The following is a 54477-nucleotide window of genomic DNA, read 5'->3' on the forward strand; positions in this document are numbered from 1 at the left end:
GCTGGAGGACGTCGGCCTCGGCTACCTCAAGCTCGGCCAGCCGCTGAACACGCTGTCCGGTGGTGAGCGCCAGCGGATCAAGCTCGCGATGCGCATGGGAGAGAAGGGCGGGGTCTACGTCCTGGACGAGCCGACCACCGGACTGCACCTGGCTGATGTCGCGAACCTGCTCGGCCTGCTGGACCGCCTCGTCGACTCCGGCAAGTCGGTGATCGTGATCGAGCACCACCAGGCCGTGATGGCCCATGCCGACTGGATCATCGACCTGGGGCCGGGCGCCGGGCACGACGGCGGCAAGGTCGTGTTCGAGGGCACGCCCGCCGACCTGGTGGCCAAGCCGAAGACGCTGACCGGCCAGCACCTGGCGGAGTACGTCGGGAGCTGAGGTCGGCGGGTCGCGCCGACCTCAGCCCGACGGGCGGACCGTCAAGCCCTCACGTCGGTCGTCCTCAGTCGAACCACGGGTTGCGGAGGTCGTAGAACCTGGCGTCCTTCATGGCGTACTCGAGCTCCTTGCGTACGTCCTCGGGTGGCTCGACCTGCTCGCCTGCCCGTGCTGCCTCTTCACTGGTGAACGCGACGGTCTCGGTGAACGTGCCATCGGGCTCGATGGCCAGCGTCCCGCCGAGGATGTCCGGCCGCATCTCGTGCAGGCTGGTCGTGTCGGCCAGCATCGCCTTGAGCCGGTCGGGGTCGTCGACACGGCCTCGGATGACCTGGACGAACCCGGCCTGGTCGGAGCCACCGTCCATGAGCAGGGTGACGTCGTCGCAGTCGTGGAACTCGAGCGGGCCGTCCATGAGGGCGTTGAGCCGCTCGGCCCACGCTCCCTGCTCCGGACGGTTGGAGTTGGCCATCGCGGCCTCGCGGGACTCGAAGCGCACGACCGCCATCAGCTGGTCGTCGTCGGTGAAGCCGTAGGTGCCGCCGAGCCAGCCGGTGGCGCCGTGGGAGAGGTCACTCCGCCACTCGTCGAGGAGCGCGTGCACCTCGTCCTGTCGTGTGCACGCACCCTGGATGATCTGTATGAACACTGTCTGCCTCCTCGGTCGATGGGTGTGCAGAAGACCGGTCGAGGCGTTCGGGGCCACGGCCGGGCCCATCTCGCAACGTACGCCGATCAGCCCCTGTGCACCATGGCTGAACGGGAGCATCCGGGCAGATCGCGGGTGTCGGTGCGTGCCGGTAGACAGGTGTCATGAGCCGCGACGTGCAGATCACCTTCGACGCCCACGACCCCCGCGCGCTGTCCACGTTCTGGCGCGACGTCCTCGGCTACGCCCATCCCGGCCCACCCGGCGTGGTGCTGGCCGACGGCGCCGATCCGCTGACCGCCTGGGACGGGTTCCTGGCTTCGATCGGTGTGCCCGAGGACCAGTGGAACTCCCGCTCCGCGATCGAGGACCCCGACGGTGCTGGTCCACGCGTCTTCTTCCAGCAGGTGCCCGAGGACAAGGTCGCCAAGAACCGCGTCCACCTCGACGTCCGGGTGGCACCCGGGCTCCAGGGGGAGGACCGGATGGCCGCGCTCGAGGCCGAGTGCGTGCGACTCGTGGCGCTCGGCGCGACCCGGCTCCGGCGCCATGAGCCGGCGCCCCCGATGGAGACCGGTTTCATCGTGATGGCCGACCCCGAGGGCAACGAGTTCTGCCTCGACTGATCTCCTATGCGCCCCCGGAGGTGAGGATGACCAGTTGCTGGGTGGCGCGGGTCATCGCGACATAGCGGTCGACGGCGCCCTCGACGCCGGTGCCGAAGTCCTCCGGGTCGAGGAGTACGACGAGGTCGAACTCGAGGCCCTTGGAGTGCTCGGGCGACAGCGACCGGACCCGGCGCCGGCCGTCGTACTGGCCGTCCTCGCGATCGGCACCGATGACGCAGGCCGTGCCCTCCGTGTGGGCAGCCAGCCAGTTGTCGAGGATCTCGTCGACATCGGCCGTCGCCCCGTGGACGACGGGGATGCCACTGCGGCGGATGGAGGTCGGGACGTTGGCGTCCGGCAGGACGGCCCGGATGACGGGCTCGGCCTCGCTCATGACCTCTTCCGGGGTGCGGTAGTTGATGCTCAGCGACGCCATCTCGATCCGGTCGAGCCCAACCGTCTTGAGCCGTTCCTCCCAGGTGTCGGTGAACCCGTGCCGGGCCTGCGCCCGGTCACCGACGATCGTGAAGCTGCGCGACGGGCACCGGACGAGCAGCATCTGCCACTCCGCGTCGGTGAGTTCCTGCGCCTCGTCGACGACGACGTGCGCAAACGGGCCGGCCAGCAGATCAGCGTCGGCCCGGGGGAGTGCACCGTCGTCGACCAGGGCGTCGCGGATGCCGTCCTGACGGAGCTGGGCCATCATTCCGTCCTCGTCGTCGAGCTGGAGCAGGTCCTCGATGACGTCGTCCATGCGCTTGCGCTCGGCAGCGACCGCTGCCTCGCGCCGACGCCGGCGGCGTGATTCCTCGGGGTCCCCGAGCCGCAGCCGGGCCGCGTCGAGGAGGGGAAGGTCTGACGTCGTCCACGCCCTGGGTTCGTCTCGCCGCAGGACCTTGACCTCGTCGGGTTCGAGCCACGGAGCGCACATGCGCAGGTAGGCAGGAACCTCCCAGAGGTCGCCGACGAGGTCCTCGGGGTCGATGAGCGGCCAGGCCTTGTTGAACGTGGTGACCAGGTCGCGGTTCTGGAGCAGTGCCCGGCGGAGCATCTCCGGGGTGACGTCCTCGTCGCCCTCGAACTTGTCGACGAGGATCGTGAGCAGTTCCTCCCACACCTCGTCGCGGGCCAGGTTGTGCGGCGTGCCGGGATCGGGGGACTCGAACGCCTCGGCCCAGTCATGCTTGCTCAGCCACAGGTCCGCCCACGGGGTCTCGACCTCGCTGCCCACCGTGGGCGGCTCCTCGTACATCCGGACTGCCGGCTCGATGGCGCCCACCATCGCGGCGCTCGCCTTGAGGCGCGCCACTTCAGGACTGCCTTCCGGCTTCACGTCGCGGCCACCGGGAACGAGATCCTTCAGGGTGCAGGTCTGGACGCCGTCCTCACCCAGGCTGGGGAGCACGTCGGCCACGTAGGCGAGATACGGCTCGTGCGGACCGACGAACAGCACCCCTCCGCGGCCGTCCCCGAGGTGCGGGTCGGAGTAGAGCAGGTACGCCGCGCGGTGGAGCGCAACGACGGTCTTGCCCGTGCCCGGCCCACCGTCGACGACGAGCGCTCCCCGCGACGACGCACGGATGATGGCGTCCTGGTCGGCCTGGATGGTGCCGAGCACGTCCCGCATCTGCGGCGACCGGCTGCTGCCCAGGCTGGCGACGAACGCCGACTGGTCATCGAGCGCGGCGTTGCCCTCCAGCCCCTCGGGCGTGAACACCTCGTCCCAGTAGTCACCGATCCGGCCCAGCGTCCAGCGGTACCGCCGACGGCTGACCAGCCCCATCGGGTTGGCATGGGTCGCGCCGAAGAACGGCTCGGCGGCGGGGGAGCGCCAGTCGACCAGCAGGCGTCGACTGTCCTTGTCCGTCAGGCCCAACCGGCCGACGTACACGACCTCGCCGTCCTCGCTCACCATCCGGCCCAGGCAGAGGTCGAGTGTGTAGCGCCGCATCGTGCGCAACCGGGCAGCCAGTCGATGCACCTCCAGGTCGCGATCCATCGCCTCCTGGCCGGTCCCGCCTGGCGCCTTCCGCTCCTGGTCGAGCCGCTCGGAGAGGTCGGCGATCGACTCGTCGAGGCTGGTCTGGATGGCCTGGAAGTGGCGCTCGTCGTCGGCGATCAACGCAGGGGAGTTCTTGGCGGCAAGGTGGTCGGGAAGGGCAAACGCAGTGGTGGTTGCGTCGGTCAAGTGATCAGCTCCGGGGCAGTTTCGTGGCAACTTCAGGGCGTGGAATCGGGGATTCTGCCCTGACCAGAGGGCCTTGCCGCAAGCCCCCATCTGCGTTATACCTTGGATACGGAGGCACTGTTCGGCGCCCGTCGTTGAGATGGTTGAGCCGGTCGCGCAGGATTCATTCACCCACACTGCGAACCTGACGGGCGACGCGCGTCGTACATAGGGCAACCGACAGAAGAGGTGCCCATGCCAGGCCCGTCCCCGGAAGCCGAGTTCGAGGAGTTCTTCCTCGCTCGTGGACCAGCCCTTCGACGCATCGCCTACGTGGTCGTCCGCGACTGGCACGTCGCCGACGACGTCACGCAATCCGCCATGACCAAGTTGTACCGCGCCTGGCCGAGGATTCGGAGCGAGTCGCTGGAGGCGTACGCGCGGCGGACCGTCGTCAACGAGGCGATCTCGGCGATCCGCCGACCGCGCCGTGAGTGGCCCTCGGCCGACGTACCGGACACCCCGGCACCGGAGATCGCCGACCACGGCCTCGATCTCGGCCGGGCCCTCGGCCTGCTCGCACCCCAGCAACGCGCGATCGTCGCGCTGCGCTTCCTTGACGACCTCTCGGTGGCCGAGGTCGCTGCGGCGCTCGGTGTCGCCGAAGGCACCGTCAAGAGCCAGACCTCGCGCGGGCTCGCCACCCTGCGCGCCCACCTTCCCCACCTCGTCCTGACGGAGGACCTGCGATGACCGAGCACGACCTGCGCACCCTGTTGCGTGACCACGTCGAGACCACCGAGCCCACGTTCACCCTGCGGCCGGCGGACAGCATCGGCGACGGGCACCGCGCGCGACGTCGCCGGCAGTTCGTCGTCCGGGGGGCCGCACTGGTGACCGCGGGGGGAGTGGCGGCAGCAGTGGCCTTCGGGATCGCTGGCGGTGACCGGAGCCAGGACGTGAACGCGCTCGACAACATCCATCCGATGACCAAGGTCGCCCTCGCGGAGTACGACCCGCAGAAGCTGCCGGGGCTGATCGACTCCCACATCGAGGCTGCCGTCGGGCCGTACCTCGCGCTGGGACCGATCGCCTTCACCGCCAGCGACGAGCAACACGCTGAGCTGCCGCGAGCACGGTGGGACGAAGCCGCCTCGGTGTCGGCCAGGTACGGCGGAACGGGCGACCACCGCCTCGACGTACGCCTCGGGCACAGCCGCGGGGAGGCGGAGGGGGACCGGGACACGCGGTGCGCCGAGGCCACCCGGGGACCCGATGCCTTTCTCCTGTCGTGTGAGGCGACCACCCTGTCCGACGGGTCGGTCGCCGTCACGGAGGTGTCGGCGGCGTTCCCGGACCCCACCGATCCGACCGGCTTCTGGATCTCGCTGACGCGCGAGAACCTGGAGAAGGGCACCAAGCCACGGTGGACCCTGGATCCCTCCGTGAACACCAGCAAGCGCCTCGATCCGGCCGAGATCTTCTTCATCCGCTCCGTCGAGGTCGTCCACTCCGAGACCTTCGTGACCAGCGCGCGAGAGGTCGTGCGGGCGCCGACCTACGATGCAGCACTGGGAAGGTTCGACGTACCGGTGTCCGCCCTGCAGCAGGTCGCGACCGATCCCGAGCTGGTCATTCCACCGCCTGACTGATCTGTTCGGCCAGTTTCTCCTCGCACACTGTCGGATCGCCGTGGTGCCATACGTGGTGGAGGTAGAGGCGGTCATCGGGACCGCCGACGACCGAGGAGATTCCGATGACGAACTACCTGTTGTCCGTGCACGGCCCGACCGACCTGGACGAGACCAACAACTACGGCTATGCCTCCAAGGAGGACATGGAGCAGTCATTCGCCGAGACGGGCGCCTTCAACGAGAAGCTCAAGGCGGACGGCTACTGGGTATTCGCCGGTGGTCTCGCACCGGTGGCGACGGCCACCGTGGTCGACGGCCAGGGGGAGAAGCCGGTCATGACCGACGGCCCTTACCTCGAGACCAAGGAGGCCATCGCCGGCTTCTGGGTGATCGACGTTCCCGACCTCGACGTGGCCATCAAGCTGGCGGCCGAGGGCTCCAGGGCCTGCCGCGGCACGGTCGAGGTCCGTCCGTTCGACGGCCTGGCCTGAGTTCCGCATGTCAGGTACGGCGGGCGAGCGGGACGTGCTGGAGGCAAAGCTGCTCTCTGCCCGCACCCGGCTCGCCCGCCTGACCGACGACTTCGACGGGGTCATTGCTGCCTCACGCGACACCAATGCCGACGACGAACACGATCCCGAGGGCGCCACGATCGCCTTCGAACGGTCGCAGCTGAACGCCCTCATCCAGCAGGCACGGGCCCAGGTCGCCGAGTCAGAAGCTGCCCTGACGCGTTGGACCACAGGGGAGTACGGCGTGTGTGTGCGCTGCGGACGGCCCATCGGTGCCGAGCGACTCGAGGCCCGGCCGACGGCCAGCAACTGCATCGACTGCGCTCGTCACGTGTCGTAGTCGACGCCGTCCCACGGCTCGTAGTACGCAATGAAGTTCCCGGGCTCGATGTTGATCGAGAACGTGCCTTCGTACTCGGTGATCCTCCAGCCGAAGTCCACGCCGTCGACCTTCGTCAGGAACGGTTCAACGGTGATCGGTTCCAGCTCGTAGTCGCCCAGCTCGGCCAGGCGGCTCTGGACGACGTCGTCCGCATCGGCGCTCGCTGCCTGGCCTGGCGGGAGCCCGTCGGGCCTTGAGACGTCGTCAACCCGTACCTCAGCAAAGCTCCCGTCGGCGTTCCACAGGAACAGGCCGACATAACCACTGCCTGGCTCGTCCCCGGCGCCGAAGTCGAAGAGCTCATCGCTCAAGAAGAACTTTCGCCCGTCTTCCGCCGTACCGGCGTAGGGCACGTGGTAGTCGTCAGGAACGATCGTGAACCGTTCCGGCGCAACCGCCGGGCCAGGACCGGGTCTCACCACGCCGTCTTCATCAACAGGTGAAGCGCAGCCGCCGAGAAGTGCAACAAGCGTTGCGACGAGGGCGACGGGACGGCGAGGCATGGCCGCATCATGTCAGCGACAGGAATTCGGCCTTTGCTGGAGTTGAAACAGGTCGCGCCCATGACCCGTCATCGGGACCCAAATCGCGCGGCGAGACTGCTTGCCCATGGACTAGCGCAAGCCGAGAACCTAGTGTTCTTGCACTCCGCGTCAATCAGGCGCGTTGCTCGGGGAGGTCTACATTGTCATCGCGCGTTGCACCTTTCGCGGTTCTCATGCTCATCGCGCCGCTCGCAGCACTTGCCAATCCAGCCCACGCCGACGCACCGGGCCAACATCCGAACTGCGGTCCTGCTACTGGATTGCTCACCCAAGAGAACCTCCCTGAGGGGACCGACGTCGTTGAGTGCCGCGCCGTCGGCAGACTGTTTTCGCACGGCAAACTCACGGGGCAGGTTCCTGCCGCGGGGGAGACCCTCACGATGGAGGCGCTGTATCCATCGGGAGCCGTCGCCTACGAGATCGCAGTCACTCCGGAAGGTGAGGTCTCGTACAACGACCTCGATGCAGCGATCGCGCTCGAGGACGTGGCCGTCAGTTCTCCGTCGGCATGCAGCGACGGCGCCTACGAGGACAGGGACGAGGAACAGGCCGGGACGTACAAGTGGCATCTGGGTGACGGCACCAGGCCCGCTGGCCTGACCACGGCTCAGACCGAGAGCGTGTTGAAGCAGGCCGTCGGCTGGATCGAGACCTCCTACAACAACTGTGGCTACACCGATCAGGTCAGTGCCGATGCGTCCTACCAGGGCATTTCGACCCTGGAGAGCGACATGACGACTTCAGGTGGAGCGACGACCTGTGGCGACGGATCGACCGATGGGCGCGATGGGGAGAGCGTGGTTGACTTCGGGAACCTTGACGACCACGGTGACCCGCCGTTGGCGAAGGAGTGCACGTGGTCGATCCCGGCTCCGTTCGCCGACAACAACATCATCGAGTCGGACATCCGCTTCGACACCACCGACCACGTGTTCTTCAGCACGTTGCCCACGACTTGTTCGGGCAAGTACGACCTCAGAGGCGTCGCCGTACACGAATTCGGTCACTCGTTCGGGATGGGCCACGTCTCCGAATCCGCGCACGGCAACCTCACCATGAGTACTGATCTCGACCCGTGCGATGTCTCTCAGCGCACACTGGGCAAGGGCGACGTCCTGAGCCTGCGCAATACCTACTGATCCGTGCAACAGTTCACGCTCCGAGCGCGTGGAAAGGGTTGTGAGAACGATCAGCACGCCGACCTCGGCCGATCAGGCCAGCCTTGAGGCCTTTGCGAGGGAGCAGGGGCAGCGCCTCCTGCGCTGCGCATTTCTTCTCACCGGTGGGAACGGCGCGGCTGCCGAGGACCTCGTCCAGACCGTACTCATGCGTTTGTCTGCCCGGGGGATCGACGACCTCGACGACCCGTTCAGCTATGCGCGCCGAGCAATGCTCAATGAACAGATCAGCGGCGCAAGGCGAGCCTCGACGCTGCGACGCGGTCTGACCCGGATCGGGCCACCCCATGACGCAGTCTCAGGCTCATCCGACGACCGGCTGTCGATCTTGGGCGCGCTGGAAACACTGTCCGCCCGCGAACGTGCGGTGATCGTGCTGCGCTACTACGAGGACCTCCCCGATCCCGAGATCGCCGCAGTCCTTGGTTGTTCGCGCGTCACCGTGCGGTCGCTGGCGCACCGCGCCAACAGAAAGCTTCGGAATGAGCTCGCCTCGACCTACGAACGGCTCACCGGACAGACAGAAGCCGAGGGTGACCACGATGACTGACTTCGAGACCCAACTCCGGGAGGACCTGAACCGGGCCGCAGAGCGCGCGCCGATCTTTCGTGGTGTCCGGGCCAGCACCGCCCCGTCATCGACTGAAAATGCTGGGCACGCCTCCCGGTGGCGCCTGGTCGCGATCGCCGCTGCTGCAACAATCGTTGCAGGCGCCACCGCGCCCTTGTGGTTGCCGGAGGACGATGACGGTACCGACGGGCAAACGTCTTGCGCTGCGATCCTGAAAGTTGGAACAAGCCGGTACGTCGGCCACGGCGAGCTCCTTCGCGTGCCTCGCCCGGGTCGCAGTCTCGGCTCCGGCACGATGCTCGGGTGTGGCGACATTGACGACCGGAGCGTGATGGCGTCAGCGCTGCCTGGAGTCGACCCAAGCACGGCAGTCTTCGCTGAAGGGTCAGTCTGGGTGGCCGACGGTCAACCGGCGGCGCCTGCTGAACTGAAGCCGCTGTTCGAACCGATCTCGTGCAGCCAGAACGGCCCCCAGAGCCTGGTCGGAGACTGGGTGTCGGTGGACGGCGCGATGCCTGAGGGCGACGGGGCCCTGCGTCCGCCGTACATCGTGATGCTCCAGGCCGAAACCAACGATGCGCTGCCGCTCAAGGAATGGTCCAGCGTGCGCGTCGAGATCCGTGTCAACGATCAGATCAACGGCGCCAGCGATCCCGACATCGTGACTCAGGCCCTTCAAGGCGACACTCCGGTGCGCGTCGACGTCACCTGCACTGGTGGCGAGTTCGTCGCCAGACGGATCACCCTGGAGCGGGGTCGGTAGACTGGCACGCACGGGAGTTGGGGAGCTGGGGGACGGGTCCGCCAGGCATCCTGGTCCCCGTGACCGCCGGGTCAGCTGCGGATGATGCGTTCGCAACCGATCAGGCGGGGGCCGGTTCCTGTGCCCTTGACGTAGACCGTGTCGTAGGCGCCCCCACAGTCCACGTAGTCCGCGTAGCGACCGCGGTAGACGACGACCACGTCCTGTCCGGGTCCGCCGATCGCACGGTCGGTCCCAGTGCCGGTGGAGAGGGAGTTGTAGCCGTATCCGCCGTAGAGCTTGTCGTTGCCGGCACCTCCGTAGAGGCGGTCGTCGCCCTTGCCCCCGTGGAGGGTGTCGTTGCCGTCGTCGCCCCACAGCTCGTCGTGATAGCCGTAGCCGTACACGGTGTCGTTGCCGCCGTAACCGTGGATCCTGTCCAGCCCGGAGGTGCCGTAGAGGACCTCGCTCGCGAAGGTGTTCCTGGAGGCGTTCGCAGCCCCGGTCGTGCCGAGGGTGAAGGTGCCGACGGCCAGCACGGTCACGGCTGCTGCGAGGGTCCGGTTCATGGTGGGTCCTTGGGTCCGAGGGGATGGCGCCGAGTTCGTGGCTGCTGGAGAGATGTTTCCCCGCGGGACAGGACGCAAACAGGCTGACCTGTGGTGTGCATCATGTGGACCAGGTACGGCGGGGCCGCTTCTCGGGCCGTTCTGTACTGCGTAGTTTGATCGCCGATAAGTGACATTATGTCAGCATGTGACCTTTGGAGGGCCCTCTCCCGGGTCGCGAAGCACTACGTCCGCAGCGCGAAGGCGCTCACGATCGCTGCGGTGAGATCCGCTCCCTGGCGATCGAAGAAGAACCCGACGTGCCGACCGAGCGACCGCTTGCCGATCGTGATGATGTTGTCGCAGCTCACGACACTGATTTCCTCGAGACCGTTGTCAGGCCCGACGCCCACTTCGGTGCTCAGCCCTTTTGCGGTCGACGTGATGGGCGCAACCGTGACCCGGCGCATCGCTCCACGGACCGCCGGCGCGCCTTGTCGAGGTGGGCGATGTGGATGTCACGCATCAGTCGCCAACAGCGACGTGGCTGACCAGTTCGTCAAAGTCGTCGTAGTCCCCCAACGACTCCAGGAGCTGCGCATCACGCTCAGCACTCAGTTGCTGCTGATAGAGGCGCAGCGCCCGGGCCACTATGGGATTCACTTGCTCAGGAGACGTAGTCGCTGTACTCCCTGGTCCCCCGGAACGGCATCAGGTGCTGGGCGACGAACCCGTTCGGGACGGTCTCTGGCTTCAGCACGCCGTACTCCTCGGGCCAGCTGCCGTCGCGCGGAAGCTTGAACGAACCCATCAGCATGTCCACGACAGGCAGGTGGATCGCGTAGTTGCGGTCCCAGTAGTCGACGTGACGCGCGTGGTGCCAGTGGTGGTACCGCGGCAGCGTGACGACGTACTCGAGCCAGCCGAACCTGATGCCGATGTTGGCGTGCGCGATCACGGCCTGGAGGCCCACGAGGACGGCGTACGCGTTGACGGCCTCTTGGGAAAACCCCAGCAGGAGCAGCGGGAGCAGCACTGTGGAGCGGGTCAGGATGGTCTCGATGAGGTGCACCCGCGAGCCGGCCAGCCAGTCGAGCTCCGGGCTGGAGTGGTGGACCGCGTGGAACCGCCACAGCACCATGATCCGGTGGTAAGCGCGGTGCAGGCCGGCCTGCGCGACGTCGGCCGCGAACACGGCCAGGAAGAACTGGGCAACGAACGGCAGACCACCCACCCAGGCCTGGATACCGCCGATCTTCACGGACTCCACGACGACACTGGTGGAGGCGGTGACCGTGATCAGGATGAACTGGACGAGCACGTGGGACATGAAGAAGTACGCCGCGTCGGTCCTCCAGCCACCACGCAGCACCGCGAGCGGGCGTCGTGCGAAGTGGTGCTCGAGAGGGATGAACACCAGTGCGGAGAAGAACAGCGACAGGACGAACCAGTCGAGGCCCAGCGAGTACGGCGTCTTGCCGATGGTCTCGAACTGGACGTCCGATCCCCCGGCCAGGACCGCGATCGTGGCAGAGCCGACGCCGATGAAGGCCAGGCGCTTGTGCTGGTCGCGGAGGATCGCGAACGTGCCGGCGATGAACGCGAAGGACAGGGCGATGAGCAGCAGGCGTCGTGCGAAGCCTTCGCTGTAGACGGCGCGGAACTCCTGGCTGGTCAGCAGCTCCGGGAAGTGGAAGCACAGGACGGCGACGAGGCTGCCGAGCCCGAGGACCATCGATGCGGCCGGCGCCAACAACGGGTGCCGGTACAACGGGATGTGACGGTACTTCTCCGGGGTGGGGTTCTCCCCCACGGCTTCGCCTGCGCTCATGTGCTCAGTATCGGCTCGATGCCAGGTTCGCAAACGAGCATCGGTGCTCAGTCTGATTCGGAGCTACGGTGGACGCATGAGTGCTCCTGACAGCCTCGCCAGCGTCCGTTACCTCGTGGACGACGTCGACGCGTCGATCACGTTCTACACCGAGCACCTCGGGTTCACGCTCACCATGACCGCAGCCCCGGCGTTCGCCGACGTACGGCGCGGCGCTCTGCGGCTGCTGCTCTCCGGCGCGGCCAGCTCGGGCGCCCGGGCAACTCCCCCGGAGCTCGCGTCGTCCGCAGGACGAAACCGGATCCACCTCGTCGTCGACGACCTCGAGGCCGAGGTCACCCGGCTCGGCGAGGCCGGACTGTCCTTCGTGAGTGACCTGGTCTCCGGCCCCGGTGGCAGCCAGATCCTGCTGGCCGACCCCTCCGGCAACCTGGTCGAACTGTTCCAGCCCGCCCGGCGTCCGGCCTGAGGTCAGGAACGTTCTGACACGCGGCCGTTCTCGACATGCAGCTCGCGAGTCGTCGAGACGGCGGACAGCATCCGGCGGTCATGGGTGACCAGGAGCAACGTGCCCGGATAGCTCTCCAGGGCGGCCTCCACCTGCTCGATCGCCGGCAGGTCCAGGTGGTTGGTCGGCTCGTCGAGCACCAGGAGGTTCACGCCCCTCGCCTGCAGCAGCGCGAGCGCCGCACGGGTCCGCTCCCCCGGCGACAACGTGGAGGCTGACCGCACGACGTGATCCGTCTTGAACCCGAACTTCGCCAACAGCGTGCGCACCGGTTCGGGCGCCAGGTCGGGCACGTGCCGCTGGAACGCGTCGACCAGTGGCTCCTCACCCTCGAACAGGCGGCGCGCCTGGTCGACCTCGCCGACCACGACACCGGGCCCGAGGTGCGACTCGCCCTCGTCAAGCGCCAACCGGCCGAGCAACGCGGCCAGCAGGGTCGACTTGCCGGCACCGTTGGCGCCGGTGATGGCGACCTTCTCGGCCCAGCCGATCTCCAGGGTCACCGGTCCGAACGTGAAGTCGCCCCGTCGTACGACGGCCTCTCGCAGGGCCGCGGTGACGGCTCCTGAGCGGGGCGCGGCAGCGATCTCCATCCGCAGTTCCCACTCCTTGCGGGGCTCCTCGACCTCCTCGAGTCGCTCGAGCGCCTTCTCGGACTGCCGGACCTTCGAGGCCTGCTTCTCGCTGGAGTTGACGCGGTACTTGCGCACCGACTTGTCGGGCTCGTTGTTGATGTTGCGCCGGGCGTTGCGGACTCCCTGTGCCGCCCAGTTGCGCTGCATGGTGGCGCGCGCCTGGAGACCGGACACCGTGTCGGCGTACTCGTCGTAGGCCTCGCGGGCGTGGCGGCGCGCGATCTCGCGCTCCTGGAGCCAGGCGTCGTAGCCGCCGCCGTAGATGTTGATGGCTCGTTGGTGGAGGTCGAGCTCGACGATCCGGTTGACGGTGCGGGCGAGGAACTCGCGGTCGTGGCTGACGATGACCGCCGCCTCACCGAGGTCGGCCACGAACCGCTCGAGGCGGTCGAGGCCGTCGAGGTCCAGGTCGTTGGTCGGCTCGTCGAGAAGGAACACGTCGTAGCGCGACAGCAGCAGGCTCGCGAGCCCGGCACGCGCCGCCTGGCCTCCGGACAGTGAGGTCATCAGCTGGTCGAGATCGACGGCCAGGCCGACGTCGGCCGCGATGGCGTCCGCGCGCTCGTCCAGGTCGGGTGCCCCGAGGGCGAGCCAGCGTTCGAGGGCGTCGGCGTACTCGTCGTCGGCCCCCGGCTCCCCCGCCTCCAGTCGCGCCGTGGCGGCGTCGAACGCCGCCTGTGCATCCGCGACGCCGGTACGACGGGCGAGGAAGCCGCGGACCGTCTCGCCCTCGCGGCGCTCGGTCTCCTGCGGCAGGTACCCGATGATCGCCGAGGCCGGTGTGACGGTGACGGTGCCGTCCTCGGGTGGGATCTCGCCCGCCAGGGTGCGCAGCAGCGTCGACTTGCCCGCGCCGTTCGGGCCGACCAGGCCGATCACGTCGCGCGGTCCGATGACCAGGTCCAGCCCCGAGAAGAGCGCCGTGGCGCCGTGTCCAGCAGCCAGTCCTGCAGCCTTGATCGTCGCGCTCACCCGGTGAGGTTAGCCGGACCGTGCAGCGCCGCGCAGTCGGCGGCCCGTCCCTGCATCGTGTGCCGTTCGACCTCGTTGCTCGTCTTCGCCGCCGCACGCAGGAAGTGCTCGCGGGCGGTGCCGTGGTCGCCCGACCGGCACAGCAGGTCGCCGGCCACCGCATCGAGCAGGTGGTACTCCCCCATTCCGGGTACGTCGAACAGCGGCATCACGATCGCGAGGCCGGCCTCCGGCCCGAACGCCTGGGCGGTGGCCACCCCACGGTTGAGCTCGACCACCGGCGACGGAGTGAGGTGCGCGAGGCCGTCGTACAGGGCCGTCATCAGCTCCCAGTCGGTGTCCTCCACCGTGCGCGCCCGGGCATGGCAGGCCGCAATGGCCGCCTGGAGCGCGAACGGACCGACGGTGCCGCCGAGCCGCTCGATCCGGTCGAGGTTCGCCAGTCCCCGCTGGACCAGGAGCCGGTCCCAGCGGGTGCGGTCCTGGGCGGCAAGCAACACCGCCTCGCCGTCGGGGCCGGTCCGCGCCCGGAGCCGCGACGCCTGGATCTCGATCAGCGCCAGCAGCCCGAGGGTCTCGGTGTCGCGTGGCGTCAGGGCTGCGAGCATCCGCCCGAGCCGCAGCGCCTCCGCGCACAGGTCGCCGCGGAACCACTGGCTCCCGCTGGTTGCCGAGTAGCCCTCGTTGAACATCAGGTAGATGACTTCGCGGACCCCGTCCATCCGCGCGACCCGTTCCCCCGGCGGCGGCAGGTCGAACCGCACCTTCGCCGCCGCCAGGGTCTTCTTGGCCCGCACGATCCGTTGCGCCACCGTCGTGGTCGGCGTCAGGAACGCCCGTGCCACGTCATCGGTGCTCAGCCCGCAGACCAGCTTGAGCGTCAGCGCCGACCGCGCATCCGGGGAGAGCAACGGGTGGCAGGACATGAAGATCAGTCCGAGCAGGTCCTCGGCCAGGTCACCGTCCACGATCGCGGCCACGTCGTGCTCGACCGACTGCGGCTCGCTGTGGGCCACCAGCTGGTACTTCCCCCGCTGCGTGTCCCGCCGCCGGATCAGGTCGACCGCAAGGAACTTCGCCGTGGTGTTGAGCCAGGCCGCCGGGTTGTCCGGCATCCCGCTCCCCCGCCACTTCTCAAGGGCGGCCACGAAGGTGTCCTGCGCGATCTCCTCAGCGGTGTCGAGGTCGCCGACCAGCCGCATCAGCCGGGCGATCACACGGGGTGACTCGACCCGCCACAGCGCGGCGATCCGCTGGTCGAGGTCATCGCTCATGAGCCGGGCGGGACCAGGTCTTCGTATTCCATCACCTTGCGTACGTCGACCCGGTGGGAGCCGACCAGCAGCGCGAACTTCCGCGCATGCTCCACGGCCTCGGCCAGTGAGTCGACCTCGAGGATGGCGAAGCCGGCGATCAGTTCCTTCGCCTCGGCGAACGGGCCGTCGATCACCCGGACGTTGCCGTCGGTGACCTCGACCCGCGCGCCCTTGGCGCTGGACTGGACGCCCTCGCCGGAGAGCAGCACCCCCGACATGGCGGCTTCCTGCATGTACTCGCCGATGGCGGCCTGCTGCTCGGGCGACGGCAGGACGCCGTCCTCCATGTCCTGGGTCTGGTAGTGCATGACCATGTAGCGCACGATCGTCTCCTCGGCTCGTCAGTGACCGGTTCGGCTCAGTTGTCGGCGCCGGCGTAGACCAGGTGCAGGACACCGGAGTCGAAAGTAGTCGACGAGAGGAGCTTGAGCGGGACGGTCGCGCCGTCCTCGAACAACTTCTTGCCCTTGCCGACGACGATCGGGTGGACCAGCAGGTGCAGCTCGTCGACGAGGCCCTGCTCCACCAGCCAGCGGACCAGGGTCGCGCTGCCCGTGGTGCCCAGGTCGGTGCTCTTCTTGAGCTCGCGGAGCTGCCCCGCGACGTCGCCGGTGATCACGCTGGAGTTCTCCCACTCCGCATCGGTCAGCGTGCTGGAGACGACGTACTTCCTCGCGCCGTTCATCACGCCGGTCATCGGGTCGCTCGCGTCGGCCGCGGGCCAGTAGGCCGCGAACTCGTCGTACGTCTGGCGGCCGAGCAGGGTGGCGTCGTTGCCGCTCATGAGCCCGCCGACGGCGGCGCCCATCTGGTCGTCGAAGTAGGGGAAGTGCCAGGTCTCGGGCGACTCGATGACGCCGTCGAGGGAGATGAAGAGGCCGGACTTGATGGATCCCATGGTGTGCTCCTTGTTCGATGGGCTGGCGCCCGCGGGGGTTGCTTTCACCCCGTGTGCCGAACGGGCGTCACCCGAATCGACACCATCGACCAAGAAGTTTCAGAAATCTTTTGAAACGGTCGTCACAGGTCTGCCACGCGGGGCAGGGCCTTCTCCACGAGCGCGGTGGCCCACCCCTCCGGGTCAGCAGCCGGCGCCATCATCGCGGCGAGGGTGACGCCGAGGGCGGCGTACTCCTCCATGTCGCGGACGAAGGTGTCGGGATCGGCCACGGGGTCGCCGAAGTAGAGGATCGTCTTGCGGATCGCGTCGTAGTCGCGGTCCAGGTCGTCGCAGTGCCGGCGCAGCACGTCGAGCTTCCTCGCGACGCCGGGGACCCCCTCTCCCGTGAACAGGTTGCAGGCGTCGGCGTACTGGGCCACCATCCGCAGGGTCTTGCGCTCACCCTGGCCACCGATCATCAACGGCACCCGGCCACGGACCGGCTTCGGCAGGCAGATCGTCTCGGCCAGCTGGTAGTGGACGCCCGCGAACGGACCGTCGTTGTCGCTCCACATCTGCTCGGCGATCCGGATCGTCTCCTCGAGTCTCTCGAAGCGCTCCGCGAGCGGCGGGAAGGGTACGCCGAGGCCGTCGTGCTCCCGGTCGTACCAGGCAGCGCCGATGCCGAGCTGCGCCCGACCGCGCGACAGCACGTCCAGGCTCGACACCACCTTCGCGAGCAGCCCGGGGTGACGGTAGGTCACTCCCGTCACCAGGAGGCTGAGATGCACCCGCTCGGTGACGCCTGCGAGATAGCCGAGCGTCGTGTAGCCCTCGAGCATCGGCTCGAACGGCCCACCGAAGTCGACCATCTGGAAGTAGTGGTCCATCACGGTGAACAACGAGATCCCGCCCTCGTCGGCGATCCTCGCCGTGGCGGTCAGGTGGTCGACCAGCGTGGTCTCCCAAGCAGGTGTCGTGAAGGTCGCGTAGTGGATGCCCAGGTCCATGCCGTCAACCTACGCCGACTTGTCTCAGGTCGTCTGCGTACGATTCCGCCCATGCGTTCCCGCCTGCTCGCCGGTGTGCCGGCCCTGCTCCTGCTCGCCAGCCTCACCGCCTGCGGTGACGACGACACCAAGGCGTCCGATGACGGTCCGGCGTCCGACCCCACCAGCGACGCCACGGACGGCTCCAGCCCCGCCGCATCGGGCTCCTGCGACTTCGTCGAGACGGGCGGTGCTGCCCGCGAGGTGACGTTGCCGAATGCGAACCCCTCGCGCTCGGGTCAGGTCCCGGCGGTCCTGGAGACGAGCATCGGTGAGCTGAAGCTGACCCTCGATGCCGACAAGGCGCCCTGCACGGTGGAGTCCTTCGCGTCGCTCGCCGAGCAGGGCTACTACGACAACACGTCCTGCCACCGCCAGGGCAATGACCCCGGTTTCGAGTTCCTGCAGTGCGGCGACCCGAACTTCGACCCGAAGGCGGCCACGCCCGGCCAGGAGGTCGGCTCGGGTGGCCCCGGCTACACCATCCCTGACGAGATCGACGGCTCCGAGACCTACCCCGCCGGGACCCTGGCGATGGCGAACACCGGTGCCCCGAACTCGGGCGGCGGCCAGTTCTTCATCGTCTTCGGAGACTCCGGCTTCACGCCGGACTACACCGTCTGGGGCAAGCTCGACGAGGCGTCGCTCCAGACCCTGGTCAAGGCAACCGCCGGTGGCAACGACGCCTACTGGGCCTCGATCGGAAGCAGCGGTGGCCGGCCGAACACCCCGGTCACCTTCAAGAGCATCAAGGTCGGCTGAGCTCGACCGACTTCTCCCACAGGGCGGCGGCGAGGACGTCGTCGCCGGCCTTGGGTGACATCCGCGCAGGCGCGGGCCAGCCCCAGAGCTCGGTCAGCCCGTGCGGACCGATGTACGTGCCGCCGGGGACGTCCATCGTCGCGGCGTAGACCGAACACAGCGCCCCGCGCCACGCGGGCATGCCGACCAGGCGCTGGCCGTAGTGGCCGATCGCGGTGACGACCGGGTTGCCGGAGCCGCTCGTGATGGACGTGGCTGATGCTCCCGGATGCGCACCCACGGAACGCAGCGGCGAGCCCTCGGCCTGGAGCCGACGGTCCAGTTCCCTCATGAACAGCAGGTCGGCGAGCTTCGACGCACCGTAGGCCGCGAACGGGCGGTAGGGGCGCCGCTCCCAGGCGAGGTCGTCGAGGTCGATCTCCCCCGACCGGTGCTCGCGTGAGCTGATCACCACGACGCGGTCGGTCAGCAGCGGAAGCATCCCCTGGGTCAGCGCGAAGTGGCCGAGGTAGTTGGTCGCGAAGTGCATCTCGACCCCCTCCGCCGACAGCGCGTACGGGACGCCGAGCACCCCGGCGTTGTTGATGAGTACGTCGACCGGTCGGCCCTCGTCCGTCAGGCCGGCCACGAACGCCCGGACCGACGCGAGATCGCTCACGTCGACCTGGCGCACCTGCACGCGGCCCTTGTCGTGCCCGGGAACGCTCCGCGCGGCGGCTTCGCCCTTCTCGACGCTGCGGCACGCCATCACGATCTCCGCACCGCGGGATCCGAGGATCCGGGCGGTCTCCAGGCCGAGGCCTCCGTTGGAGCCGGTGATCACGAATCGGCGCCCCGACTGGGGCGGAACCTGGGTCCACGGACGCATGGCCGAAGGTTGCCACATCGACATGGGATGCCTCACTACGCTGGCCCGATGAGCACCGATTCCGGGTCGATCAGCCTCACGCGCACCGAAGCAGAGCACCGCGCGAGCGTGCTCGTCGTGACGTCGTACGACGTCGAACTGGACCTGACGGTCGGCGACGAGGTGTTCGCGTCCCGCACCGTCATCCGCTTCACCAGCACGACGGCCGACACCTTCCTCGACGTGAAGCCGAGGGCGTTGCACGCCATCACCCTCGACGGCGCCGCGATCGACGTCACGACCCTGGATCGCGGCCGGGTCGCGCTGACGCTTGCATCCGGTGAACACGAACTGGTCGTGCAGGCGACGATGCCCTTCCGCAACGACGGCGAGGGCCTGCACCGCTCCGTCGACCCGGCCGACGGACTCGCCTACGTCTACGGCATGTCCTTCATGGACGCGGCCCCGTCGATCTTCGCGTGCTTCGACCAGCCCGACCTGAAGGCGCCGTACACGATGCGGGTGACCGCTCCGGCCGACTGGATGGTCGTCGGCAACGCCCCGGCCCGGGAGGTCGGCAGCGACGCCCGGACCCGTCGCTGGGAGCTCGGGCCTACTCCCCCGCTGGCGACGTACTTCGTCACGCTGGTCGCCGGGCCGTACCACCGCCTCGCCGACGAACACGATGGCATCCCGCTCGGGCTGAGCTCGCGCCAGAGCCTGGCCACCATCCTCGACCGCGAGGCTGACGAGCTGTTCACCCTGACCAGGCAGTCGTTCGACGAGTTCCACCGGTTGTTCGGCGTGCGCTACCCGTTCGGCGACTACCACCAGGCGTTCGTGCCGGAGTTCAACGCCGGGGCGATGGAGAATCCCGGATGCGTCACCATCCGCGACCCCCTGTTGTTCGAGGGCACCAGCACCCGCGCCGATCGCAGCTTCCGTGCCGCGCTGATCGCACACGAGATGGCGCACCAGTGGTTCGGCAACATCGTCACGCCGCGCTGGTGGGACGACCTGTGGCTCAACGAGTCGTTCGCCGAGTACATGGGTTACCGCGTCATCGCCGATGTCACCCAGTACGACGACGGGTGGCTGCACCAGTCCTACGCCCGCCGCGTGTGGGGCATCACCGCCGACTCCCGTCCGACGACGCACCCCGTGGCGGGCAATGCCGCCGAGGACGCACTCGCGGCCCTGCAGAACTTCGACGGCATCTCGTACGCCCGCGGCTCGAACGTGCTGCGCCAGCTCGCCACACGTCTCGGCGACGACGCCTTCTTCGGCGGGGTGCGCGAGCACTTCGCACTGCACCGGTTCGGCAACGCCACGATGCACGACCTGTTCGCCAGCTGGTCGAAGGCGGCAGGCGGAGCCGACCTCGACGGCTTCGTGCGCGACTGGCTGCTGACGCCCGGCCCGGATGAGCTGGCGGTCGATCGCGCCGCAGGGGTCGTGCTGCGCACCTCGCCCGCCGAGCACCCCGCCGAACGCCGGCACCTGCTCGACGTCGCGGTGCACGGCGAGGCAGGCTGGCGCATCGAACCATTCGTCATCGACGGCCCGGCGACTCCGCTGGCCGTGGGCCAGGCGCCCGTCCTGCTCGACGCGAGCGAGAGCACCTGGGCCGTCTGCCCTCCGGACGCCGTCACGATGGCGGCGCTGCCGGCGCTCGCGCCGCACATGGACGACCCACAGCTGCGGGCGACGATGTGGAACAGCGTGCGGCTGGGGTTGTTCAACGCATCCGTCTCTCCGTCCGCCGTGGCCGACCTGCTGGCTGCCGCCCCGCCCGTCGAGGACACCGCGGACGGGATCCGCAGCCTGGTCCAGTGGACTCTCGACACGGCCCTGCCGTTGGCACCGGAACGCTCCACCGCACGCTTCCACGCGGCGGTTCGCGACGCGGCTGACCGCGCCGAGGCCGGTTCCGAGCTGCAGCTGTCCGCCTTCCGGGCAACGGTGCTGTCGGCGGCCGACCCGTCCGAGCTCCAGCGCTGGGCCGCCGGGGAGGACCTGCCGCCCGGGATCGCGGCCGACCTGGACCTGCGCTGGAAGGCGCGTCGCCGGCTCGCCGAGCTCGGCGCCACGGACTGGAGTGCCCTCGACGCGGCGCTGGCTGCCGAGCCCGGGGGCACCGCCACGGTGCACCACACGCGCGCCGTCGCCTCGCTCCCGCTGCTCGAGGCCAAGGAGTTCGCCTGGGCGCGGGCGACCGGCGAGGTCTCCGTGGCCAACTACGAGATCGAGGCCGCCGGCAAGGGGCTCTGGCGCCCCGACCAGCTGGCCCTGACCGAACCGTTCGCCGTCGCGTACTTCACCCGGCTCGACGAACTCATCGCCGCGCACCAGGGCTGGGTCCAGGGAGTCGTGATCGAGGCGTTCTTCCCCATCACCCACCGCGACGATGCGACTGTCGCCGCGACGCGCGCAGCTCTCGAACAGGACCTGCCGGGCGCCGTACGACGGCGGTTGGCGGACCGCCTGGACGAGCTCGAGCGCCGCCGGGCCGCGGTTGTCGCCTGAGCGCGGCGTGCCCAGCGGGGTTCTGTCGCCCCCCGCTGTTTGACTGTCCTCATGCTCACGATCGTCGCTCTGCTCATCGGTCTCCTGCTCGGCGCAGGAGCCAGCTGGCTCGTCCTGCGCGCCCAGCAGGAGTCCGCGATCGCCGCGCTCGCCCGGTCCCACGACGGCGAGGTCCGTGACCTGCGGCACGAGGTCCAGCTGGCCCACTCACGCAACGACGTGATCGTCGCGGAGATCCGGGAGCAGGACGCCGCCGCCCGCGCAGCGGTCGAGAGCGACCTGGCCGGTGCCCTCGCGACCGTCGATGCCCTGCGCGCCGCCCTCGAGGCTGCCCGTGAGCAGCACCAGGCGACGCTCGCCCAGCAGCGCCTGACCGAGCAGGAGCGGGAGAAGGCCGAGGGCGGCCACACCCAGGTGCTCAAGACCCTGACGCCCGTTGCGGACCAGTTGCGCACGATGCAGCGCCGCGTGGAGGAGCTCGAGCAGCAGCGCTCCCACCAGCACGGCGAGCTCGCCGAGCAGCTGCGCAGCACCCAGGTCACGGTCGCCGAGTCGAAGAAGGCCGCGGACACGCTGGCCTCGGCCCTCACCAACAACGCCGTGCGCGGTGTGTGGGGCGAGACCCAGCTGCGCACCCTCGTGGAGTCCGCCGGCCTGCTGCCGCGCGTCGACTTCGACACCCAGCACTCCATCGAGGCCGACTCCGGCGCCCGGCGCCCCGACATGGTGATCAACCTGCCGGGCGGCAAGCAGATGGCGATCGACGCCAAGGTGCCCTACAACGCGTTCATCGACGCGCACGGCCCGCAGGTCAACGCCGGTGAGCGCCAGCGGTTGCTCGTCGACCACGCCCGCAAGGTGCGCGGCCACGTCGACGCACTCTCGGCGAAGAGCTACTGGACCGGCCTGACGGCGAGCCCCGAGTTCACGGTGGCGTTCATCCCCAACGAGCAGCTGCTGTCGGTGGCGCTCGACACGGACCCGTCCCTGCTGGAGTACTCCTTCGGCAAGGGCGTCCTGCTCGCCACGCCGACCAACCTCTGGGCGATCCTCAAGACCGTGGCCTTCACCTGGCGCCAGGACGTCCTCACCGACGACGCCAAGCAGCTCTTCGACCTCGGCCGCGAGCTGTACCGCCGGATCAGCACCCTGGCCGAGCATGCCGACAAGCTGCGTCGTTCACTCGAGTCCACGGTGAAGAGCTACAACACCTTCGCGAACTCCCTGGAGTCGCGCGTGCTCGTGACCGCGCGCAAGCTCGACCAGATGGACGAGTCGGCTGTTCTCGGCGCTGCCCGGCAGATCGACATCGCGCCGCGAGCACTGACCAGCGGCGAGTTCGCCGTCATCGCCGATCTCGAGCGCCCCGAGCTGACCTTCGACTTCGACGTGGCCGACGCCGAGATCGTCGACGACGAGCACCGCGCCGGCTGACGCCGAAGCTTTACCATCCGCGGGGCCTGCTGCTCCGAAGCACGTGTGACAGATCACTCCCATCGGAGGTCCACATGCGTGTCCACAAGCCCACCCCGTCCTTCTACGTCGCCACGGCCGCCCTGGCGCTCTCCCTCGGCGGCACCTCCTGGGCCGTCGCCCAGGCCGGCCCCGACAACCCGGGCGAGCAGGGCCAGCCGGGTCACGAACGCTGGCTGCTCATCGACGCCAACGGCCAGATCGAGGCGCAGTCCGGCGGGTTCACCGTCGCCGCCGGCTACCCGACCCTGCCGAACACGGCAGCCACCGGTGACAACTCGCTGCGCGCTGCCGGCAACGTCTACATCAGTGCGGGCGAGAACCTGTCCGACAACGGCATCGTGACGACCATCGCCCTGCAGAACCAGGTCGACCAGAACGCTGACGGCATCACCAACGGTCGTGCGCCCGGCGCCAACGCCAACCCCGAATTCGGTGGCGAGATCTCCGCAACCGTCTGTGGCCTGGCCGGGGTCGTTGCCTGCGCACCGGCCGGCACCAACAACACGAGCCACTTCGTGGTGAGCCCGCGCAACAGCGACGGGACGGTGACCCAGCCCGGCGCACGCAAGCGGTTCTACGTCGTCGTCACCAGCGACTGACGCCCGGTCACCTCACGCGCCCGGCGACCCGTGGTGGCTCTCCGCGTCGAAGGCGGAGAAGTCCACGGTGCGCCGGGTGTTGGCCAGGGAGCTGACCGTCGCCGTACCGATCGACCCACGTCGGTCGAACACCTCGGCCGTGCCGGCACCGATGCCGTCGACAGCGACGTGGTCGGTGCTGCGCAGCCCGAGGACGACACCGTCGGGCACCCGGGACAGCACGACGCTGATGTCGGTGTTGATGAACTGCACGCCCCCGCTCCCCCAGTTCGTCACCATGCTGGTGGCGTCGGCGATCGAGGCGACGGCCTGGAACGGCGTGCACTCCTCGCCGAGCACGATCGGCACGGCGGTCTGCCAGGTCTGGTGCCGTCCGCCGTTCTGGTGGGCGCTGAAGTCGTCCGACCACGGCGTCGCGCTCGCGAAGAACGGGGTGTCGGGCTGGCCGGTCTCCGGCATCAGCTCGACCGGCGGAGCGACGGGACGATCCGCGGCCGCCCACACGTCTCCGTCCGGATTCGCGGTCGGTCGCAGGAACGTCGCGCTGCCCCGGGCCACGACCTCACCCTCCTGGAGGACGACGGCGTCGACCAGCATCAGGCGGCTCGCTTCGCGGACCACCGTTGCCGAGGTCGTCGTGGCGACCATCCCGGCCGGCCGGAACAGGTCGACGTGGTAGCGCGCGGGCACCAAGTCATCGCGTCCGGCGGCGACGACCGCCGCCTCCAGCGCGCGAGCGAGCAGGCCGCTGATGGCCACGCCGTGCATCTGCCCGGCCTTCCAGAGGCTCTGGGCGAGGGGCAGGGGCAGGTACGTCTCCCCGTCGCGCTGGAACCAGGCAAACTGCAACGTGTTCTCGTTCACCCGCCCATCATGGCGTACGACGATGGTCAGCCTGCGCCCTGGCACTGCTTCCCGTAGGCGAGCACGATCGTGTTCTTGAGCTTCAACGCCTCGACCGGGTCGGTCCCGATCAGGTCGGCGAGCTTCGCCGTGGCCGTGGTGTCGCCACCCAGGCCTGCGTCGATGATCGGCGGGATCTGTTCATAGATGGCGATCGCCGCCTGGACGTCGGCACCGTCCAGGGTGCTGAGCGCCGCCACCTGCTCGTCGAGGTCGGCCAGGTTGCCGAGCGAGTCGGTCCAGCTGCTCGTCGGGAGGTTGGCGAACTGCGCGACGATCTGGCCGTTGACGGAGAACCCGGCCGCCTGCTCGGTGGTCGCACAGTCAGCCGCGTCCGGCCCGCCGGGCTCGCCGTCTTCGGACGACGTCGTCCCCGGCTTCGGATCGGCGTCACCCGGGTCGTCGTCACTGCCGCATCCGGCAAGACCGACCAGGAGTGCCACGACCGCGCCGACCTTGACCAATGTGTGCATGGCCCGAGGCTAGGGCAGACCCCACCTCGTCGGGTCGATCACGGCGCCGGATGGCCACCGGGAATCGTGACCCGCGGGTCGTAGGGCACCCGGGTGTAGACGAACGTCGCGCACTCGAGATGGTCGACCGTGCCGTCGGTACGGCGGCGCACCTCGAGGCGCTCGCCCTGGTGGTAGCCGTCGATGCCGATCAGCTCGCCGTCGATGACCGCGAAGTGGTCGCTGACCTCGGCGGTCCGCAGGTCCCGGACCAGCAACGTGTCGTGTGCCCACTCCACGCCGAAGGCGGTGTTCCCCCAGAACCAGGTGCCGAGCATCGGAACCACCGGCCCGGGAACCTCCGACGTCGGCCGCCACCGGCCGGGGCTCGGACAGGCGGCGCCGTCGAGCAGGATCGCCGGAACGTGCTCGGGGCGCAGTCCGGTGGTCGCGTTCGTGAGAGCCACGACAGCGTCGCGCGACGCACGGTCCACGAACAGCGACGCCTGGAAGCCGGGCATCGATCCGGTGTGCCCGACGAGCGTCCGGCCCCCTGGGTGCAGGATGCGCAGACCCAGCCCGTACGCCTCGGCCGGCGACACCGGCTCGGCCATCTCGGCGAGCGTCGACGACGACAGCACGTCGGCGTGGCCCACGGCGAGGAAGTCGGCCCAGCGCAGCAGGTCCGCCACCGTGCTCCACGCCTGTCCAGCCGGGGCCATCGCACCGGTGTCGGTGTGCGGCTCGGCGGTGAGCGTGTGGGCGAAGTGGTCGACGCTGCGGCCCGGCGCGTGCTTCGCCGGCGGGTGGTACGACGTCTCCACCATGCCGAGCGGCGCCAGCAACCGGGTCTCCACCGTGGTCCACCAGTCGGTGCCGCGCAGTCGCGCGACCGCTTCGCCGAGCAGGCCGAACCCGAGGTTCGAGTAGTGGAAGTACTCCCCCGCCGCGGCGACGCGACCCGACCCGTCATTGGCCGCAATCAACGCATCCGCGTCACCACCCCTCGACCGCTCCCACCACGGACCGACAGGCTCGCTCTGCATCCCGCTGGTGTGCGACAGCAGCTCGCGGACCGTGGCGTCGGCATATCCCGTCTCGGGCACGACCGTTCCGATCGGGTCGTCCAGCGCCAACAACCCCTCGTCCCGCAGCTGCAGGACAAGCACGGCCGTCATGGTCTTCGTGATCGACCCGATCCGGTACGACGACCCACTCTCCACGCCGTCGGCGACCGAGATGCAGCCGCTCCAGACCGGCTCCCCGGCACGCGCGACCGCTGCCGACACCGAGGGCAGCCGACCGGCACCCTGCAACGCGGCCAGCGCGTCGTCGTACCCCATGGTCAGTCGGTGTAGGCGTCCATCGGCGGGCACGCGCACACCAGGTTGCGGTCGCCGTAGGCCTGGTCGATGCGGGCCACCGGCGGCCAGTACTTGTCCGAGGTGATGCCGGCCGGGAAGACGGCGACCTCGCGGGAGTAGGAGCGGTCCCACTCGCCGACCAGCGCGCGAGCGGTGTGCGGCGCGTTGTGCAGGGGCGACGCGTCGACGTCCCACTCCCCTGCGACGACGCGGTCGATCTCGCCCTTGATCGCTATCATCGCGTCGCAGAAGCGGTCGATCTCGGCGAGGTCCTCGGACTCGGTGGGCTCGACCATCAGCGTGCCCGCGACGGGGAACGACATCGTCGGTGCGTGGAAGCCGTAGTCGATGAGGCGCTTGGCGACGTCGTCGACCGAGACGCCCGTGTCCAGGCTGATCTTGCGCAGGTCGAGGATGCACTCGTGCGCGACGAGTCCGGTCTCACCGCGGTAGAGCACCGGGAAGTGCTCGCCGAGGCGGGCGGCGATGTAGTTGGCCGACAGGACGGCGACGGCGGTCGCGCGGGTCAGGCCCTCGGCACCCATCATCCGGACGTAGGCCCACGAGATCGGCAGGATGCCCGCCGAACCGAAGGGAGCGGCGCTGATCGCACCGGTGCCCTCGCGACGGCTGCCGTCCGGGTGCAGCGGGTGCGTCGGCAGGTACGGCGCCAGGTGCGATCGCACCGCGACCGGGCCCACGCCGGGGCCGCCACCACCGTGCGGGATGCAGAACGTCTTGTGCAGGTTGAGGTGCGAGACGTCGCCGCCGAACTTGCCCGGCTGGCCGTAGCCGAGCAGCGCGTTGAAGTTGGCGCCGTCGATGTAGACCTGGCCGCCGTGCTCGTGCACCAGGTCGCAGAGCTCGGTGATGGTCTCCTCGTAGACGCCGTGCGTCGACGGGTAGGTCACCATGATCGCGGCCAGCGTCTCGGAGTGCTGCTCGCACTTCGCGCGCAGGTCGTCGAGGTCAACGGTTCCGTCGTCGTGGGACTTCACGACGACGACCTTCATGCCGACCATCACGGCGGACGCGGGGTTGGTGCCGTGCGCCGAGGACGGGATCAGGCAGACGTCGCGCTGGCCCTGGCCGTTGGCGCGGTGGTAGTTGCGGATCGCGAGCATCCCGGCGAACTCGCCCTGGGCGCCGGCGTTCGGCTGGATCGAGACCCGGTCGTAGCCGGTGACCTCGGCGAGCCAGCCCTCGAGCTCCTCGATCATCGCGACGTAGCCGCCGGCGTCCTCGACGGGCACGAACGGGTGCAGGTTGGCGAAGCCGGCCAGCGAGATCGGCTCCATCTCGGTCGTGGCGTTGAGCTTCATGGTGCAGGACCCGAGCGGAATCATGCCGCGGTCGAGCGCGTAGTCGCGGTTGCTGAGCCGGTGCAGGTAGCGCAGCATCGACGTCTCGTTGTGGTGCGTGTTGAACACCGGGTGCGTCAGGTAGTCGGTGGTCCGGTGCTGCGCCGCGGGAAGTCCCTCGAGCGGTTCGACCGCCTGTGGCGTCACGCCGAAGGCGGCGTGCAGCGCCCGCAGGGTCGCGGCACTCGCGGTCTCCCCGAACGCGATGCCGACCGTGTCCTCGTCGACGAGGCGCAGGTGGAGGCCCTCGGCCCGCGCAGCCTTGACGATCGTGGCGGCCTGGCCGGGCGTACGCACCTGGAGGGTGTCGAAGAACGTTTCGTTGACCAGCGTGAAGCCCGCACCCTGGAGCGAGGCAGCGGCACGGCCGGCCAGCTCGTGGACCTCGGTCGCGATCGCCTTGAGGCCCTCGGGGCCGTGGTAGACGGCGTACATCGCGGCCGTCACCGCGAGCAGGACCTGCGCCGTACAGATGTTCGACGTCGCCTTGTCGCGGCGGATGTGCTGCTCGCGGGTCTGCAGCGCGAGGCGGTACGCCTGCCGTCCCTCGGCGTCGACCGAGACGCCCACCAGACGACCCGGGAGCTGGCGCTCCAGGCCTTCACGGACGCTGATGAACCCGGCGTGCGGGCCGCCGTAGAACAGCGGGACACCGAAGCGCTGCGCCGATCCGACCACGACATCGGCGCCGAGCGTGCCCGGCGCCTCCAGCAGGGTCAGGGCGAGCAGGTCGGCGGCGACGACGGCCAGGCCGCCCCGCTCGTGGACCGCGTCGATGACGGGCTTGATGTCGGCGATCCGCCCGGACGCGCCGGGGTACTGCACGAGCACACCGGACACCTCGCCCTCCGGCAGGCCGTCGGTGAGGTCGGCGACGAGGATCTCGATGCCGATGCCCTCGGCACGGGTGCGCACCACGTCGATGGTCTGCGGCAACGCGTCGGCGTCGATCACGAAGGGACCCGCGGCCTTCCGGTTCGCACGGAACGCCAGCGCAACGGCCTCGGCGGCCGCCGTACCTTCGTCCAGGAGGGAGGACCCGGACGTGGTCAGGCCGGTCAGGTCCGACACCATCGTCTGGAAGTTGATGAGGGCCTCGAGCCGGCCCTGGGAGATCTCCGGCTGGTATGGCGTGTAGGCGGTGTACCAGCTCGGGTCCTCCAGCACGTTGCGCCGGATCACCGCGGGGGTCACCGTCGCGTGGTACCCCAGGCCGATCATGGGTTCGCCGGGGACGTTGCTCGCTGCGAGGGCCCGGAGCTCGGCCGCCGCGGTCTCCTCGTCGACGGCGTCCGGCAGTGCCAGGGCGTCGGTGGAGCGGATCGACTTCGGCACGGCCGCGTCCATCAGCTCATCGATCGAGGCGAAGCCGAGTCGCTCGAGCATGGTGTGGACCTGCGGTGCGTCCGGTCCGATGTGGCGGTTGACGAAAGGGGTGCTCATGAGCAGGCGGGTCCTTGGGGATCGACAAAGAGAGATCGAATCCCTCCCCCTCTGTCACTGCACCGGTGCAGCTCCACAGTTGCCTGCTCTGCACGGTCCGGGCGCCTGAGAGGTTCCGGGGAGGAATTGCCCCTTCGGCGCAGGCCTACGTCTTTCGGGCGGCCTGACTCTCCCGTGCAGCATCAACAGCAAGAGCCACCCTACAGCGCAGGGTGGCTCTTGTTGGAAAGCTGTCCTAACTGACGATGCGCGCGGCGCGTCGCGCGGCGAGCTCGTCGCCCTCGCTCGCCTCGCCGGCCTCGGCATCGGCGTGCTCGCTCGGGAGCTGGGCGAGGGTGCCCTCGATCTCGCGCCAGACGCCGCCGATGGCGATGCCGAACACGCCCTGGCCACCCTGGAGCAGGTCGATGACCTCGTCGTTGCTGGTGCACTCGTAGACCGAGGCGCCGTCGCTCATCAAGGTGACCTGGGTCAGGTCGTCGGTGCCGCGCTCGCGCAGGTGGCTCACCGCGGTGCGGATCTGCTGCAGCGAGATACCGGCGTCGAGCAGGCGCTTGATGATCTTGAGGATCAGGATGTCGCGGAAGCTGTAGAGCCGCTGCGAGCCGGAACCCTTGGCGCCGCGAACGCTGGGCTCGATCAGCCCGGTGCGCGCCCAGTAGTCCAGCTGGCGGTAGGTGATGCCGGCGGCGTTGCACGCCGTCGGACCGCGGTACCCGAGGTCGCTCGGCACCGGAGAAACGTCGTCGGAGAAGAGCAGTCCTTGCTCCTCGGCTGCGGCGGCCGCCTCAGCTTCACGCTGTGCGGACTGCTGTGCCGTCTCCGGCTGCTGCTCGTTCACTGGTCCTCCACGGGATCCAACATTCATGCGTGTCATTCGACACTTCAAGGTACGGCGGCAGTCCGGGTCGGTCAAAGACGTCACTGGGCGTGTCGTGGAAAACCCTCAGCCTCAAGGTGAGGTTGAGGCTGAGACTTCGAAATCAACCCTCGTTGGGGCCGAGATCCTCGGCCTCGAAGTCGTCGGCGGAGACATGGTCGAGGAACTCGCGGAACCGTTCGACCTCGTCCTCCTCCTCCGCCGGCGCCGCGATGCCGGCTTCGGCGAGCACGGCGTCCTCGCAGTAGATCGTGGTGCCGGTGCGCAGGGCGAGGGCGATCGAGTCGGACGGACGCGCGCTGACCTCCACTCCGGAGGCGAAGACCAGCGTCGCGAAGAAGACGCCGTCCTTCACGTCGGTGATCCGCACCTGGTCCAGGTCGGAGCCCGTGGCCGTGATGATGTCGCGCATCAGGTCATGGGTCAGCGGCCGCGGAGGGGTCACCCCTTGCTGGGCGAAGGCGATCGCGGTCGCCTCGACAGCGCCGATCCAGATCGGCAGGTACCGCTCACCGCTGGACTCCCGGAGCAGGACGATGGGCTGGTTGGACGGCATCTCCACCCGGACTCCCAGGACCTCCACCTCGCGCATGACCCCAGCCTACTCAGGGTTCCCACGAAGTGGTGCAGGTACTAGATGCGGCGCAGTCCGGCCTTGACCAGAGTCGCGTGCAACCGCACCGACAGGGCGGCGAGTTCGCTGATCGCTTCCTCCGCACGGGCGTTGGCCCCGGCGTCACGTCCGCCGCGCACGGGCGCGACGACCTGCTGGATGAGCCCGACCTCGCGGTCGGCGGCGGTGCGGAAGGCACGCAGGTGGCGAGGCTCGATGCCGAAGTCGGCGAGCTCGCGAGCGGTCTGGGCGATCACGAGTGCGTCGGTGTCGTAGTGCCCGGTGGCGGACGGGGTGATCAGCGCGAAGTCCTCGAGCTGTCCGAGCAGCTGCTCGTCGATCTCTGCCACCTTGATGAGCTCCTTGCGCGAGAGTCGCAGCTTGTCGGTACGACGGAACGACTCGGGCGCGGGCAGGCCGTCGACCCCGATGGCCACCTTCGGCACCGTGGGCACGACCGGATCGGGTGCGGGCGGCTCGAGGCCACGGTCCATGGCGTCGAGGTGCTCGCGGATCACGCGGCGGGGCAGGTAGTGGTCACGCTGCATCCGCAGGATGTAGCGCAACCGCTCCACGTCGGCATGGGAGAACTTGCGGTAGCCCGAGGCGGTGCGATCGGGCTTGATCAGCCCGTCGTCCTCGAGGCCCCGCAGCTTGGAGATGCTGATCAGCCCGCCGAAGTCGGGCTCAAGCATCTCCAGGACCTGCCCGATGTTGAGCAGGGGCTCCCGCTCGCCACGGGCGAAGGCCACGGCCATGCTCAGTGGCTCTCGTGTCCGGAGAAGAAGACCAGGCGGTACTTCCCGACCTGGACCTCGTCGCTGTCGGTGAGCTGCGTCTTCTCGATCCGGTCGCGGTTGACGTAGGTGCCGTTGAGACTTCCCGCGTCCTCGACCGTGAAGGTGCCACCGTCACGGCGGAACACCGCGTGACGACGGGAGACGGTGACGTCGTCGAGGAAGATCCCGCTCTCGGGGTGGCGCCCGGCGGTCACCTCGTCGGCATCCAGCAGGAACCGGCTCCCCGAGCCCGGGCCCTTCTGGACGACCAGCAGCGCGTGTCCGATCGGCAAGGCGTCGACCGCAGCCGCGTCCACGGGGCTGAGCGCGCGGTCAGAGGTCTCCACACGATCACCGGCGGAGGCGCCGGCACCGAACTGGATGGTGGCGGTCGCGTCGCTGACGGCGGGCGTCGACGCGTCCTGCTCGACCAGGCGGGTTCCGCACTGGGAGCAGAACCGCGCATCATCGGGGTTCTGCCGACCACAGGCGGTGCAGAACGGCATCAGAAGGCTCCTTGAAGGGTCCGGGTTGGTCGTTGACGAACGTACCCGATCAGGTGTCGAGCTGTGCCTCATATGCGGCCGCGTCGAGCAATCCGTCGACGTCGCCCTTGTCTGCGGGGACGACCTCGAACAGCCAGCCGGCGCCGTACGGATCGTTGTTGACCAGCTCGGGGGTGGCGTCCAGCGCCTCGTTGACGGCAACGATCTCGCCGGTGACCGGGGCGTAGACGTCGCTGACCGACTTGGTCGACTCGAGCTCGCCGCACGGGGTGCCCGCACTCACGGCGGCACCGAGCTCGGGGAGCGAGACGTAGACGATGTCGCCGAGAGCTTCCTGCGCGAAGTCGGTGATGCCGACCCGGACCGATCCGGCGACCTCCCCGGGCTCACGCAGCCACTCGTGCTCGACGGTGTACTTCAGCTCGGCGGGGTTCGTCATGGCCAGAAGATTACTGCCCCTGGTCAGGGGCGGCGTACCGAGGCCGGTCGCGTCGCGCGACAGCTTCGATGTCGATCGCCTTCAGCTCCCGTGCTTCGATCCGTGCGCCGTCCTCCTCGATCTGCTTCTTCGGCCCCAGCGCGAAGGTCAGCGCACCGCGGAGCACACCCGGCTCGCCGATGGCGTCGATGACGTACGGCGCCTCGACCTGCTCGCCGTCGATCGTGAAGCCCCCGTCGGACTCGGCGATGAAGGTCTGTGCCACGACCCGCACGGTGCCGTTGATCGCGATGGCCTCGGCACCGACCGTGCGCAGCTCCTGGATCGTGTCGAGAAGGGAGGACTGGGTCAGCCGGCCGTCGATCTCGGTGATCGTGACCCGGATGCCGGGCCCGGTCACGGGCACGAGCCCGGCCAGGATGTTCAGGTTGTCGACCGACTTCCGGGCCTGTTCGAGGGCGGCCTGCCGCTTGGTCGAGTCGTCGCGCAGGTCGGCGGCAACGTCCTCGAGCCGGTCGACCTCGGCCTCGGCGCGCTGGCGCGTGCCGGCCAGGCCGTCGAGCAGGTCGATGAGGTCCTGCTGGCGAAGACCGGCGTAGGTCTCGTCGGTACCGGTCACCCTCACCTGGGTCACCGCGGCGAACCCCAGCATCGCCAGCAACAGGCCGGCAACGACCTGCTTGCGGGACGGCCGCAGCAGCGCCTGCTTGAGGCGGTCGGTGGCCGTGCTCGCGGGGCTGCCGGGGGTCTCGTCAGGCATGGAACAGGTGCCTCCGGATGGCGGCAGCGTTGGTGAAGATCCGGATCCCGAGCACGACGATGACACCGGTCGAGAGCTGGCCGCCGACGCCGAGGCGGTCACCGAGGTAGACGATCCCGGCCGCGATCACGACGTTGCTGAGGAACGAGACGACGAACACCTTGTCGTCGAAGATCCCGTCCAGGTAGGCGCGCAGCGCGCCGAACACGGCATCGAGCGCTGCGACCACCGCGATGGGCAGGTAGAACTCCAGCGATTGAGGGACGTCCGGCTGGAGGACGAACCCGAGAGTGACACCCACCAGCAGACCGAGAACGGCGATCACGGCGCCTCACCTCCTTCGATCTTGGGATTGCTCAGGACCGTCGCCGACCGTAGCTGCCGGGTCGACGCGGGCGCCGCCGGGAGGTGGAGGTCGTCCTCGTTGTCGGCCTCGTAGGGAAAGCCGTACCGGTCCTTCAGCGCGAGGAACTGCAGGCCCGGGGACGTGTCGATGAAGTTGGCCGACAGCGTGCGCTGGTCGCCGATGACCAGGATCGTGTACGGCGGCGCGATGCCGATGCCGTTGACCTCGACGGGCTCCCCGGAGTTGCGGATCCCGCTCATCGGGGAGAGGCGCTGGCCGTTGATGGAGATCGCCTCGGCGCCGGCGGCCCAGAACCCGTTGGCCAGCAGCGCGAGGTCGGTGTCGCGCACGACCGCGTCGTCCTCACCGGCATTGGGCGGGTTGTCCAGGGTGGCGCGGATGCCGTCGCCGGTGACCGGTTCGAAGCCCGTGAGCGCACCCATTGCCGTCGCGTCGGCCTGGGTGTCGCTGTAGCGCGAGCCCAGCGACCGGAGCGTCGCCTCGGCCGCGGTGTTGGCAGCGCGCTTGTCGGCGATCTCCGCCTGCAGGTCACCCACCACGGCGCGCCGCGACTCGATCCGCGAGATCAGGCTGGCCCGGCTGGCGTCGTCCACGTCCGCGTTCTGCGAGGTCTGTACGGCGGCGACCGTCACGAGCATCGCGAAGGCAGCCATCACGAGGACGACCGCCACGCGCGGTCCCGCCCCTTCGCGGGTGTCGACGCCTCGCCGCGACGCCGCCGCCTGGTAGTCGCGGTCCAGCGCCTCCAGCGTGATCAGGGTCAGCAGCGGGGTCCGGGTCCGGTCGATGGTGTCAGGCATGCGGGCCCGCCCCCCGTGGGCGGCGCTCGGTCGTGGCGAGGAGCTTGCGCACCTGCCACGCGTAGAGGACGCCGGCCCACCAGTAGAGGCCGATCCCCCACAACGCCAGCGACCAGCCGAAGATCTGCGCGAGCGTGGCAGCGGTGCCCTCGCCGTCGCCGAGGAACAGCAGCGGGAAGGCGTAGAGAAGGTTGAAGGTGGCGGCCTTGCCCAGGAAGTGCACCGGCAGGGCGCTGTAGCCACGGGTCCGCAGCAGCGGCACGAGGCCCCACAGCAGCAGGTCGCGCAACGGCAGCGAAGCCGCGACCCACCACGGGATGACGTCGCGCAGCGCAAGCCCGATCACCACGGCCAGGATGTAGAACCGGTCAGCGACCGGGTCGAGCAGCCTGCCGAGCTCGGACTGCTGGTTGAGCTTGCGCGCCAGCCAGCCGTCGAGGAAGTCCGTGCCGCCGGCGACCATCAGGACCACGAGCGCCCAGACGTCGGCCTCGGGGCCGAGGACGAGCCACAGGAACAAGGGAACGCCGAGCAGCCGCGAGGCACTGATCACGTTGGGAACGGTCAGCACCTGACGGCCCGCGGCAGGTTCGTCGCGCGTCTCGGGTGCACCCACGAGCGCCACCCTAGTTGGCCGCCTGCTCGTCCGAGTGCGCCGCGTCGCGGATGACACCGACCAGTTCCTCGATGACGTCCTCGAGTGCGGCGACGCCGAGCGTCGTACCGTCCGCCTCGACCACGCGGGCCATGTGGGCGCCCCGGCGCTGCAGGACTTCGAGGGCGTCGTGCAGCGGCGTGTCCGGCGTGACCGTCGCGAAGGGACGGATCCAGCGATCGCCGACCGGCCGCATCCGGCGCTCCTCGTCGGGCTCGAGGACGTCCTTGATGTGCAGGTAGCCGATCAGCTCGCTGGGCCCGTCGGTGCCGTCCGACACCACCGGGAACCGGCTGAACCCAGTGGCGGCGCAGATCGCCTCGACGTCGGCTCCGGTCGACCCGCGCACGACGGTCGCCAGGGAGTCCTGGGGCAGGGTCACGGCGGCGATCGTCTTCTCGGTGAAGCCGAGCGCGCCGGACAGGCGGCCGTACTCGTCCTCGGCGAGCAGGCCCTCGCCGTGCGACTCCTCGACCAGTGCGGCGACCTCCTCGCGGGTGTAGGTGCTGCCGATCTCGTCCTTGGGCTCGATGTCGAGCAACCGCAGGATGCCGTTGGCGAACGCGTTGATGACGACGATGATCGGGCGCAGCACGAGCACGATCCCGTACATCGGCGGCCCGAGGATCAGGGCAGCACGGTCCGGGCCCGCGATCGCGAGGTTCTTGGGCACCATCTCGCCGAGGACGACGTGCAGGAACACCACGATCGTCATCGCGAGCACGAAGGCGACCGGGTGCAGCCAGGCGTCGGGCACGTGGAGCTCGTGGAAGACCGGCTCGATGAGGTGCGCCAGCGCCGGCTCCCCCACGGCACCGAGGCCCAGGGAGCAGATGGTGATGCCCAGCTGGGCGCCCGCCATCATCTGCGACACCCGCTCCATCGCGGCCAGGGTGATCTTCGCCATCCGGGAACCGGCCTGGGCCCGGGGCTCGATCTGGCTGCGTCGTGCGGAGATCAGGGCGAACTCGGCGCCCACGAAGAACGCGTTCGCGGCGAGCAGGAAGACCGCGAGCAGGAGGGCGGCGACGTCATTCATCGACGACCTCCACACGCATCGAGATCCGGTCGATCCGCAGGCCGTCCATGTGGTCGACGGTCAGCACGGCACGGCGGGCCGGCTCGTCGTCGTCCTCACCCTCGGGCTCCAGCGGCACGACGGCCCGGTCACCCGAGGACGGGATCCGGCCCAGCACCTGCAGGACCAGTCCGGCCACCGTGTCGTAGTCCTCACCCTCCGGCAGTGCGACACCGGTGAGGTCCTCGACCTCGTCGGGGCGCAGCAGGCCGGACAGCGACCAGGTGCCGTCGCGGCGCAGGCGGCCGCGGCTGCCGAGGCGGTCGTGCTCATCGGCGATGTCACCGACGATCTCCTCGATCACGTCCTCCAGCGTCACGATGCCGGCGTGGTCGCCGTACTCGTCGAGGACGATGGCCATCTGGAAGCCGTCGGCGCGCAACAGGGCCATCAGCGGATCCAGGCGCAGGGAGTCGGGCACGACGATCGGCCGGACCATCAGGTGCTTGACCTTCGTCGTCGCGCGTTCGTGCAGGGGCAGCGCAACGGCGTTCTTGACGTGCACGGTGCCGACGACGGCATCGGACTCGTCGAGCACCGGGAACCGGGAGTTGCCGGACTCGCGGGCCAGCGCGATGACGGCACTGGCGCGGTCATTGGCCTCCAGGGAACGGGTCCGCACGCGGGGCGTCATGATCTCCCCTGCCGTACGGGTGCCGAACTCGACCGACCGCTCCATCAGCTCGGCGGTGTCGGCGTCGAGCGTGCCCTCGTCGGCACTGCGCTGGATCAGCGAGGCCAGCTCGGTGGAGCTGCGCGCCGAGCGCAGCTCCTCCTGTGGTTCGACGCCGAGCCGGCGCACGACGGCGTTGGCGCTGCCATTGAGCAGCCTGATCGGACCGGAGGCCGCAGCGGTGAAGGCCCGCATGGGGCGCTGGGTGAGGCGGGCGGTGGTCATCGGCAGCGCGATCGCGAGGTTCTTCGGGACCAGCTCGCCGATGAGCATGGTGAAGAAGGTGCTGAGCACCAGCGCCGTGGCCACGGCAACCGGACTGACGGCACCCTCGGACATGCCGGCGCTCCGCAGCGGTCCCCGCAGCAGTTCGGCAACGGCCGGCTCCGCAAGGAAACCGATCGCGAGATTCGTGATCGTGATCCCGACCTGGGCGCCGGACAACTGGGTCGACAACGAACGCAGTGCCTTCTGCACGCCGATCGCCGAATGGTCGCCTTCGTCAGCGGCACGGTCGACCTGGCCGCGGTCGACCGTCACGAACGCGAACTCGGCGGCGACGAAAAGGCCGCACGCCACGATGAGGAGGATGGCAAGTCCCAGCAACAGCCAGGCGGTCATCAGGGTCCTTCACAGGGCGGGGCGGGAGACCTCCACCTTAGCGGTCGGGGTGATCCAGCCGACGCCCGGCTCGAGCCGCCTGATGACGCGGGCCGGGACACCACCCACGACGGTGTGGTCCTCCACCGTGCCGCGGACGACCGATCCGGCCGCCACCACGCAGTTCCGCCCGATCGTCGCGCCGGGCAGGATGATCGCGCCGTGCCCGATCCAGGACCCGGAACCGATGCTGACCGGCTGGTGGGCACCGAACTGCTGGCCCACCGGGACCTCGGGGTCCTGGTAGCCGTGGCTGGCGTCGGAGATGAAGACGTCCTGCCCGAACCAGACGTCGTCGCCGATCGTGATCGACTCGTGGGCCGTGATGCAGATCCGGGCGCCGAGGACGGACCGGTCACCGATCACCAGGGCGCGCGGGGGCAGCACGCTCTGGGTCGGTCCGTAGCCGACCGACAGGGTGGCGAAGCGGCCGATCAGGGTGTCCTCGCCGATGTGGATCGCGCTGGCGCCGTACAACGTCGCGATGGGGAAGCCCAGGCAGCTTCCGCGGCCGAAATGCCCGAACCCGTCGGCCAGATCGGTGCCCGGCGCCACGTCGCCGACCTGCTCCACCCACCGCCAGACAGCGTGGACGGAACGGTTCAGGAAGCGGCGCGAAGGCAACCGGACGAGAGGCACCGGGCGAGGTTACCCAAACGCAACACTGGAGAGGTGTCGCCGGTTCGTTCCTGCACGGTTTCGAGCCGTAACATCGGCTGGTGCAGCAACCCCACGTCATCGCCTATTTCGCCGACGACCCGACCCGGGTCTACCAGCTCCTGCAGTGGATTCCCGTCCTGGAGCGGCTCGATGCAACCCATCCGGTCGGCATCCTGACCCGGAACGCGGAGACCCAGGCGATCGTGGAACAGCGGACCTCGCTGCCGGTGTACTTCGCGCCGGGCTTTGCCGACCTCGCCCAGCTGTACGACGACCTCGACGCCAAGGTCGTCGTGTACTGCAACAACTCGATGTGGAACTTCAACTCGCTGCTCGACGGCCGGATGCTGCACGTGCACATCAACCACGGCGAGAGCGACAAGCACTCGATGGTCTCCAACAACGCCAAGGCGTACGACCGCGTGTTCGTCGCCGGCGAGGCTGCCGTGCAGCGGCACCGCGCGGCGCTGATGGAGCTCGACGAGACCCGCCTGATCCGGATCGGTCGCCCGCAGCTCGACCTGCGCCCCGCTCCCCTGCTCCCCCGCAGCGAGCGCCGCACCGTCCTCTACGCCCCCACGTGGGAAGGCGACGCGGAGTACAACGACTACACGTCGGTCGACGTCTTCGGTGCCGAGATCGTCGCCTCGGTGCTGGCTGTCGACGACGTGCGCCTCGTCTACAAGCCCCACCCGAAGATCACCTCGAGCCTGACCCCGGCCATCCGCGAGGGACACCAGGCCATCCTCGACCTGATCGAGCGGGCTGCCGAGAGCGACCCGGAGGCCGGGCACGCCGCCATCTGGCAGGGCGACATCCTGGCTGTCTTCCCGGGCTGCGACGCGATGATCACGGACGTGTCCTCGGTCGGCCTCGACTGGCTGTACCTGCAGACCGACAAGCCGATCATGATCACCGACCGCCACCACGACGCCGAGCGGTTGCGCCAGGAAGTGCCGGTCAGCCGGTGCGCCGACGTCCTCGACGTCGACAACCTGGCCGGGCTGACCGACCTGCTCGCCGACCGGCTCGACCACGACGAGCACCGGATCGCGCGAGCCGCGATGCGGCACCACTACTTCGACGACAACGGTGTCGGCGACAGCACGGTTCGGTTCGTCGAGGCGATCACCGAGCTCGTCGACCTGCGCGACCAGCACCAGGGATCGGCGGTTGTCGGCGCCGCCTGACAACCTTCCCCCATGCCTGACACCCGGGACGTCTACGCCGCCGAAGACCTCTTCGCGAGCTGGCTCGACGAAGCCAGCCGCCGTCCGGGCGAGCCCTTGCGGATCCGGGTCGGCACCGCGCTGAAGGACTTCGAGCCGGAGACCGAGCCCCGGTTCACCGACCCCGGACACGTGCAGGAGTTCGTCGACCGCGTGCTGGCGCACCTGCGTGCCGCCGAGAGCAGGTACGACGACGGGTCGGGCCTCGACCTCGCCGCAGTGCCGATCGTGGTCCGTGCGCGGCGCGGCCACCGGCAGGCCCACTACGAACGCGATGAGCTGCCGCTGCGCGGAGTGATGGCCATTCCCCCGCGCGAGGTCGGCGGCGCGTGGTCGCTGCGGGCGGCCGTCGTACTCCATGAGGTGGCGCACCACCTGCGCGGCGGCGCCGGCCACGACCGGGACTTCCGTACGACGTACCTGCGCCTGCTCGAGGACATCGGGATGCCGGTCCTCGCCGACCTGCTCCACACGGCCTACCGGCTCAACGGGCTGGACACCGGCGTCGACGACGAGGACCGCACGTTGTTGCGGATCGGTCGGCTGCTGCGCCAGGCCGAGCGCACGTCCAACACCGCCGAACGCGACGCGTTCTTCGGCAAGGCGCAGGCGCTGGCCACTCGCCACCAGATCGCCCTCGCGGTGGCCCGTGCGACCGCGAGCGTCGAGGAGCATCGCGAGGATCCCGCGTGGGAGACCGTGCTCATCGGAGAGAGCGGCAAGCGCTCGCTCGCGCGCTACGTCCGCCTGATGCTGGAGATCGCCCAGGCCAACGACGTGCGGGTCGCGATCTACACCAGCAACACCCGGGTGACCCTCTACGGCTTCCCCTCCGACATCTCGATCGTGAAGGCGCTCTACGCCTCCCTCGTCACCCAGATGGTCAGCGACGGCGATGCGCACCTGCGCTCCGGTGCCCACAAGGCCGACACCCGCGAGGTCTGGAACGCCAGGCGCCGACGCTGGGAGCTCCAGCCCGTGCACGGATCGACCGCTCGCGCCGCCTTCTACGAGGCCTGGGCCGACCACGTCGGCGAACGCCTCAAGGCCGCGCGCGACCTGGCCCGAGCTGCTGCGATCAAGGCCGACGTCGCTGCCCCCGCCGCGTCCACCTCCACCGAGCTCGCGCTGCGCGCCAAGGAGGTCGAGGTGGTCGACTACTTCAAGCTGATGCGCCGCGACCACGGCATCCGCGGCACGTGGAAGGGCACGGCCTCCGCGGTGCACGCCGCACCGGGCTCTCGCGACGCCGGCATCAAGGCGGCGGCGAGAGCCCGGCTCGGAACCGAACGGGCGCTCGAGTCTCAGCTGTAGTCGTTCTCGACCAGGCTGTGGTTCTGGACGTACTTGACTCCGCTGACCCAGTACTCGGTGTTGAGCGTCGTGGTGAGCTGGACCCAGTCCACAACGCCCGTCTCGTCGTCAGCCGTGAGGGTGATCCCGCTCGTCCGGGCAATGATCTGGCTGGCGCTGGTGCTGCAGGTTGCCGTCTTGGCGACCGTCAGGGTGAGGGTGTCGTACGTCGCGCTGTACGAGTAGCTCACCCCCGCGGAGCTCTTGGACACCGAGCCACTGAGGGTCCAGGAGGTCGAGCTCTCGATCCCGCTCATGTGTGCCTTGACGGTCTGCTTGACGCAGAACTTGGTGTAGGTCCCGTTCTTGAAGACCCAGCTCTCGAACGGGTAGGAGTCGCTCGGGTAGCCGATGAGCGCCCTCCGGTTCTCGTCGTTGTTGAAGGTGTCGTCGTCGGTGCAGAAGCGCACCTTGCCCGAGTGGTAGATCCACGCGTTGTGGGAGCCGGCGCCCTGCCAGGGGTCGTCCTTCTCCAGGTATCCGTCCGACTGCTTGAACCACCCTTCGCCGCAGCCGTCGGCCGCGTACGCCGCCTGCGCCGGCACGAGGAGTGTTGCCAGGATCATCGCCGCAGCGATGCCGATCTGCTTCGCCTTTCGAACCACGAGACATCCCTTCCTAAGGCTCCCCGAGATGGGAGTTCCCGGAAGTTAGCAGCGCCGCGTCGGCCGCCACCATGACCAGACGGCAAAATGTCTGCGGCCATCAGCCGTGCCGTTGCCCTCGGGCGGATCGATGCCAGGTCTTTACCGAAACGGCAGTGGCGCACCATCGGCTTCGCCTAGGTTCACCGGGTGAGCCTCGCCGACGCTGTCCCCGCGCCCCCGCCCGCCGAGAAGAAGCCGCGCCGCCGCGCCGCCGCTGTCGCAGGCGTCGTCGGGGTCGGCTCCGTCATCGGCGTCGGCGCGTGGGCACTGCAGGTCTGGGCGGCCCAGGGACCGCAGCCCGCCGAAGCGTTGCCGTCGAACACCCTCGCCTACATCGCGGTGGACCTGGACCCGCCGGGCGGTCAGAAGGTCGCGGCCTTCAACGCGCTGCGCAAGTTCCCCGCACTGAAGGAGGAACTCGACCTCGACGGCCAGGACGACCTGCGGCGGTCGATCGTCGACGAGGCCACCACCGGGAGTGGCTGCGACGTCGATTTCGACGACGTCGAGAAGTGGGCCGGCGAGCGGGCCGCGCTGGCCGTCGTACCCCTCGACGAACCGGAGGTGGTGGCCGTCGTGCAGATCGGTGATGCCGGGAAGGCCGAGGCCGGCCTGAAGGAGATCGCCGGTAGCTGCGACGAGTTCGGCTTCACCGTCTCCGACGGCTGGGCCGTCCTGGCCCGCAACAACGACATCGCACGCGAGGTCAGGACAGGTGCGGCGCGGTCGACGCTGGCCGACGACGAAGACTACAACGAGCTCGTCGACGCCGCCGGCGAGGCCGGCGTGGTGACCGTGTTCGCAGCCCCGGAAGCAGGACCGGCGCTGCTCGAGGCCTCGGACGAGGACTCCTTCATCGCGTTCTACCTCGTCGCGTCGCCGCTGGGCTACGCCGATCCGGTCAGCGGCCTGATCAGCTACGTGAACGTCCTGCAGTTCGAGCACTCCCTGTCCATTGCGGAATCCGACGAGGGCTCCGAAGCAGGTTCCGACGAAGGCTTCAACGAAGGCTTCGACGAGCGCTTCCCCGAGCCGACACCCGAGGAGGAGGCGCTCTTCGAGCGCATGGAGCACTACGACGAGCTGACCCCTGCCGAGCAGAAGAAGCTCGACGACGAGATGGAAGCGTTCCTCAGTTCGCGGGTCCCCGAGCCCTCCCCGGAGGAGAAGGCGTTCAACGAGCGCATGGAGCACTACGACGAGCTCTCCCCCGCCGAGCAGGAGAAGCTCGACGACGAGATGGAAGCCTTCTTCGAGGAGAAGTACGGGGAGGGGGTCAACTTCGGAGGTCCCGAGCTGCCGGACGACGTGCGAAAGGCGCTCCGCGACTTCTCCGGTCTGGGCGGCGTGCTGCGCTTCGACGACGGCTCACTCGAGCTCGAGGCGGTCGGCGACCCGCTGCTCGGCGGCTACCAGGGCCGGTACGACGGCACCGAAGCACAGCGGGTGATCAGCCGTCTCCCGGCGGACACTGCGGTGGCCTTCGGCGGCGGGTTCGCTGACGGTTGGGCCGAGGACACCGTCACGGGCTCAGGCGGCTACTTCGGGATGGGCGGGACCGAGGCGGACCTGCTGGCCGGCTTCAAGAAGTCCACGGGTCTCACCCCGAAGGACCTGGAAGCCCTCGGCGGCGACACGATCGTCTTCGCCGCGAAGGACGGCTTCGGCAAGGCGCTCGACTCGGAGAAGACGGAGACCTTCCCCATCGCAGCCCGTGTCACCGGGGACCCGGCCGCCATCGAAGCCGCTCTGGGCAAGCTGCGCGCCACGCTGGAGCCCGACGGGGACGAGTTCCTCGCGTCGCTGCGCACCGACGACGGCGTCGTGATCGGTCCCAGCACCGGCTACCTCGAAGAACTGGTCGACCCGAAGGAGACCCTCGGCGAATCGGACCGGTTCACGAACGTCGTGCCGGACGACGACGAGGCCCTGACCATCACGTTCGCGGACTTCGACGCCGGCAACTGGCTCGAGGCGATCGCCGGGTCGGACGGCACGGAGCTGAAGTCACTCGACACGGCCGGCCTCACGGTGACCCAGGACGGCGACCAGCACCGTTTCCGGATGCGGGTCTCCCTCGACTGACGGCTCGACTGACGGCTCGACTGACGACTCGGCTGGCGATCAGGCGCGCGGGCGCCGGTTCGCGCGGCCGGTTGCCCGGGCGACCAGTTCCTCACCGTGGGTGACCCGGACGACGAACAGGTCCTCCTTGGTCAGTCGCTCGGCCAGCTCGGCACGGGCGACCAGGGTGTCGCCCGGCCGGGCCGGTCGCAGGTAGTCGATCTGGACCGCGCTGACGACACCCGAGTGTTCGTCGTCGTTCGCCGCAGCCGCCAGTGCGATGCCGGCCAGCGAGAACAGGAACGACCCGTGCGCCGTACCGTGCGGGTTGAGGTAGTCCTCCGACACGACGACCGTGGCCTCGGCACGGCCACCGCCGTGGCCGATCACGTCGACCCCGAGGAAGGCCGCGTAGGCATCGATCCGTGGCGCGCTCATCGGGGCGCATCCACGAAGATGTCGTACTCGAGGTCGCCCGTGCCGCCGTACGCAGCGAAGTCGGAGACGCCCGCTGCGCGCAGGACGTCGACGTCGAGCAGGGTCTGCCCGGTGTACTCCCGCGACGGGCGAGTCAGCACCTCGATGGCCGCGTCCGCGACGATCTGCGGCGAGCGCGCCTTCTCGATCGCGGCGTCGCCCCCGAGCAGGTTCTGTACGGCGGCCGTGGCGATCAGTGTCTCGGGCCACAGGCAGTTGGCGGCGATCCCGTCGTCGGCGTACTCCGCGGCCCAGCCGAGGGTCAGCAAGGACATGCCGTACTTGGCGAGCATGTAGGCCGGGTGCTTGCCGAGCCAGGCAGGGTTCATGTTCAGGGGCGGCGAGAGCGACAGGATGTGCGGGTTGGTGCCGGCGCGCAGGTGCGGCAGGCAGGCCCGGGTGAGCAGGTAGGTGCCGCGCAGCTGGATCTGCGTCATCAGGTCGAAGCGCTTGACGGGCAGGGTCTCGGTGCTGTCCAGCGCGATGGCCGAGGCGTTGTTCAGGCAGATGTCGATCCCGCCGAACCGCTCGACGGCGGCGGCAACAGCGGCTTCCACCGACGCCTCGTCACGGACGTCCCCCACGACCGCGAGCGCCTGTCCCCCGGCTTCCTCGATCTCGGCGGCCGCGGTGTGCACGGTGCCGGGCAGGCGCGGGTCCGGGACGTCGGTCTTGGCCAGCAGCACGACGTTGGCGCCCTCACGTGCGGCTGCCAGGCCGATGGCCAGGCCGATGCCACGGCTTCCACCGGACATCATCAGGGTTCGTCCGGCAAGCCGCTGACCGGTGCTGTTCTCGCTCATGGCCCCACCGTTACACACCAGTGACATCCGAGCCAAGAGTGTTAGACGTAGGTCACAACGGATTCCCGTCAGCCGTCGCACACTTGTAAGGTCGACTCACGATGCCTGCCCTCAAGCCCGTCTCCACCCGCTCGGCCCTGCTCACGCTGCTGCTCGGCGCGGAGGTGCCCGCCCTGACGACCCGCGAGCTGATCGCGGCCGCGTCCGTGGTCGGATTCGCCGAGCCGACCGTGCGCGTGGCGCTGTCACGGATGACCGCTGCAGGCGACGTCAACCGCGATGACGACGGTCGCTACCGGCTCTCCGAGCGACTGGCCGAGCGCCAGCGACGACAGGAGCGGGCCACCCACCCCCGCCGGCAGGACTGGGACGGCACCTGGCACCTCGTCGCGATCACCACTGTCGGCCGTACCGCGACCGATCGTGCGGACCTGCGCACTCGCCTCACCGACCTGCGCCTCGGCGAGCTCCGCGAGGGCGTGTGGACGCGTCCGACCAACCTGGAGCTCGACTGGACCGACGGGGTCACCAGCGTCTGCGACAGGTTCGTGGGCTCGACCGTGGCCGACCCCGCAGCACTGGCCTCGCGCCTGTGGGACCTCGAGGACTGGAGCGCGACCGCGCGCGACCTCCTCGATGCGACCAACACGACGGACCCCGTCCTCCGGTTCACCGCGTGCGCCACCGCCGGCCGGCACTTGTTGACCGACCCCGTCCTGCCGGCACCGCTGTTGCCGAGCGACTGGCCCGGGGACGAGCTGCGCGCCTCGCACGTCGCCTACAAGAAGTGGGTCGTCGAGATGCGCCAGAGCCTGGTCACCGACGCCTGATCTCTCTCAGGTGTCAGCCCGGGGCGTCAGCCCGGGATGTCGACCGTCTCGACGGTGAAGCCGTCCCAGTACGTCACGCGATCGGCAGCGAACGCAAGGGAACCCGAGTCGTCGCCAGCAACGGGGTTCACCTGTCCTCGCAGCACGATGCCGCGCTGTTCCGTCGGGCGAAGGTGCACGGGTTCGTCGAAGGTCATGCATCCCTCCGCCCCGGCACCCGCGACCAGGTGCGCAGCGGCCGCCGAGAGGCGGATGACCGATTGTTCGTGGTCCCAGCCAGCGGGGATCGCGACGGGGCCGTCGGGCGTCGTGAGCCCCAGGATGCCCGTGCGCTGCGTCGTCAGCTCGGCCAGGCCGTCGGGGGCGACCGCGGCAAACCGCGGGTCGGCGTCCTGGACGGCAGTCGCATCGTCGAGGTCACGCACGATCGTCGCACTGTCGGGCTGCAGCCGGACGAGCACGAAGTCCTGCGGCATGCCGCGAGTGGGGTGCACGATCGCGTCCCGGACGAAGCCTCCGACCTGCCTCGGGTTGCGACACGCCCAGGACAGGACGGCCGGCGGTACGGCGACCAGGCCGAGCGGCCGAGCGAGCACCGCCTTCACGTCCCGCACCGAGAGCATCGTGGCCTCACCGGTGAAGGCGACCGCGGTGTTCCCGCTCCGGACGGTCCAGCCGGCTCGGGGGCGCTTGCGCCACACCCTGGCCTTGAGGGCGTGATGGTTGGTGAGGACCCAGATCGCTCCGCCCGCGGCGCCGTAGAGCACCGGCGTCACCAGCGGGCCACGGGCCGTGCCGATGGCGACGTACGCGAGCTTGCCGTCCGCCAGGATGCGCCCGATCTCGCGAGCCTCGGCGGCTGCGTCCGCTCCAGGGTCAGCGGCGTCGCCGGACCCGGCCTGCCCGTCGAGCAGGTCCGGGTCAGCAGCGTGCACAGTGGAAGTCATGGTCCCGTTGTACAGGCGGACGAGCGCCCGCTGGCCGTGGTGTGACGGCACGCACCAGTGATGTCGATCTCCCGGGCTGCGGTGGACTTCAGGCCACGATGCCCGCGACCAGCTCGACCTGGCGCGGGTCATCGCCCGTCGGGATCAGGTTCACCTCGTCGGCACCGATCGCAGCGAAACGGGCCAGCAGCTCCCGCAGCTCCGCCAGCGTGCCTGCGAATCCCGCTGTCGGCGCCAGTGCGTCCACCAACGCCGGCGGCAGCCAGTTCATGTAGTGCCGCAGGTGCCGATGGATCTGGCCACGCGGATCCTCCGACGTCTCGGCGAGGGCGAACCAGAAGGAGGTCGTGAGGCGGGGTGCCGGTCGACCCGCGGCGGCCCAGGCGTCCCGCGCGACATCGAACAGCGCCGCCGTACCAGCGACGTCGGTGCCGTCCAGGGCCATCCCGGCGAGACCGTCGGCCCAACCGGCCGCATGACGCAGGGTCCTGGGACCGTGGGTGCCGACCAGCAATTCGGGGCCGCCGACACGGTGCGGGACAGGGCCGACCGGGCGGGTGGCGCCGGTGAGGTTCTCCCCGCCCCAGACCCGCCGGAGGACGGACGCCCGCCCAGCCATGTCCGCCATCGTCCGGTCCGCCAGGTCCGCGCCGACCGCGGCGTAGTCCTCGTCGCGGCCGCCGACGCCGAGACCGACCGAGAGCCTGCCGTGCGACAGGCGGTCCCCGGTGGCCAGCGCCTTGGCCAGCATGACCGGGTCATGCAGCTGGGGTACGACGACCGTGGTCGTGATGCGTACCCGGCGCGTCCACGCCGCCACCGCTCCGAGCAGGGTGAGCGCGTCGGGGTTGTCGAAGGCGATCCGCTCCCCGAAGCACAGCGAGCTGAACGGCCCGGCGTCGATCAGCCCGGCCCACTCCTGCAGGCAGTCGGGCCCGATGTCGGGCTCCATCACGGGCAACGTCATGCCAACGCCCATCCCGTTCACCGAAGCGGTCACCGCAGTCACCAGACGACGCCGCGGTCCACCACGAGGTTGGCGCCGGTCACCGAGCGGGCGACGTCCGAAGCGAGGTAGAGCAGCGCCTCGGCGACGTCCTCGGGCGGCATGAACCCGGGGATGACCGACTGGCTCTTCGCGATCAGGTCCCAGTTGACCTCGGCGGGCAGGCCCGCGGCCGCGGCCTGGATCATCGGGGTCTCGATGCCGCCCGGTGACACGCAGTTGACCCGGACCCCGCGCGTGCCGAGCTCGACGGCGAGAGCGCGCATGCCCAGCAGGAGCGCGGCCTTCGACGCGCAGTACTGCGCGTTGTACGGCTGGCCCATCACCGCCGAGATCGACGCCACCGACACCACGTTGCCCTTGCTCTCGACCAGCGCCTCGGCGAAGGCCTGGGTGAGCAGGAGCGGCGCGAGGGCGTTGACGTCGAAGTGCTTGCGCAGGCCCGCCGGCGTCAGCTTCCCGAGCTCCGCGAACTGCTGGATGCCGGCGACGTTGCACAGGACGTCGAGTCCGCCGAGCTCGGCCAGCGCGCTGTCGACGAACGCGTCCCGTGCGGCATCGTCGGTGAGGTCGCACCCGACCACTCCCTCGGCCGCGGCGACGTCGGTGGCCACGACACGTGCGCCCTCGGCCCGGAACAACTCGGCAACAACACGACCGAGGCCGCCAGCGGCACCGGTCACGATGACTCGACGATCAGGAAAGCGCATGGCCACACCCTAGAACGTGTTCTAGTTCTTGTCGCCTGCTGCTCAAATATGAGTTGTTCACTGTAGTTTGAGCGGGTGAGTACGAGCGCCGACGCCGGCCAACCCGCCTCCTGCTGCGCCCCGTCGACCGCGACCGACCGCGGCGCGGTGCCGACCCAGGTGGTTGCCCTCGGGATCCGGACCACACGAGGACAGGCGAGGATCCCCGCCGGCACCTTCTGGATGGGCGACAGTCACGGGGACGGCTACGCCGCGGACGGCGAGCTCCCCGTGCACCAGGTTCGGCTGTCGACGTACTTCATCGACACGAAGGCGGTGACGAACGCACAGTTCGCCTCCTTCGCGAAGGCGACGGGGTACGTCACCGATGCCGAGCGCGACGGTGTGTCCGCGGTCTTCCACCTCGCGGTCGACGCTGCCCCGGCCGACATCCTCCAGGGCGCCTCCGGGGTGCCGTGGTGGCTGGCCGTGCGCGGCGCGGACTGGCGCCATCCAGGCGGACCGCGATCAAGCATCGGCGACCTGCAGAACCACCCGGTCGTCCACGTGTCCTGGCGCGACGCGCAGGCGTACTGCCAGTGGGCGGGCAAGCGCCTGCCCACCGAGGCCGAGTGGGAGTACGCCGCCCGCGGCGGCCTGGACCGCGCGCGCTACCCGTGGGGCGACGAGCTCACCCACGGCGGCCGGTGGCGCTGCAACATCTGGCAGGGCGAGTTCCCGCGGCACAACACGCTCGACGACGGCTTCCTCACGACCGCCCCGGCGACGGCCTTCCAGCCGAACGGCCACGGCCTGCACAACATGGTGGGGAACGTGTGGGAGTGGTGCGAGGACACCTTCCGTCCGACCGAGTACGCCGACCGGGCCGGCGACGAACCCGTCGTCGACCCCGTCGCGGCAGAGCCGCCCCACACCCCCGACGCCCAGGTGCGTCGCGTGATGCGGGGCGGCTCGTACCTCTGCCACGACAGCTACTGCAACCGCTATCGCGTCGCCGCCCGCTCGTCCAACACGGCCGAGTCGTCGTCGGGGAACATCGGCTTCCGGTGCGCCAACGACGGGACCTGACTCACGGCCTCAGGCGGCAGCACTCACACGACCGACACACCGTTCGCGGTATCGGTCGGACCCCTCACGCTCACCGATCGCGTCATGACGGCGAACGGTGTGTCGATCGTGAGCTCACGCTCCGGATCGGAATCGCGAACTGCCCCTGATCTGCGTTTCCGCAGGTCAGAGGCAGTTTTTCGGTCGGGCTGACAGGATTTGAACCTGCGACCCCCTGACCCCCAGGAATCTGCCCGTCGTAACAACTGGTTGTCTCCAGTGCCGCCTAGGCTCGCGTGGTCTTGGCAACGACGCACGACGCGGCACGTCGTGACGGTTGGTGCTGGTCCGTGTCGTGCTGTCTGTGCCCACACCTGCACCCACATTGGCCCGCGTCCGGCGATGACCAAGAGGTGGTCGGCATTCTCGGCTTGGACCTGCACATGTCGGAGGTGGCGACTACGGTCATCGAACCGAGCGAGGAGGTTAGGGTGGAAGAAGTCGGCAACATCGCGACATGGGCTGGCGTCACGGCTACCTCGCTGACGGCGTTGGCCGCAATCGTCCGATTGGTGGGACCGAATCGCTTGCGAGCCAACCTGAAGCGTGATGCCGAACTTCACGCTCTGCTGCCTGCCGGCGAAGCGAAATCCAGCCTGGAGAGGGCACTCGCACATCAAGCCCAGACACTCCACGATCGCGTGGTTATCGGTCGACAGTTGTCCCAGCGCCAGCGAAGCGTCGGCTACTCAGTAGTCATCATGGCCCTGTCCTTGTTCGTGCTTTTGATGTCCGCGGGATACCGCGACATGTCGGGTGCAGTGGGTTCGACCTGGCGAGTCATCAGCTTCCTCGCGATCGTGAGCATCGTTCTCCTCATCGGTGGCCTGTCCCTGTCGGCGATGCTGTCGGTTACTGAATGGCTGGACCGCAAGACTGTGCCGGAGCCGCCTGCCGAGGTGGTGATCGGGCCGGTTGGGCAACGGGTCGTGCGGGTCTTGCGCTGGGTGTTGCGGCCATGGCTGGACCGCATTTCAGAACGGCGTGCAGCTGAACACGAGAAGGCACGTCGCGATGTTGACGGCTCCGGCATGAAGACCGGCACAGGGTCCTGAAAATCAGGTCCACCCGCATCACCGACGAAATCCGAGATCCAGATCAACGATGTCGGACAAGCTCGGCGTCACCTGGCCATCACACCTCGGTTCCGATGACGCAGATCCTGAGACACCACGGCTCACTGGGATCGATACTCCCTCTACGTGCTGACCCCACATCGTGCGCGTACGACGCCCCCGTCTGCTTCAGCAGGCGGGGGCACTCGTTCGTTGTCACAGGCCCTGTGAATGACCGCCGACGCCACCAGCCCAGGTCAGCCACGATGGGCTCATGGACGACTGATGCGACCTCGACGACGCCCACCTGCTGATCTTCGGCCACCACCCCCACCTGGTGATCGATTGGACGTCGACGCCAGTCAAAGCGGAACCCGTAGTTGCGCGGGCTACAGGTGCTTCTGAGCGCCCATCATCAGCACGAACGGCGGCATCAACGGGTCGGCGAACTTGTACCGGAACCGACGAGTGGTTCCGCGCTTGAGCAAGATTCCCCCTCGCGGCGGCGTCAGGGACGAGAAGTCGTTCATGTGGTGCGCGAATGCCGGGATCTCGTAGTCCCGACCGGTGATCTCACGAAGCTGCTCGCGAACATCAACCGCCCCGAACGTGCCCAATGCATCGCGCTTGGCCCTGGCGCAAGCCAGCAGGACCTCCTCGTAGAGAGTGGCGCGGTTACTCGTGGTGGCGTTGTGGTACTTCTGCCGTGTCGAGTGAACAGCGTCCTCGAGCGCTCCCTCGACGGCAGCCTCGAAGTCCTGAGCGGTCACATTGACCCGGCCGTCCATCACTGCAGCCAAGGCACCCTTGGACGCCAGGAGGTGGGTGTAGTGCGGAAGGCCCAACGACATCGCCGTCACTTGGGCCGTGAAGCCCGGCTCAACCGTCATGCCGCATGCAAGCATTCCGCGGTCGACGATCTCTCCCAACTCGTCATTACCCATTGTCGGCATCTGGATCTGCGTGAGCGACCGGTGCACCGACTCGTGCCCTGTGATCAGGTCATCAACGGTCTCTCCGACCCCGATCAGAACCAGCGTCACCGGGATGGCCTGGTCCGCCAGGATCTTGATCATGTCAGCCATGAGCGGTCGGGTCATAGGGTCCAGTGGCCGGTCGAACTCATCGATGAACAGGACCAACCTGATCTGCGCAGCGAGCTGCGCGAGAAGGCGCCGCACACTGTCGGGCGAAGGTGCCTCTTCAGTGAGAAGCCGACTGGCAGGGAAGCCTGTGATTGTTGGCTGTGGGACAAAGCCGACCCCGCCCGCCGCCTCGTTGAGGTGAATCTCGTCGAACAGACTGCGCCAGATCGACGAAAACGTGTCTTGACTGCTGCAGGTGAAGTACGCCGCGTGGTACATCGAGGACACGTCACCGGAACCGCTGAAGACATCGCTGACCACGCGGGCGAGCGAAGTCTTGCCCACACCTCGATCGCCATAGATCACTGCATGGCGGCCGCTCTGGGCGACAACGTCCATGACTCGATTCAGTTGGTCGCGACGACCAGCGAACACGTCTCGAGTCGTCACCGGCGTGGACGGAGAAAAGTTCACGCCGATGGCGACGCGCATCTGGAATGGGTCGAACTCGGTCACGGCGTACTCCTGGCGGTGCTCGGGGCTCTCGATATCAAAGGGACTGAACACCACATGAAGTGGCATCGTTCTAACATTAGCATGACTTGATGTTAGAACAATGTGGAAACGTCAGTGTTCATCGCCTCCGGACTATCCCAGCACCTGGGCCAGGATGGCTGCCTTCCGTTCCGCCGTCTCAAGGTAACCACCGGCAGCAAGGAGAACCTCGGGCGCGCGCCGATCGAACGGGTGTAGCGCGGCGTCGTACCGTTGCCCGGCCATGAACGAAGCAGCAGCCTCCGGCCCGCACCGTACGCTAGTCGAGTCGGCGGGACCGTGCCCCGCATTGCCCGGGGGACGGTCCTCGCCGGCACCCGAGGCCTCGATCAGGAGGGCGACATGAGCGAGATGACGCTGAAAGACCGCGTCGCGATGTGTGTCGAGCTCGGCATGAGCGAGGACGAAGCCCGCTCCCAGTTCGCTGAGATCAGCGGCTGGACCGACTGCGTCGGCGACGATGCTGACCCGATCGATTTCTGACCAGTCGGGGCACTTGCTTGCCTGGCCTGGCTGCGGCGGTTGAAGGTCGTGTCGTGACCACACAATCGACGCAACTGCTGACCCCGGCTCAAGCCGACGCCTCGGACGTTGGCGCGATGCGCCTGACGGACGTTGAAGCGATCCGGATGAGCCTCGCCCGGATCGCGGCCGATCTGGCTCTGATCGATGCTCGACTCGCTCGCCTCAGCGCGGCCAACGCTGCCCTGCCGGCTCGCTCGTACGCCGTAGCCGGCGGTGACCTCATGCGGATCGAGCAGGTCGCCGAGCGGACCGCCGTCGCGGTCAGCACCTTGCGGCGTTGGCGTCAGGCCAAGACCGGTCCGAAGTCCACCCGCATCGGGCGCCAGGTCGTCTACCGGGCTCCGACGTCGAGACCTGGATCGAGCAACAGTTACCTCGGGCGTGAGCGTGGGGCCCTGTCCCCCCGTGGTACGGAGGCGAGCCCCACGCCACAATTGTACGCCGCACCGCGATTACCGGTCACCTGATTCGGCACCCCATTCCGCGGTCTTCACGGATCAGGTCCTCGAGCTGCGCGACGGTGTACGGCGACGTCGGCGTCCAGGCAGCTTCGGCCGGCTCCCTGGGCGTCATCTGCGCGCACGTCGCGAGGGTGCTGGCGAACGCGATCGCCGCACGTTCCACGGCCTGCTCGTTCCGTGCCTTGAGCGATCAACCAGGTCTTCGCTTCCTTGAGGGCCGACAGGACAGTGTCACGGCACAGCCGCCGCACGTACTGCTCCGAGACGTCGAGCCTATCGGTCACCTGCACCACCGAGAGGTGCTTGCAAGGAGGCACCTCCGAGGCTGCCCGAATGTCGTGAGCCACTGGTTTCGCAGTATCGGCATCGAAACCATCGAGCTCAGCCCGGCTCCGTGCGAGGTCGCGGCGAGCCTGCTTCATCTCGTCTAACGCAGCGGCCACCTGCTCCACAGCTTGGAGATTCTCGGGGTCCGGGCTCTTAGAAAGCCCTCTCAGGCGCGCCGCCGGGTGACCAGCAACCTCCGGCGACTCGAGCGTCTTCAGAATGACCACGCAAGCCAGCGGGTCGACGTGTGCGCCCCGGTGATAGACGCCGCGGTACTTCACTGCGCCTCCGACAATGTGTCGGGGCCCGCGCGTAGGGTCACCGCCACAGCGCCCTGCTGTCCAGCCCGACCACGACCTACGAGGCACTCATCGCGATGACCACCACCGACAACGCAGCCACGCGGCTCGCCGCGGCGCTCCGCAGCTTCTCCACACCGGGTGGTCAAACGCCGGAAAGTGTCCGCGGTTTCGCTCGTGGGCAGAACCGACTCGACGCCTGGCGACGCCACCACGAGTCCGCGGAACTGGTAGCCACTGTCGACCGCATCCTCCAAGGTATGGAGCTTGTTGGGACTGACACCTCGCCTTTCATGGCTGCACTACCCGAATGGTACGCCGGCGTCCACTTCGCGACCCTCCCCTGGAGTTCGAACAACAATCGGAAGGACTCCCCTCGTGACGTGTGTTCCGACAGCAGCCTGAAACTGCTCGACGCACTCGGCCTCGTCATAAAGACCGGCGGCGCCCTGGTCGTCACCGAAGACGATCGCCGGCGCCTCACAGATGTCTTGGCCGAGGCACGCGACCTGATCGACCACGACACCGTTGACCTTCCCGACCTCATACGGGGCTACCTGGCAGAACTCATTCGCCGTGCGCAGATGATCGTGGAGAACCTCGACAAGTACGGCGCCGAGACCGTCCGACAGGTCGCATTCGAGCTCGGCGGCGCAATGGCTGCTCAAGCTGAACGAGCAAACGCCCAGCAGGACGAGCCCCGATCGCGAAGGTGGAGGAGCGTCGCCACCCATCTGGTTGCCGGCTTCGTCGGCGGAACCGGCGGTGGAGTCGGCGAGATCGCCGCGATGGAGGCGTTCAAGCAACTCGGCGGATCCTGACCACTTCCGCAATCCCGCAACGAGTATGACGCCGCTGTAGCCCCGAGGAATAGACGATCTATGACCAATGACCACGACGCCATGCCCCACCGAATCAACGCCGTCCGAGTCGGCCTTCTCTCTGGCGCGGCGATCCTGCTCGTGGTCTCGGCAGCGTGCCTGATACTCGCGGCCACCGGTGGCCAAGTTAGCGACCTGCCCGGCTGGATCGAAGCCCTCGCGACACTCGCCGCTGTGGTGGCAGTCATCGTGGCCTGGTTCCAACTGAGCGACGGCCGCGAGGCCGCAAGGGCCGCCGCTGAGCAAGCCGCGCAAACCGCGCTGGATCAGGCCCGACCCTATGTCCTCCTTGGCGTGGAGATCGGTCACGACACCATCCACTCCATGGACTTGGTTCTTCAGAACATCGGCGCTGGCCCGGCCTACGACGTCGTCATCAGCGTCAATCCACCGCTTGAACG

At 68.9% G+C, this 54477-nt stretch carries 61 protein-coding genes and 1 riboswitch (2 of these 62 only partly in view); of the genes, 24 read left to right on the forward strand and 37 right to left on the reverse strand.

Features of this window, described 5'->3' with window-relative positions:
- A protein-coding gene (locus ACOACQ_RS21575; protein ID WP_378599038.1) for an ATP-binding cassette domain-containing protein crosses the window boundary here: on the forward strand, positions 1-385 show its final stretch. Its footprint begins 1979 nt before the window's first position; 385 of the gene's 2364 nt are visible here — the last part of the coding sequence; the start codon falls outside the window, past its left edge; it ends in the stop codon at positions 383-385.
- Positions 386-449: 64 nt separating this feature from the next.
- On the opposite strand, the gene ACOACQ_RS21580 is transcribed toward ACOACQ_RS21575, so the two are convergent.
- Positions 450-1034, reverse strand: coding sequence for a hypothetical protein (locus tag ACOACQ_RS21580; protein ID WP_378599035.1), 585 nt, complete (start codon positions 1032-1034; stop codon positions 450-452).
- A gap of 164 nt (positions 1035-1198) precedes the next feature.
- On the opposite strand from ACOACQ_RS21580, the gene ACOACQ_RS21585 reads away from it, so the two are divergent.
- Complete coding sequence (locus tag ACOACQ_RS21585) at positions 1199-1660, forward strand: VOC family protein (protein WP_378599032.1); 462 nt, start codon at positions 1199-1201, stop codon at positions 1658-1660.
- A gap of 4 nt (positions 1661-1664) precedes the next feature.
- Here ACOACQ_RS21585 and helR read toward each other — a convergent pair whose 3' ends face one another.
- Positions 1665-3830 (reverse strand): RNA polymerase recycling motor ATPase HelR, encoded by a 2166-nt coding sequence (gene helR, locus ACOACQ_RS21590; RefSeq protein WP_378599029.1) that lies wholly within the window; start codon positions 3828-3830, stop codon positions 1665-1667.
- Positions 3831-4064: 234 nt separating this feature from the next.
- Here helR and ACOACQ_RS21595 point away from each other — a divergent pair, with 234 nt between their 5' ends.
- The 4 genes from ACOACQ_RS21595 to ACOACQ_RS21610 all read left to right on the forward strand — a co-directional run bounded on the left by ACOACQ_RS21595 (position 4065) and on the right by ACOACQ_RS21610 (position 6295).
- Positions 4065-4562 carry a SigE family RNA polymerase sigma factor gene (locus ACOACQ_RS21595; RefSeq protein WP_420289261.1) on the forward strand — a complete coding sequence of 166 codons (498 nt, stop codon included), beginning with the start codon at positions 4065-4067 and terminating at the stop codon, positions 4560-4562.
- Positions 4559-5461 carry a hypothetical protein gene (locus ACOACQ_RS21600; RefSeq protein ID WP_420289262.1) on the forward strand — a complete coding sequence of 301 codons (903 nt, stop codon included), beginning with the start codon at positions 4559-4561 and terminating at the stop codon, positions 5459-5461. Before ACOACQ_RS21595 ends, ACOACQ_RS21600 begins: the two co-directional genes overlap by 4 nt.
- Positions 5462-5565: 104 nt before the next feature.
- Positions 5566-5934 carry a YciI family protein gene (locus ACOACQ_RS21605; protein ID WP_378599020.1) on the forward strand — a complete coding sequence of 123 codons (369 nt, stop codon included), beginning with the start codon at positions 5566-5568 and terminating at the stop codon, positions 5932-5934.
- 7 nt (positions 5935-5941) lie between these two features.
- Entirely contained in the window at positions 5942-6295 is a 354-nt protein-coding gene (locus ACOACQ_RS21610) for a TraR/DksA family transcriptional regulator (protein ID WP_378599018.1), read from the forward strand.
- On the opposite strand, the gene ACOACQ_RS21615 is transcribed toward ACOACQ_RS21610, so the two are convergent.
- Entirely contained in the window at positions 6283-6756 is a 474-nt protein-coding gene (locus ACOACQ_RS21615) for a hypothetical protein (RefSeq protein WP_420289263.1), read from the reverse strand. The two genes, ACOACQ_RS21610 and ACOACQ_RS21615, sit on opposite strands and share 13 nt — an antisense overlap.
- 299 nt (positions 6757-7055) lie before the next feature.
- On the opposite strand from ACOACQ_RS21615, the gene ACOACQ_RS21620 reads away from it, so the two are divergent.
- From ACOACQ_RS21620 to ACOACQ_RS21630, 3 genes are read left to right on the forward strand one after another with little or no spacing between them, the layout of a single operon-like run.
- Positions 7056-8021: a matrixin family metalloprotease gene (locus tag ACOACQ_RS21620; RefSeq protein ID WP_420289264.1), complete on the forward strand. Its 966-nt coding sequence runs from the start codon at positions 7056-7058 to the stop codon at positions 8019-8021.
- 40 nt (positions 8022-8061) lie between these two features.
- Positions 8062-8610 carry a SigE family RNA polymerase sigma factor gene (locus ACOACQ_RS21625; RefSeq protein WP_420289265.1) on the forward strand — a complete coding sequence of 183 codons (549 nt, stop codon included), beginning with the start codon at positions 8062-8064 and terminating at the stop codon, positions 8608-8610.
- Positions 8603-9394, forward strand: coding sequence for a hypothetical protein (locus tag ACOACQ_RS21630; RefSeq protein ID WP_420289266.1), 792 nt, complete (start codon positions 8603-8605; stop codon positions 9392-9394). The genes ACOACQ_RS21625 and ACOACQ_RS21630 overlap by 8 nt, the downstream gene beginning before the upstream one ends.
- Before the next feature lie 71 nt (positions 9395-9465).
- On the opposite strand, the gene ACOACQ_RS21635 is transcribed toward ACOACQ_RS21630, so the two are convergent.
- The 4 genes from ACOACQ_RS21635 to ACOACQ_RS21650 form a co-directional block, all read right to left on the reverse strand.
- Positions 9466-9942, reverse strand: a complete 477-nt coding sequence (locus tag ACOACQ_RS21635; RefSeq protein WP_378599003.1) for a calcium-binding protein — start codon at positions 9940-9942, stop codon at positions 9466-9468.
- Between the two features lie 224 nt (positions 9943-10166).
- Positions 10167-10391 carry a type II toxin-antitoxin system PemK/MazF family toxin gene (locus ACOACQ_RS21640; protein WP_378599000.1) on the reverse strand — a complete coding sequence of 75 codons (225 nt, stop codon included), beginning with the start codon at positions 10389-10391 and terminating at the stop codon, positions 10167-10169.
- 55 nt (positions 10392-10446) lie between these two features.
- Positions 10447-10584, reverse strand: a complete 138-nt coding sequence (locus ACOACQ_RS21645; RefSeq protein WP_378598997.1) for a hypothetical protein — start codon at positions 10582-10584, stop codon at positions 10447-10449.
- 4 nt (positions 10585-10588) lie between these two features.
- Positions 10589-11752: a sterol desaturase family protein gene (locus ACOACQ_RS21650; protein WP_378598994.1), complete on the reverse strand. Its 1164-nt coding sequence runs from the start codon at positions 11750-11752 to the stop codon at positions 10589-10591.
- A 76-nt stretch (positions 11753-11828) separates the two neighbouring features.
- On the opposite strand from ACOACQ_RS21650, the gene ACOACQ_RS21655 reads away from it, so the two are divergent.
- The gene (locus tag ACOACQ_RS21655; protein WP_378598991.1) at positions 11829-12221 is read left to right on the forward strand and encodes a VOC family protein; all 393 of its coding nucleotides are present in this window, start codon (positions 11829-11831) and stop codon (positions 12219-12221) included.
- Positions 12222-12223: 2 nt separating this feature from the next.
- Here the strand turns inward: ACOACQ_RS21655 and ACOACQ_RS21660 are convergent, their stop codons facing one another.
- From ACOACQ_RS21660 to ACOACQ_RS21680, 5 genes are all read right to left on the reverse strand, one after another.
- The gene (locus tag ACOACQ_RS21660) at positions 12224-13867 is read right to left on the reverse strand and encodes an ABC-F family ATP-binding cassette domain-containing protein (RefSeq protein ID WP_378598988.1); all 1644 of its coding nucleotides are present in this window, start codon (positions 13865-13867) and stop codon (positions 12224-12226) included.
- Positions 13864-15141: an RNA polymerase sigma factor gene (locus ACOACQ_RS21665; protein ID WP_378598985.1), complete on the reverse strand. Its 1278-nt coding sequence runs from the start codon at positions 15139-15141 to the stop codon at positions 13864-13866. Before ACOACQ_RS21665 ends, ACOACQ_RS21660 begins: the two co-directional genes overlap by 4 nt.
- Entirely contained in the window at positions 15138-15497 is a 360-nt protein-coding gene (locus ACOACQ_RS21670) for a YciI family protein (RefSeq protein ID WP_378599135.1), read from the reverse strand. The genes ACOACQ_RS21665 and ACOACQ_RS21670 overlap by 4 nt, the downstream gene beginning before the upstream one ends.
- Positions 15498-15541: 44 nt before the next feature.
- The gene (locus ACOACQ_RS21675) at positions 15542-16081 is read right to left on the reverse strand and encodes a dihydrofolate reductase family protein (RefSeq protein ID WP_378598982.1); all 540 of its coding nucleotides are present in this window, start codon (positions 16079-16081) and stop codon (positions 15542-15544) included.
- Between the two features lie 122 nt (positions 16082-16203).
- Positions 16204-17073, reverse strand: a complete 870-nt coding sequence (locus ACOACQ_RS21680) for an LLM class F420-dependent oxidoreductase (RefSeq protein WP_378598979.1) — start codon at positions 17071-17073, stop codon at positions 16204-16206.
- 51 nt (positions 17074-17124) lie between these two features.
- Between ACOACQ_RS21680 and ACOACQ_RS21685 the strand changes: the two genes are divergently transcribed.
- Positions 17125-17874, forward strand: a complete 750-nt coding sequence (locus ACOACQ_RS21685) for a peptidylprolyl isomerase (protein WP_378598976.1) — start codon at positions 17125-17127, stop codon at positions 17872-17874.
- Here the strand turns inward: ACOACQ_RS21685 and ACOACQ_RS21690 are convergent.
- A complete protein-coding gene (locus ACOACQ_RS21690; RefSeq protein WP_378598973.1) occupies positions 17861-18742 on the reverse strand; it encodes an SDR family NAD(P)-dependent oxidoreductase in 882 nt (293 codons plus the stop codon). The two genes, ACOACQ_RS21685 and ACOACQ_RS21690, sit on opposite strands and share 14 nt — an antisense overlap.
- 48 nt (positions 18743-18790) lie before the next feature.
- Between ACOACQ_RS21690 and pepN the strand changes: the two genes are divergently transcribed.
- From pepN to ACOACQ_RS21705, 3 genes are all read left to right on the forward strand, one after another.
- Entirely contained in the window at positions 18791-21247 is a 2457-nt protein-coding gene (gene pepN, locus ACOACQ_RS21695) for an aminopeptidase N (RefSeq protein WP_378598970.1), read from the forward strand.
- 51 nt (positions 21248-21298) lie between these two features.
- Positions 21299-22681, forward strand: a complete 1383-nt coding sequence (gene rmuC / locus ACOACQ_RS21700) for a DNA recombination protein RmuC (protein WP_378598967.1) — start codon at positions 21299-21301, stop codon at positions 22679-22681.
- A 74-nt stretch (positions 22682-22755) separates the two neighbouring features.
- A complete protein-coding gene (locus ACOACQ_RS21705) occupies positions 22756-23322 on the forward strand; it encodes a hypothetical protein (RefSeq protein WP_378598964.1) in 567 nt (188 codons plus the stop codon).
- A gap of 12 nt (positions 23323-23334) precedes the next feature.
- On the opposite strand, the gene ACOACQ_RS21710 is transcribed toward ACOACQ_RS21705, so the two are convergent.
- The 16 genes from ACOACQ_RS21710 to ACOACQ_RS21785 form a co-directional block, all read right to left on the reverse strand.
- On the reverse strand, positions 23335-24186 hold the full coding sequence (locus tag ACOACQ_RS21710; RefSeq protein ID WP_378598961.1) for an acyl-CoA thioesterase domain-containing protein: 852 nt from the start codon (positions 24184-24186) through the stop codon (positions 23335-23337).
- 26 nt (positions 24187-24212) lie between these two features.
- A complete protein-coding gene (locus ACOACQ_RS21715) occupies positions 24213-24698 on the reverse strand; it encodes a hypothetical protein (RefSeq protein ID WP_378598958.1) in 486 nt (161 codons plus the stop codon).
- 38 nt (positions 24699-24736) lie between these two features.
- Positions 24737-26020 carry a serine hydrolase domain-containing protein gene (locus tag ACOACQ_RS21720; protein WP_378598955.1) on the reverse strand — a complete coding sequence of 428 codons (1284 nt, stop codon included), beginning with the start codon at positions 26018-26020 and terminating at the stop codon, positions 24737-24739.
- A gap of 2 nt (positions 26021-26022) precedes the next feature.
- On the reverse strand, positions 26023-28845 hold the full coding sequence (gcvP, locus tag ACOACQ_RS21725; RefSeq protein ID WP_378598952.1) for an aminomethyl-transferring glycine dehydrogenase: 2823 nt from the start codon (positions 28843-28845) through the stop codon (positions 26023-26025).
- An 83-nt stretch (positions 28846-28928) separates the two neighbouring features.
- A riboswitch (glycine riboswitch) is annotated at positions 28929-29030 on the reverse strand.
- 50 nt (positions 29031-29080) lie between these two features.
- Positions 29081-29686, reverse strand: coding sequence for a MerR family transcriptional regulator (locus ACOACQ_RS21730; RefSeq protein WP_378598949.1), 606 nt, complete (start codon positions 29684-29686; stop codon positions 29081-29083).
- A gap of 142 nt (positions 29687-29828) precedes the next feature.
- Complete coding sequence (locus ACOACQ_RS21735) at positions 29829-30317, reverse strand: bifunctional nuclease family protein (RefSeq protein ID WP_378598946.1); 489 nt, start codon at positions 30315-30317, stop codon at positions 29829-29831.
- A 41-nt stretch (positions 30318-30358) separates the two neighbouring features.
- Positions 30359-31096, reverse strand: a complete 738-nt coding sequence (locus ACOACQ_RS21740) for a MerR family transcriptional regulator (RefSeq protein ID WP_378598943.1) — start codon at positions 31094-31096, stop codon at positions 30359-30361.
- A 2-nt stretch (positions 31097-31098) separates the two neighbouring features.
- The gene (locus tag ACOACQ_RS21745) at positions 31099-31623 is read right to left on the reverse strand and encodes an FHA domain-containing protein (protein WP_378598940.1); all 525 of its coding nucleotides are present in this window, start codon (positions 31621-31623) and stop codon (positions 31099-31101) included.
- 49 nt (positions 31624-31672) lie between these two features.
- Positions 31673-32062, reverse strand: a complete 390-nt coding sequence (gene gcvH / locus ACOACQ_RS21750; protein ID WP_378598937.1) for a glycine cleavage system protein GcvH — start codon at positions 32060-32062, stop codon at positions 31673-31675.
- Positions 32063-32072: 10 nt separating this feature from the next.
- Entirely contained in the window at positions 32073-32822 is a 750-nt protein-coding gene (locus ACOACQ_RS21755) for a DUF881 domain-containing protein (RefSeq protein ID WP_420289267.1), read from the reverse strand.
- Positions 32815-33147: a small basic family protein gene (locus tag ACOACQ_RS21760; RefSeq protein WP_420289268.1), complete on the reverse strand. Its 333-nt coding sequence runs from the start codon at positions 33145-33147 to the stop codon at positions 32815-32817. The genes ACOACQ_RS21755 and ACOACQ_RS21760 overlap by 8 nt, the downstream gene beginning before the upstream one ends.
- The gene (locus ACOACQ_RS21765; RefSeq protein WP_378598930.1) at positions 33144-33989 is read right to left on the reverse strand and encodes a DUF881 domain-containing protein; all 846 of its coding nucleotides are present in this window, start codon (positions 33987-33989) and stop codon (positions 33144-33146) included. The genes ACOACQ_RS21760 and ACOACQ_RS21765 overlap by 4 nt, the downstream gene beginning before the upstream one ends.
- Positions 33982-34605 (reverse strand): CDP-alcohol phosphatidyltransferase family protein, encoded by a 624-nt coding sequence (locus ACOACQ_RS21770; RefSeq protein ID WP_378598927.1) that lies wholly within the window; start codon positions 34603-34605, stop codon positions 33982-33984. Before ACOACQ_RS21770 ends, ACOACQ_RS21765 begins: the two co-directional genes overlap by 8 nt.
- Before the next feature lie 10 nt (positions 34606-34615).
- Entirely contained in the window at positions 34616-35683 is a 1068-nt protein-coding gene (locus tag ACOACQ_RS21775; protein WP_378598924.1) for a hemolysin family protein, read from the reverse strand.
- A complete protein-coding gene (locus ACOACQ_RS21780; RefSeq protein ID WP_378598921.1) occupies positions 35676-37016 on the reverse strand; it encodes a hemolysin family protein in 1341 nt (446 codons plus the stop codon). Before ACOACQ_RS21780 ends, ACOACQ_RS21775 begins: the two co-directional genes overlap by 8 nt.
- A gap of 9 nt (positions 37017-37025) precedes the next feature.
- The gene (locus ACOACQ_RS21785; RefSeq protein WP_378598918.1) at positions 37026-37694 is read right to left on the reverse strand and encodes an acyltransferase; all 669 of its coding nucleotides are present in this window, start codon (positions 37692-37694) and stop codon (positions 37026-37028) included.
- An 80-nt stretch (positions 37695-37774) separates the two neighbouring features.
- On the opposite strand from ACOACQ_RS21785, the gene ACOACQ_RS21790 reads away from it, so the two are divergent.
- A complete protein-coding gene (locus ACOACQ_RS21790; protein WP_378598915.1) occupies positions 37775-38905 on the forward strand; it encodes a CDP-glycerol glycerophosphotransferase family protein in 1131 nt (376 codons plus the stop codon).
- Positions 38906-38917: 12 nt separating this feature from the next.
- The gene (locus ACOACQ_RS21795) at positions 38918-40258 is read left to right on the forward strand and encodes a DUF7168 domain-containing protein (protein WP_378598912.1); all 1341 of its coding nucleotides are present in this window, start codon (positions 38918-38920) and stop codon (positions 40256-40258) included.
- Here ACOACQ_RS21795 and ACOACQ_RS21800 read toward each other — a convergent pair.
- Complete coding sequence (locus ACOACQ_RS21800; protein ID WP_378598909.1) at positions 40249-40902, reverse strand: hypothetical protein; 654 nt, start codon at positions 40900-40902, stop codon at positions 40249-40251. The genes ACOACQ_RS21795 and ACOACQ_RS21800 overlap by 10 nt on opposite strands.
- A 189-nt stretch (positions 40903-41091) precedes the next feature.
- On the opposite strand from ACOACQ_RS21800, the gene ACOACQ_RS21805 reads away from it, so the two are divergent.
- On the forward strand, positions 41092-43029 hold the full coding sequence (locus ACOACQ_RS21805) for a hypothetical protein (RefSeq protein WP_420289269.1): 1938 nt from the start codon (positions 41092-41094) through the stop codon (positions 43027-43029).
- Positions 43030-43068: 39 nt separating this feature from the next.
- Here ACOACQ_RS21805 and ACOACQ_RS21810 read toward each other — a convergent pair whose 3' ends face one another.
- Together ACOACQ_RS21810 and ACOACQ_RS21815 are read right to left on the reverse strand one after the other, a co-directional pair.
- Positions 43069-43446: a hotdog fold thioesterase gene (locus ACOACQ_RS21810; RefSeq protein WP_420289270.1), complete on the reverse strand. Its 378-nt coding sequence runs from the start codon at positions 43444-43446 to the stop codon at positions 43069-43071.
- Positions 43443-44288, reverse strand: a complete 846-nt coding sequence (locus ACOACQ_RS21815; RefSeq protein WP_420289271.1) for an SDR family oxidoreductase — start codon at positions 44286-44288, stop codon at positions 43443-43445. Before ACOACQ_RS21815 ends, ACOACQ_RS21810 begins: the two co-directional genes overlap by 4 nt.
- Positions 44289-44389: 101 nt before the next feature.
- Between ACOACQ_RS21815 and ACOACQ_RS21820 the strand changes: the two genes are divergently transcribed.
- Positions 44390-45118, forward strand: coding sequence for a PaaX family transcriptional regulator C-terminal domain-containing protein (locus ACOACQ_RS21820; protein WP_378598892.1), 729 nt, complete (start codon positions 44390-44392; stop codon positions 45116-45118).
- 26 nt (positions 45119-45144) lie between these two features.
- On the opposite strand, the gene ACOACQ_RS21825 is transcribed toward ACOACQ_RS21820, so the two are convergent.
- The 3 genes from ACOACQ_RS21825 to ACOACQ_RS21835 all read right to left on the reverse strand — a co-directional run bounded on the left by ACOACQ_RS21825 (position 45145) and on the right by ACOACQ_RS21835 (position 47781).
- On the reverse strand, positions 45145-46065 hold the full coding sequence (locus tag ACOACQ_RS21825; protein ID WP_378598889.1) for a hypothetical protein: 921 nt from the start codon (positions 46063-46065) through the stop codon (positions 45145-45147).
- A gap of 88 nt (positions 46066-46153) precedes the next feature.
- Positions 46154-47032 (reverse strand): LLM class flavin-dependent oxidoreductase, encoded by an 879-nt coding sequence (locus ACOACQ_RS21830; protein WP_378598886.1) that lies wholly within the window; start codon positions 47030-47032, stop codon positions 46154-46156.
- A gap of 38 nt (positions 47033-47070) precedes the next feature.
- The gene (locus ACOACQ_RS21835) at positions 47071-47781 is read right to left on the reverse strand and encodes an SDR family NAD(P)-dependent oxidoreductase (protein ID WP_378598884.1); all 711 of its coding nucleotides are present in this window, start codon (positions 47779-47781) and stop codon (positions 47071-47073) included.
- Between the two features lie 75 nt (positions 47782-47856).
- On the opposite strand from ACOACQ_RS21835, the gene ACOACQ_RS21840 reads away from it, so the two are divergent.
- Entirely contained in the window at positions 47857-48849 is a 993-nt protein-coding gene (locus ACOACQ_RS21840) for a formylglycine-generating enzyme family protein (RefSeq protein ID WP_378598881.1), read from the forward strand.
- 392 nt (positions 48850-49241) lie between these two features.
- A complete protein-coding gene (locus ACOACQ_RS21845; RefSeq protein ID WP_378598878.1) occupies positions 49242-49943 on the forward strand; it encodes a hypothetical protein in 702 nt (233 codons plus the stop codon).
- A gap of 389 nt (positions 49944-50332) precedes the next feature.
- On the opposite strand, the gene ACOACQ_RS21850 is transcribed toward ACOACQ_RS21845, so the two are convergent.
- Positions 50333-51544: an ATP-binding protein gene (locus ACOACQ_RS21850; RefSeq protein WP_378598876.1), complete on the reverse strand. Its 1212-nt coding sequence runs from the start codon at positions 51542-51544 to the stop codon at positions 50333-50335.
- A gap of 381 nt (positions 51545-51925) precedes the next feature.
- On the opposite strand from ACOACQ_RS21850, the gene ACOACQ_RS21855 reads away from it, so the two are divergent.
- The gene (locus ACOACQ_RS21855; protein ID WP_378598873.1) at positions 51926-52066 is read left to right on the forward strand and encodes a hypothetical protein; all 141 of its coding nucleotides are present in this window, start codon (positions 51926-51928) and stop codon (positions 52064-52066) included.
- A gap of 116 nt (positions 52067-52182) precedes the next feature.
- A complete protein-coding gene (locus ACOACQ_RS21860; protein WP_378598870.1) occupies positions 52183-52575 on the forward strand; it encodes a helix-turn-helix transcriptional regulator in 393 nt (130 codons plus the stop codon).
- Here the strand turns inward: ACOACQ_RS21860 and ACOACQ_RS21865 are convergent.
- A complete protein-coding gene (locus tag ACOACQ_RS21865) occupies positions 52568-52732 on the reverse strand; it encodes a hypothetical protein (protein ID WP_420289272.1) in 165 nt (54 codons plus the stop codon). The two genes, ACOACQ_RS21860 and ACOACQ_RS21865, sit on opposite strands and share 8 nt — an antisense overlap.
- Before the next feature lie 540 nt (positions 52733-53272).
- Here ACOACQ_RS21865 and ACOACQ_RS21870 point away from each other — a divergent pair.
- Positions 53273-54016 (forward strand): hypothetical protein, encoded by a 744-nt coding sequence (locus ACOACQ_RS21870; protein WP_378598867.1) that lies wholly within the window; start codon positions 53273-53275, stop codon positions 54014-54016.
- Positions 54017-54076: 60 nt separating this feature from the next.
- Positions 54077-54477 carry the 5' end (the start) of a hypothetical protein gene (locus ACOACQ_RS21875; RefSeq protein WP_378598864.1) on the forward strand. 481 nt of this gene lie beyond the right edge of the window, so 401 of the gene's 882 nt are visible here — the first part of the coding sequence; the start codon lies at positions 54077-54079; the stop codon falls past the right edge of the window.

Source organism: Nocardioides sp. CPCC 206347, assembly GCF_048654605.1.
Classification (GTDB): Bacteria; Actinomycetota; Actinomycetes; order Propionibacteriales; family Nocardioidaceae; genus Nocardioides.

Coding starts and splice junctions, on each gene's coding strand:
- gcvP (WP_378598952.1), bottom strand. CDS start 28,845: ATGAGCACCCCTTTCGTCAACCGCCACATCGGACCGGACGCACCGCAG.
- ACOACQ_RS21705 (WP_378598964.1), top strand. CDS start 22,756: ATGCGTGTCCACAAGCCCACCCCGTCCTTCTACGTCGCCACGGCCGCC.
- ACOACQ_RS21765 (WP_378598930.1), bottom strand. CDS start 33,989: ATGCCTGACACCATCGACCGGACCCGGACCCCGCTGCTGACCCTGATC.
- ACOACQ_RS21755 (WP_420289267.1), bottom strand. CDS start 32,822: ATGCCTGACGAGACCCCCGGCAGCCCCGCGAGCACGGCCACCGACCGC.
- ACOACQ_RS21715 (WP_378598958.1), bottom strand. CDS start 24,698: ATGCACACATTGGTCAAGGTCGGCGCGGTCGTGGCACTCCTGGTCGGT.
- ACOACQ_RS21780 (WP_378598921.1), bottom strand. CDS start 37,016: ATGACCGCCTGGCTGTTGCTGGGACTTGCCATCCTCCTCATCGTGGCG.
- ACOACQ_RS21735 (WP_378598946.1), bottom strand. CDS start 30,317: ATGCGCGAGGTGGAGGTCCTGGGAGTCCGGGTGGAGATGCCGTCCAAC.
- ACOACQ_RS21720 (WP_378598955.1), bottom strand. CDS start 26,020: ATGGGGTACGACGACGCGCTGGCCGCGTTGCAGGGTGCCGGTCGGCTG.
- ACOACQ_RS21655 (WP_378598991.1), top strand. CDS start 11,829: ATGAGTGCTCCTGACAGCCTCGCCAGCGTCCGTTACCTCGTGGACGAC.
- ACOACQ_RS21620 (WP_420289264.1), top strand. CDS start 7,056: ATGCTCATCGCGCCGCTCGCAGCACTTGCCAATCCAGCCCACGCCGAC.
- ACOACQ_RS21860 (WP_378598870.1), top strand. CDS start 52,183: ATGCGCCTGACGGACGTTGAAGCGATCCGGATGAGCCTCGCCCGGATC.
- ACOACQ_RS21635 (WP_378599003.1), bottom strand. CDS start 9,942: ATGAACCGGACCCTCGCAGCAGCCGTGACCGTGCTGGCCGTCGGCACC.
- pepN (WP_378598970.1), top strand. CDS start 18,791: ATGAGCACCGATTCCGGGTCGATCAGCCTCACGCGCACCGAAGCAGAG.
- ACOACQ_RS21740 (WP_378598943.1), bottom strand. CDS start 31,096: ATGGCCGTGGCCTTCGCCCGTGGCGAGCGGGAGCCCCTGCTCAACATC.
- ACOACQ_RS21795 (WP_378598912.1), top strand. CDS start 38,918: ATGCCTGACACCCGGGACGTCTACGCCGCCGAAGACCTCTTCGCGAGC.
- ACOACQ_RS21835 (WP_378598884.1), bottom strand. CDS start 47,781: ATGCGCTTTCCTGATCGTCGAGTCATCGTGACCGGTGCCGCTGGCGGC.
- ACOACQ_RS21610 (WP_378599018.1), top strand. CDS start 5,942: ATGTCAGGTACGGCGGGCGAGCGGGACGTGCTGGAGGCAAAGCTGCTC.
- rmuC (WP_378598967.1), top strand. CDS start 21,299: ATGCTCACGATCGTCGCTCTGCTCATCGGTCTCCTGCTCGGCGCAGGA.
- ACOACQ_RS21680 (WP_378598979.1), bottom strand. CDS start 17,073: ATGGACCTGGGCATCCACTACGCGACCTTCACGACACCTGCTTGGGAG.
- ACOACQ_RS21810 (WP_420289270.1), bottom strand. CDS start 43,446: ATGAGCGCGCCACGGATCGATGCCTACGCGGCCTTCCTCGGGGTCGAC.
- ACOACQ_RS21815 (WP_420289271.1), bottom strand. CDS start 44,288: ATGAGCGAGAACAGCACCGGTCAGCGGCTTGCCGGACGAACCCTGATG.
- ACOACQ_RS21775 (WP_378598924.1), bottom strand. CDS start 35,683: ATGAATGACGTCGCCGCCCTCCTGCTCGCGGTCTTCCTGCTCGCCGCG.
- ACOACQ_RS21830 (WP_378598886.1), bottom strand. CDS start 47,032: ATGACGTTGCCCGTGATGGAGCCCGACATCGGGCCCGACTGCCTGCAG.
- ACOACQ_RS21855 (WP_378598873.1), top strand. CDS start 51,926: ATGAGCGAGATGACGCTGAAAGACCGCGTCGCGATGTGTGTCGAGCTC.
- ACOACQ_RS21630 (WP_420289266.1), top strand. CDS start 8,603: ATGACTGACTTCGAGACCCAACTCCGGGAGGACCTGAACCGGGCCGCA.
- ACOACQ_RS21675 (WP_378598982.1), bottom strand. CDS start 16,081: ATGGGATCCATCAAGTCCGGCCTCTTCATCTCCCTCGACGGCGTCATC.
- ACOACQ_RS21595 (WP_420289261.1), top strand. CDS start 4,065: ATGCCAGGCCCGTCCCCGGAAGCCGAGTTCGAGGAGTTCTTCCTCGCT.
- ACOACQ_RS21640 (WP_378599000.1), bottom strand. CDS start 10,391: ATGCGCCGGGTCACGGTTGCGCCCATCACGTCGACCGCAAAAGGGCTG.
- ACOACQ_RS21820 (WP_378598892.1), top strand. CDS start 44,390: ATGCCTGCCCTCAAGCCCGTCTCCACCCGCTCGGCCCTGCTCACGCTG.
- ACOACQ_RS21585 (WP_378599032.1), top strand. CDS start 1,199: ATGAGCCGCGACGTGCAGATCACCTTCGACGCCCACGACCCCCGCGCG.
- ACOACQ_RS21690 (WP_378598973.1), bottom strand. CDS start 18,742: ATGCGTCCGTGGACCCAGGTTCCGCCCCAGTCGGGGCGCCGATTCGTG.
- ACOACQ_RS21870 (WP_378598867.1), top strand. CDS start 53,273: ATGACCACCACCGACAACGCAGCCACGCGGCTCGCCGCGGCGCTCCGC.
- gcvH (WP_378598937.1), bottom strand. CDS start 32,062: ATGACGAACCCCGCCGAGCTGAAGTACACCGTCGAGCACGAGTGGCTG.
- ACOACQ_RS21600 (WP_420289262.1), top strand. CDS start 4,559: ATGACCGAGCACGACCTGCGCACCCTGTTGCGTGACCACGTCGAGACC.
- ACOACQ_RS21745 (WP_378598940.1), bottom strand. CDS start 31,623: ATGCCGTTCTGCACCGCCTGTGGTCGGCAGAACCCCGATGATGCGCGG.
- ACOACQ_RS21825 (WP_378598889.1), bottom strand. CDS start 46,065: ATGACTTCCACTGTGCACGCTGCTGACCCGGACCTGCTCGACGGGCAG.
- ACOACQ_RS21670 (WP_378599135.1), bottom strand. CDS start 15,497: ATGGTCATGCACTACCAGACCCAGGACATGGAGGACGGCGTCCTGCCG.
- ACOACQ_RS21685 (WP_378598976.1), top strand. CDS start 17,125: ATGCGTTCCCGCCTGCTCGCCGGTGTGCCGGCCCTGCTCCTGCTCGCC.
- ACOACQ_RS21665 (WP_378598985.1), bottom strand. CDS start 15,141: ATGAGCGATGACCTCGACCAGCGGATCGCCGCGCTGTGGCGGGTCGAG.
- ACOACQ_RS21650 (WP_378598994.1), bottom strand. CDS start 11,752: ATGAGCGCAGGCGAAGCCGTGGGGGAGAACCCCACCCCGGAGAAGTAC.
- ACOACQ_RS21605 (WP_378599020.1), top strand. CDS start 5,566: ATGACGAACTACCTGTTGTCCGTGCACGGCCCGACCGACCTGGACGAG.